The following is a 54782-nucleotide window of genomic DNA, read 5'->3' as shown; positions in this document are numbered from 1 at the left end:
GCGGCGGCGGCTGGCCGGGGTGCGCTGGGGCGCGGGCGACGGCGGCGGCGCGCTCGGCGTCCTCGGCGTGCTCGCCACCGGCGCGTACCTCGACCTCGGCGCGCGTCAGCTCGAGGGCGGGGCGGCCGAGGTGTTCGTCGCCGCCGGCGTGTCAGTCGATCTCCCGGCGCTGGCGGGTGCGTCGCGGTAGCGGGCTACAGCTCGTAGCCGGCCTTGGCGCACGCGCGCTTGACCTGGGCGCGCAGCCTCGGTCGCTTGACGCTCCGGAACGCGGTCTGCGCGGCACCGAGATCCTGGTTGGCGCAGTAGGCCTCGGCGCGGATCGCGAACAGCTGCTGGGCGGTCGGGAAGTCGTTGAGCGCGCCGCGGGTCACGCGCAGCGCGCCGTCGGCGTCGCCGCCGCGCAGCGCGGCCTTGGCCTCGGCGATCGCCGCCGCCAGCGCCGGATCGCGCTCGTCGGGATCGGCCGGGCTCGGGCCGGTGGTGCCGGCGTCGATCCGCGGGGGCGCCGCGCGCGCGTCGATCGGCTTCGCGGCCCGGGCGTCGGTGGGCGGCTCGACGACGGTCGCGTCGACGAGGCCCGCGTCGACGGCGTCGGGCGCGGGCCCGGCGTCGAGCTCGGGCGCGGGCACCGCGAGCGCCGCGTCAGCCACGCTCGCGACCATCGCCGCGTCCGGCGGCGCCGCGCCAGCCTTGCCGCCGCCACCGGTCGCGAGCACCGCTGCGGTGGCCGCACCGGCGATCACGACCACGACCGCGCCGACGATGAGCCCGGTGCGCTTGCGGGGCGCCGGCGGGGCCGCGCCGCTCGGGGCCGCGGCCAGCGGCGCCACGACCAGCGGCGCGACGCCGGTGGCCACCGTCGCGGCCGCGCCGACGCCGAGGGCGGCCCGGGCCTGGCTGGCCAGCGCGCTGCCGTGATCTCCCGAGCCGACGGTCGCCGCGAACGCCTCCTGGGCGGTCTGCCGCGCCGGCGTCAACGGCGCGGCCGCCGAGCGCTCCCCGGTCGGCACGGGCCCGCGTCCGGTCGCCAGCGGCGCGCCGGTCAGGGCCTCGACGAAGCTGCCGATGTCGGGCCAGCGCTCCTCGGACTTCTTGGCCAGCGCGCGATCGATCACCGCGGCGATCGCCGGCGCCACCGTCGGGGCGACGCTGGTGAGCGCGGGCGCGGGCTCGAACACCACCTTGAACACGACCTCGGGGATCGTGGCGCCGCCGAACGCGGCGTGGCCCGAGAGCATCTCGAACACCACCGCGCCCATCGCGAACACGTCGGTGCGCCCGTCGACCTGCTCGTGGCGACCGGTGGCTTGCTCGGGCGCCATGTACTGGGGCGTGCCCAGCATCTGGGTGTCTTGGGTCTGGACCGTGGCCGACCCGCGGATCTTGGAGATGCCGAAATCCAGCACCTTGGCGCGGGGCGGTCCCTCGTCCTGGGGGATCAGGAAGATGTTGGCCGGCTTGAGATCGCGGTGGATGATGCCCTCGCGGTGGGCGGCGGCCAGCGCGGCGCCCACCTGGCGCACCACCGGGATGACCTCCTCGATCGGCATCGGGCCGCGGCTGATGCGCTCGGCCAGCGACTCGCCGATCAGCAGCTCGAGCACGAGGTACGGGGTCCCGTCGGGGAGCTGGTTCCAGTCGTGGACCTCGACGATGTTGGGGTGGCCCAGGCGCGAGGCGATCTCGGCCTCGCGCCGGAACCGCGCCAGCGACTCCGCGTCGGCCACGTCGGGGTGGAGGATCTTGATCGCGACCTTCTTGCCCGGCAGCCGCGCGTGGCTGGCCACGAACACCGCGCCCATGCCACCGCGGCCCAGCAGCCCCTCGATCGTGTAGGTCTCCGCAATCACGGAGCCCACATCGAGGGCGTGTTGCGGTGAATGAGCCATCGCCGGCATCGTATAATGACCAGACCATGCGCGCAGCCCCTGTCGCCCTCGTCGTGCTCGCTACCTCGCTGTCGGTCGGCAGCGTGGAGGCCCGCCCCAAGAAGAAGCCGAAGGCCGACGTGGTCGACATCAGCGCGGCCAAGAGCCAGCTCAAGGTCCTGACCGACAGCGACGGCGGCATCTACGTGATCGACAGCGGCTGGCGCGACGAGCACATGGTCTTCTACGGCGACAAGAAGGCGGTCTACCAGCTCCGGGTCTTCGGCGGCGGCGCCGACGGGACCGCCAAGCCGGTGCCGTCGTTCGAGTTCACCTTCTGGTCCCCGCGCGTCGAGAGCCGGACCTCGATCGGCCGCAAGGCCACCGGCGACTACTTCGTCCAGTGCGGCGAGGACACCGAGGTCCTCAAGCCGCTCGCCGACGGCGACGCCCGGGCGGTCCTCGACAAGGCCGCGTTCAAGTCGCCGCTGTGGAAGCACCAGGCCCACTTCCTGGCCCGGGACGACAGCGGCACCTACTACTACGTCGATCGCCTGCGCGACGAGGAGGGCGGCAAGGGCTACCGGGTCTTCGTCGGCCAGGCCGGCGCGATGAAGCCGCAGATCATGAAGAACGTCGTCGCCGACTCGGTGGGCGAGATCTTCGCGACCAAGAACGGCCAGCTGCGGCTGGTGACGTCGAGCGACGAGGCCAGCTGGATCAAGGGCAGCGCCAAGAACGCGCTGACCCGGGTGCCGGTCGAGGCCAACGTCTCGATGATCTACGGCGATCTCGGGGTGTACCCGGGCGGCCTCGGCACGCCGTGCGACGATCAGTGACCACGCCGGCCGACCTCCGGAATCGCCGCTGCGCTCGGGGCGTTGCATCGCCATGAGCCGCACGTTCGTGATCGTGGGCCTCCTGGCGGGCGCCACCGCCTGTCATGGCGCGTCGACGCCGGCCCGCCCGATCGGCAACACCGCCGCCGCGCCGGTCGCCGCGCCCGATCTCTTCACCGGGTTGTTCGCGCGCGATCGCGCGCTGACCTACGCCGGCACGATCGAGACGTCGTACTGGGACGATCAGGACCCGGCGGCCGACGCCAACGGCAACGTCAACAACGAGGCCACGGGCACGGTCGCGTGCACGCTCACCGTCGGCCAGCTCGGGCAGCTGCGCACCGCCACCCTGACGTGCGCGGCCGACGAGGACGTCGTGACGCCGCGGGCGCTCGAGGAGCTCGCGCGCGCCTTCGTCACCGATGGTCAGCGGCTGTGGCGCCTCGACGCCGGGGTCACGGTCGACGACGCCGAGGCGGTGGCCGCCGCGATCGCGGCCGCGCCGGATCTCACGCTCGACCAGGCGCCGGTCGACGAGACCGAGGAGGACCCCGAGGAGGGCGGCCGGTTCGGCTCGACCCACGTGGTCATGGCCTCGGGCGACGGCTGGTGCGTCCAGGACAACAGCTGGGGCGGCGACGAGGGCGGGGCCAGCTGGTGCCTGTCGGCGGCCGACGGCCTCGTCTCTGCGAGCTGGTTTCTTCGGCGGCGGCTCGACCCGGGACGAGCGCCTCGAGCTGCGCACCGGCAAGTGACGCACGCGGGCGCCACGCCCGCGGCCCTCACGCGCCGTCGCCGAGCAGGCCGCCCAGCTCGCTCGCGGCGCCGCCGGCGCCGAGCCGGCGCAGGCTGTCGAGGTGGTGCAGCAGCAGCGCGCGGTTGTCGCCGACCGACAGGTTCTGCAGCTCGAGCGCCCCGATGCGATCCTCGGGCGTGAACGCCGGCTCGGCCACGCGCTCCATCGACAGCTTGTCGGGCGCGTAGGCCATGTACTCGGCTTCGGTGTCGAGCAGGGTGTAGTCGTCGCCGCGGCGCAGCTCGAGCGTGACCGAGCCGGTCACCGCCGGCGCGACCCACCGGGCCAGGCCGTCCTTGAGCAGGCACGCCTCGGGGTCGTACCAGCGGCCCTCGTACAGGAGCCGGCCCAGGCGCCGGCCCAGGGACGCGTACAGCTCGGTGGTGTTCTCGTTGTGGATCGCCGACAGCAGGCGCTCGTAGCCGAGGTGGATCAGCGCCATGCCGGGCGCCTCGTAGCAGCCGCGGCTCTTGGCGTCGATGACGCGGTTCTCGATCTGATCGCTCATGCCGAGCCCGTGCCGGCCGCCGATGCGGTTGCACTCGGTGAACAGCTCGACCCGCGATCCGAACCGTTGGCCGTTGATCGTCGTCGGCACGCCCTGCTCGAAGCCGAGCGTGATCTCCTCGGGCGCGATCGTCGCGGCGGCGTCCCAGGGCGCGACGCCCATGATCGGGTTGACGATGCGCATGCCGATGTCGAGGCGCTCGAGGTCCTTGGCCTCGTGGGTGGCGCCCAGCAGGTTGGCGTCGGTCGAGTAGGCCTTCTCGACGCCCATCTTGTAGGGCTTGCCGATGCGCTCGAGGTACTCGGACATCTCGGTGCGGCCGCCGAACGCGGTCACGAACGCGCCGTCGAGCCACGGCTTGTAGATCTTGAGCGTCGGATCGACCAGCACGCCGTAGCGGTAGAAGCGCTGGATGTCGTTGCCCTTGTGGGTCGAGCCGTCGCCGAAGACGTGGACGCCGTCGGCCATCATCGCGCGCACGATCGCCGTGGTCGTGACCGCGCGGCCCAGCGGCGTGGTGTTGAAGTAGGTCTTGCCGGCGGTGCGCAGGTGGAACGCGCCGCACTGGATCGCGATCAGGCCCTCGCGCACGAGCGCGTCCTTGCAGTCGAGCAGCTGCGCCGCCCGGGCGCCGTGCTCGAGCGCGATCGGCGGGATGTCGGCCGGGTTGGCCTCGTCGGGCTGCGCCAGATCGGCGGTGTAGGAGTAGACCTCCTGGCCCTGCTCGGCCAGCCACGCCACCGCGCAGCGGGTGTCGAGCCCGCCCGAGAACGCGATGCCGAGGCGGGTGCCGGCGGGGGGCAGCGAACGATAGATACGGCTCATGGCCCCGGGCGTACCACGATCGCCGGCGGTCACGGCGCCGGCGGCGGCCCCAGCGGCCGCTGCCAGAACCCGACGTCGTGCCAGGCGTCGAACTTCCAGCCGACCTCGCGGAACACCCCGACCGCGGTGAAGCCGCAGCGCTCGTGCAGCGCCACCGACGCCGGGTTGGGCAGGGCGATCCCGGCGACCGCCGTGTGGAAGCCCGCGGCGGTCATCGCGGCGACCAGGCCGTCGAGCAACGCGCGGCCGTGGCCGCGGCCGCGGTGCGCCGGCTCGAGGTACAGCCCGACCTCGGCGGTGCGATCGTACGCGGCCCGGGCGCGGAACCGGTCGCTCTTGGCGTAGCCGCGCACGGTCGCGGCGTCGCCGTCGTCGACCGCGACCAGCCACGGGTGGCGCCCGCGCGCCGCCCACAGCGCCGCCAGCTCGGCGACGCTCGGCGGCTGGTACGCGAAGTGGATCGCCGTCGTCGCGACGTAGTGCGCGGTGATCGCGGCGATGGCGGGCAGGTCGGCGGCGGTGGCGTCGCGCAGCATCGGCAGACGATGGCGCGGTCGGCGGGGTCGTGGCAACGTCGCGGCGTGGACGTCGCCACCTGCCCGCACGTCGACCGCGACGACGACGGCCGCTGCCGCGCCTGCGGCGACTGCGCCCACGAGGTCATCCTCAACGGCGCCTGCCTGGCGTGCGGCTCGACCGACCTCGATCCGGTGGCCCGCTCGCCGCGGCCCGAGCTGGTGCCGGCCAGCGCGTTGGTCCGGCGTCGCCCGCCCCGGTGACGCCCGCGCGCGGTCAGGCCATCGCCGCCATCATCAGGTTGGCGACGACGATCGCGGCGTTGCCCAGCGCGTGCAGGGCGATGGTCAGCTGGACCGAGCCGGTGCGCACGAACACCAGCGTCAGCGCGAACGCGCCGAACACGTTCGAGACATCGAACACGCCGTAGAGCACGTGCAGGTAGGCGAACGCGGCCACGCCCAGCGCGTACCCCGGCCAGCGTCCCAGCGCCGCGACCGCGCCTGGCATCAGCGCCAGGCGATAGACCATCTCCTCGTACACCGGCCAGACCAGGATCGCGAAGACCGCGTAGCGCGCGACGCCGCCGGGGAAGCGCGGTCGCCACAGCGGCGCGCCGTGGATCGCCACCGCCGCGGCTAGCCCGGCCAAGGTCAGCGCCGCCGCCGCGCCCGCGACGACGAGCAGCCGCACCAGCCACCGGACCTCGTCGGGCGCCAGCCGGCGGAAGCCCAGGCCGTCGGCCCACGCGCGGCCGCGGGTCGCGAGGTGCGCCGCGACCACGACCGCGGTCAGGCCCACCAGGAAGCGTGGGTACGGCAGCGCCGGATCACGGACGGCGGCGTAGTCGAGCGCGACCGCGCTCAGCCCGAGGGCGAGCGCGCCCAGGCGCGCGGTCCGGCTGGTCCACATCGCGCCCAGCGGCGCCCAGGTCGACACCGGGACGATCGTGCCCGAAGTCGAGGCGGCCAGGCGCCACGCGCGCCCCTGATCGATGCGCCGGTCGTCGGGCGACGGCCGGCCGCGGCACGCGGCGCCGACTCCCGCCAGCCCGCCCGGTGCCGTACGCTTCCGTGGCGTGGGCCTGATCCTGATGCTCTTGTCCCTGGGCGCCGCCGCGGGCGCCGTGGCGCGGTTCGCGCGCCAGGCCGAGGCGCGCCGTGGGCTCGCCGGCGCGGTGCGGGCGACGATCGCCGCGGCGCCGGAGGGCACGCGGGTGCACCTGATCGGGACGGTCGACGCGGACGACCCGCTGACCGCGCCGATCAGCCGGCGGTCGTGCGTCTACTACGGGATCACCGTCGAGGAGGAGCTCGGGGCCGCGTGGCAGGCGGTCTACGCCGACGCGCGCGCGGTGCCGTTCGTGGTCAGCGACGGCACTGGCCGGGCGCTGATCGACGCCCGCGGGGCCGAGATCGAGATCGACGCGGGACGGCGGGTCGGCATGCTCGATCGGACCTCGCTGGCCGCGCTCGGCGGCGACGTCGCGATCCGCCTGCACGGCAACAGCGCCCTGCGCGGCCCGCGCCTGCGCTACCGCGAGGTCGCCTTCTGCCTCGGCGACACCATCGCGGTGATCGGCACCGCGGTCCGCGAGCCCGACCCCGACGCGGTCGCCGCGGTCACCGGCTACCGCGAGGGCCCGCCGACCCGGCTGCGCCTGGGCCGCTCGGCCGATCACGCGCTGTGGCTCAGCGACGCCCGCGACGCGCTGCCCGCGGTCGTCGATGGCACGGCCGACGGCGACCCGCCACGGCGTCCCGACGAGCGATGACGCGCTCAGCCTGCGCGCCCGTCCACCCGCGCTGAGCCCGCCGGCGCTCAGCCGGCCGCGGTGGCCTGGCCGGCCAGCTCGCTGATCTCGAACAGGTGACCGTCGGGGTCGCGGAAGAACGCGCGGATCTCGTAGCCGTGGTCGACCGGCTCCGCCAGGAACTCCGCGCCGAGGGACCTCAGCTCGGCGTAGGTCGCGCGACAGTCGGCGACGCGGAAGATCGTCGACCGGCCGGTGCGGTCCGGGGCGTCGGGCGGGACCAGGTGCACGGTCGGCTTGTCGGCGGTCGGCTCGCCGCCCGTGACCAGCAGGAACCAGCTGCCGTTCCAGTCGAGGACCACGCTCGTGCCGCCGTACTCGCCGTAGAGCGAGCACCCGAGCACGTCGAGGTACCAGCGCTTGCTCCGATCGAGATCGGTGACGACGATCATGTGCGTGACGGCGGAGGCGCGATGGGCGAGCGACATGGTCGGTGGGTCCTGGGTGGGGTGGGGGAGGGCCGACGCGGGCTCACGCGCGCGGCGCGAACTTGATGGCCCCGCGGCCACCGTCGAGGGATCGATCGAAGACGGTGTAGTAGCCGGTGAACAGCGGCAGGCCGAGGATCGAGCGGCCGCCCTGGCTGCCGCCGTCGCCGCCGAGGTACGCCACCGCCGCGCCCTTGCGGTTCGCGTCGAGCTGCCAGTAGTCGCTGGGCGTGACCGTCAGCGTCGCCGGCGCGCCGTCCGCGCCCTGGAGCATCAGGTGCAAGTCGGGCCACGCGGCGAGGTCGAGCTCGGTCTGATCGAGGCCGGCGCCCGGCCCGACGGCGTGGGTGCGCAGCGCGGTGGCGAAGGCCGGATCGATCGCCTGGAACGCCGCGACGATCGCGTCGTAGACCGGTTGGTCGAAGAGCAACATGTTGGTGCCGCTGTCGACGATCGAGTTCGACGCGAGCGGGCTCCCGGCGGCGACCGGCGCCACCGGGATCATCGGCTGGGCTCCGACCTGCACGCCGACCAGGTTGGTGCTGTACCAGACGTCGTGGAGCACCTCGACGTGGGTGAACGCGCCGGTGTACAGGTCGGTCGCCTCCTCGCCGCCGCCGATCACGAAGTACCCGTGGTTGAGCGGATCGCTGCCGGGGTCGTCGGTGGCGGCGCTGACGGTCGAGCGCTTGACGTAGAACCCGAACTTGTTGTGGACGACGCCGGCCTGCTCGAGCTGCGTGAAGTAGGGCGCGAGGTCGACCGCGGTGCCGGCGCCGAGCTGCGCGGTGTGGTACCGGGTCTGCCAGGTGTCGGCCGGCATCTGGTACGCCCGGTCGAGCGGCGCGTAGGCCAGCCCGAGGATGCCCTGGGCGCCGCCGAACATGTTCGGGCTCTCGGCGTAGGTGACGGCGACGTGGACGCCCGGCAGGGTCACCTCGGCGGCGAGCCCGACCGAGGTCTGCACGACGGCGCCGATCCAGCCGCCCGCGCCGTAGGAGACGGTCTGGAGCAGGTTCGTGGTCCGCGTGTCCGGGGCGGTCAGCGGATCGAACGCGTGGCCGTCGATCGCCAGGCTGCTGCTGCCGGTGTCGAGGATGACGTTGAGCGGCGTCGCGGTCGCGCCGACGACGATCACGCCGGTGTAGTCGCCGCCCATCAGCACGTTCGAGATCGGGATCTTGATGTGGTTCGCCATGAGGCCTCGCGGACGCGGAGTCCGACGAGTATGGACCATCACGGCCCGATGCCGTGCGGCCACCGCGGCGCGTCCGGGCTTGCGGCTCGCCGAGGCCATGTTATCCGGGGGCATGAAGCAGGTCGCCGCCGCAGTCGGTCTCGTGGTCCCCGCGCTGGTGGTCGTGGTCGTGGTCGCGTGCCGCGGCCCCGGCGCCAAGGTCGAGGTCCCGACGGCCACGGTCGCCGCCCCGATCGACGCGGCCGCGCCGGTGGCGCCGCCCGCCGATCCGTACCTGGCCGCGCGCCAGGCCTACGCCAACCCCGGCGGCATGTGGATGCCGCAGCAGATGACCCTGCCCGGCCACGCGCAGGCCTTCGCGCGGCTGGGCGTCGCGATCGATCCCGCGACCCTCGCCGATCCGCTGGCGGCGCCGCTCCAGCGCGATCGTGCGGCTCAACGGGTGCTCGGCGTCGTTCGTCTCGCCCGAGGGGCTGATCGTCACCAACCACCACTGCGTCCAGAGCGCGCTCCAGGTCAACTCGACGCGCGCGCGCAACCTGGTCGAGGACGGCGTCCTGGCGCGGACCCGGGCCGAGGAGCTCCCGGCGGGGCCGGCCGAGCGCGTCTTCGTCGCGCAGGCGCTCACCGACGTGTCCGCGGCGGTGCGGGCCGGGCTCGAGGCGATCGCCGATCCGGTCGCGCGCAAGGACGAGGTCGAGCGCCGGATCAAGCAGCAGGTCGCCGACTGCGAGCGCGGCCGCCCGGGGCTGCGCTGCAACGTCGCCGAGTACTTCCGCGGCGGCACGTACGTGTTGATCGAGGAGCTCGAGCTGCGCGACGTCCGCCTGGTCTACGTGCCAGCGCGCTCGATCGGCAACTACGGCGGCGAGGTCGACAACTGGCGGTGGCCCCGCCACACCGGCGACTTCGCGTTCTTCCGCGCGTACGTCGGCCCCGACGGCGCGCCGGCGGACTACGCGCCCGCCAACGTGCCGTACCGACCCAAGCACTTCCTGCAGGTGTCCGACCGGGGCCGGGCGCCCGCCGACTTCGTGATGATCGCCGGCTTCCCGGGGCGGACCGCGCGCACCAAGACCGCGCGCGAGGTCCAGCACGACGTCGACTGGTACTACCCCTACTACGTCGAGCTGGCCCAGCAGCGCTACGCCATCGCCGAGGCCAACCTGGGGGCGTCCGGCGAGACCGCGATCAAGGCCGGCGTGCTCAAGCAGCGGGTCCAGAACGGGCTCGAGAAGATCAGCGGCGTGCTCAAGGGCCTGACCTCGGGCGACCTGCTCGCCCGCAAGGCCGCGCTCGACCAGCAGGTCGCGGCGTGGGCCGCGGCGCCTGGCCGCGAGCGCTACCAGGCCGCGCTCGCCCGGCTCGAGCAGCTCACCCTCGCGGCGCAGCGCACCGCGCGCGCCGACTACGATCGCACGGTCGCGCTGGCCAGCTCGCAGCTCTTGGCGTCGGCGATCGCGATCACGCGGTGGGCCGAGGAGCGGGCCCGGCCCGACGCGGAGCGCAAGGCCGGCTACCAGGACCGCGACGTGGCGCCGGCGCTCGCGGCCCAGCGGCAGCTGACGCGGCAGTTCGATCCGACGCTCGACCGCGCGCTCTTGCGGCTCGCGCTGGTGCGGGCGCTGGCGCTGCCGCCGGCCGAGCGGCCGTGGCTCGCGCCGCTGCTGGGCGCGCGCGCGACCCAGCGCCTCGACGAGGCGTTCATCGATCGGACCCTCGCCACCTGGTACCGGACCAGCAAGCTCGCCGACGAGCCGTGCCGGCTCGAGCTGCTGCAGGGTGCGATCCCGAGGCGGCTCGTGGCTGCGACCGATCCGTTCCTGCACGCCGCCCGGCGGGTCTGGACGTTCTACAAGGCGGCCGAGCGGCGCGCCGACGCGGACGCGGGCGAGCTGATGCTGGTCGCGCCGGTCTACGCCGAGGCCATGCGCGAGGTGCTCGGCGGCCTGCTCGCCCCGGACGCGAACTCGACCTTGCGCATCACCTACGGCACGGTCAAGGCGTTCACGCCGGACGCGTCGCCGTTCACGACCGGCGCCCAGATCCTCGCCAAGGACACCGGCGCCGATCCGTTCGACGCGCCCGAGCGCCTGCTCACCGCGCTCCGGGCCCGGGACTTTGGGCCCTACGCCGGTCCCGACGGCGAGCTCCCGGTCGACTTCCTGAGCGACCTCGACACCACCGGCGGCAACTCGGGCTCGGCGGTGCTCGACGACCACGGTCGCCTGGTCGGGCTCAACTTCGACAGCACCATCGAGGGCGTCGCCTCCGACGTGGTCTTCGACGGCCGGATCGTCCGCAAGATCCACGTCGACGCGCGCTACATGCTGTGGATCATGGATCGAGTCGATCAGGCCGATCACCTGCTCGAGGAGCTGGGCATCGCGCCGCGGCTGTGACGGACGGCCGTGGTCGCGCGCGGTGGGGTAGGTGGAGGTCGGACGCCCGCGCCGCCAGTTTGCGCTGGTGACCTCGCCGCGGTCCGGGCGAGACTGACCGCTCATGCGCTCCCACCTCGCGTTGGTCCTCGGTCTCATCGCGGCTTGCTCGGGCGACGACGGTGGTCCGGGCGACGGCGACGCCGGCACCAGCGGCGACCCGTTCGCGAGCGCGCGCCAGGCCTGCGTCGATCGCATCAACGCGTTCCGGGCCACCGAGGGCAAGCCGCCCTACCAGCGCTGGGCCGCCGCCGAGGCGTGCAGCGACGATCAGGCGCGCCGCGACTCGACCGCGGGGCCGCACGCGAATTTCGGCGACTGCGGCGAGAACGCCCAGAACACCTGCCCGGCCTGGCCGTCGCTCGACGCGGTGGTGCAGGGGTGCCTCCAGGCCATGTGGGACGAGGGGCCAGGGCCGTTCAACGGCCACGGGCACTACATCAACATGTCGAGCACCAGCTACGGCATGGTCGCGTGCGGCTTCCACCAGATGCCGAACGGCGACATCTGGGCCAGCCAGAACTTCCGCTGACCGACGGCGAAAATCGGTCGGGCGCGCGCCGATCGTGGTTGGCGGCCCGGGGCGGAGCCCCTACGTTGAGCCTCATCCCATGTCGGACGAGAGGACCCTCGCACAGCTCGCCGAGGCCGGACGCGCGCGCAGCGCCGCCCAGGCGACGGCGGCGGCCCAGGTCGCAGCGGCGGCGCGTGCCGAGGAGATCGCGGCGGCGCGCGCCAGCGCCGCTCGCACCAAGGCGATCGCGCACACCTCGAGCCGGCGCAGCCTGACCGCGTGGCAGGCGGCCAACCTGCTCAACCTCACCGGCGGCGTGGGCGCGCTGGTGCTCGCGAGCGCCGGTGTCGTCGCGGCGGTCGCGGTCGCGCTCACGCAGCCGCTCGCGCTCGCGGTCGCGCTGCTCCCGCTGGCGGCGTTCGGCGCGCTGTTCGGGTTCGCGGCGTGGCGCGTCGGCGCCGCGATCCAGCGCGACCGCGCCCTGCGCGCCGCCTTGCCGTTTCGCGTGCTCGGCTACGAGGAAGCGCTGGCGATGGGGCGGTCGTATCCGTCCGATCGCGTCACGATCTGGTTCGAGGGCGCGGCGCCCGAGCGGCGCCTGCTCGTGGATCTCCTCGCGCTGCTCCCCCAGCCGACGACGATCCTCGCGACGACCGCGACGAGCGTCGAGCTCGAGGTCAACTCGAACGTCGGCTCCAAGTTCGACGGCTACCGGCGCTGGTTCGTCCGGTGGTTCTACGCGCTGTGCGAGGACGCGCTCGTGCCGCTCGCCAAGGTCTACCCGATCGAGCGGATCGAGTTCCGCGCCTGACGCGGGGCGCGGCTCAGGCGAGCAGGCGGACGACCAGCGCCGCGGCCAGCGCGGCCAGGCCGAGCGCGCTGGTGGCGAGGCCAGCGCCGGCGCGGTCCCGCGACACGTCACCTCGCGGGGCAGCTGCGGCCGCGCTTCACCGCGCGCGTTCGTCGTGCGCGACGACTCGTGTCGACGGCTAGGCGAGTCGGCCAGGCACACCCAGGCCGCGTGCCGTACGGTGAGGAATTCGCGGGTGTCGGCGCGGCACGCGGCTTGCGAAGGCGCGGCGCATGCGCATGAATCGATCCGCCTTCCTCCTCTCTCTCTTGCTCGGCGGCGCCCTGGTCGGGTGCCTGTCCGCCGACGACGAGGCCGCGATGCTCGACGAGTCCGTCGGCGAGCTGTCGGCCTGGCAGTGGCCCGACGACACCCAGATCGTGGGCAAGGAGAGCACGCGCCAGCCGGCCCTGGCCTGGTTCGGCAGCCGCCTGCACATGGTCTACACCGACTACAGCTCGAGCTCCTCGACCGCGCTCAAGCAGACCCGCTTCAACGGCTCGAGCTGGACGACGTCGGTCTCGCTCGGGGTCAGCAGCGACTCACACCCGGCGCTGGTCGACTACGACGGCAGCCTGCGGCTGATCTACAAGCCGGTCGGCCAGAACCGCCTGATGATGATGACGTCGACGACGGCGTCGGCGACGACCTGGTCGAGCCCGGTCACGATCGGTCGTTCGCTCGGGACCCGGACGGCGTCGGCGCCGTCGGCGCTGGCCTTCGGCGGCAACCTGTACGTGGCGTACTGCAGCCAGCTGTCCGACCTTCCGCACGTGCTGGTCGATCGCTTCGACGGGGCGACGTGGACCGCGGTCCATGACACGGTGGCGTCCTCCCAGCTCTACAGCACCTGCAACAGCGTGGTGATGGCGGCGATGCCGGACACCGGTGAGGTCGAGGTGCTCTACAACGTCATCGGCAGCGGCGGCGGGGTCAAGCCCTACATCATGCGCCAGCGCGTCGTCATCGGCCGCAGCTCGACGGTCTGGTACTCGCCGACGTACACCGGCATGACCAGCTTCAAGCCGATCTCGGTGGTGACCTGCGACGGCATCACGCACCTCGTCCACGGCGGCGACCCGGACATCACCGAGATCTGGTGGTCGTTCCGGAGCAACAACAACTGGGTCGCCGGCACGCAGGTGCCGAACCAGTGGAGCGGCGCCGGCGCGGCGCTGGGCTGCTTCAACGGCACGAAGACCGTCATGGTCCACAACGTCAGTGGCGGCACTCACCTGATGCAGTCGATCTTCGGGCCGTGACCTCGGCGGCGGCGCGCTCGATCGGCGCACCCGCGGCCGATCGACTCGCCTGGCCGACGTGGCTAGTCAGCGCGTGGCGCCTGAGCGATCGCGGAGAGTTATCGACGGCACGACCGGTGCACTACCGGTCCGCGGAGGAATGACCATGATGCGACGCTACCCTGCCGCGTGCGCGGCGACCCTGCTCTCGATCGGCCTCGCCCAGGTGGCGCACGCCGACAAGACCTACCAGATGCGCGACGAGGACGTGCGCACGCTGGACGCGGCGCCGTTCCGGCCGACCGCCAAGGCGTTCAAGCCGACGTGGTGCGGCAAGGTCCCGGCGAGCGGCGGGAGCCCCGGCGCGCTCGGCCGCACTGCCGAGTCGTGGTTCAAGTACGGCGGCGAGGACGCGATCCCACAGCTGCTCGGGTACCTGTGCGACGCCCCCGACGATCCGAACGTGCAGAAGCAGGCGGGCTACGTGCTGCAGGCCTGGATGAACTGGTCGGGGCTGTCGCAGGACGAGGCGGTCGCGTCGATGCTCATGCGCGCCGACCTCGACGGCTGGAAGAAGCTCAAGGAGGCGACCTGCGCCCCGCTCGTCGACGGGCCCGAGGCCTCGGCCGAGCAGAAGGAGTACACGAAGGCGTACCGCTACATCTACGGCTGCACGGGCACCCCGGCGTGGTTGGGGCGCAGCGGGAGCTTCACCAACCTCGTCTGGTACCTCGACCGCGAGGCCGACGCCCCAGACCTCCTGCGCTCGTTCGTGGCGATCAGCCGGCTCGGCAAGACCGAGCTGGCCAAGCCCAGTGACCTCGGCGGACCGACCAGCCTGGGGATGTACGCGGTCTACGGCCCCGACGCGCGCCGCCTCGACCGGGCGCGCCTCGACCAGCAGGTCGGCGGCGGCAACGCCTACGCCACGTGGGTCGCGCGCGAGACGCTGGCGCTGGCACAGGCCGAGACGAAGGGCTGGGACAAGATGGTCGCCGACGCGAGCGCCAAGGATCCCGATCTGAAGCGCGTGCTCGTCGACGCACCGGAGCAGGCGTGGAAGGACTGGGTGGCGTTGCGCAAGCAGGAGGCCGCGGCGTTCGACGCCGGCTCGGCGTTCGAGGACCTCGCCAGCTCACCGAGCAAGTCCGCCGCCAAGGGGTGCGCCGCGACGCTGCGCCCGCACGTCGAGCGCCTGATCAAGGGCAAGGCCGGCGCCGACCTCAAGGCCGTCACCGAGGCGATCGGCAAGGATCCGGCGCTGGTGCCGCTGTTCCAGCGCTACGTGCTGTGCGAGGCCCTCGAGGGCAACGTGCCCTACGCCACCGTGCTGTACCGGCCGCTCGGCGGGCTCCGCACCTACCGCGGCCCACGCCTGGCCGGGTTCAGCGCGGTCGTCGAGGCGGTCGGCGGCGTGCTCGCGGACCGCGAGAAGTTCGTCCTGCAGCTCACCAACATCAACGCCCCGGCCCAGGACCCCGGCAGCGACCGGCTCGCGCGCGTCGTCAACTCGTCGACGCTCGACTCCGAGGCGCAGGGCACGATCACGACCGCGAAGAGGGTCGCCGACGGCGTGCTCGTGACCTTCAAGAAGGAGAGCTACATGGTGACCGACTGGGACTGCAAGCCCACCGGGCGGGTCTACCGGGTGCGGACCGACGGCGTGGTCGAGTACGAGGAGAACTGCAAGAGGACCGGTCAGCACAAGGTCGACACCACCGCCCCGTCGGTGGTGATCCCCGAGCGGCTCGCCGCCGGGGTCGCGAAGGGCAAGTTCCTGGTGTTCCGCCCCGACCACGGCAGCCCGTCGGCGCAGCAGGGCGTGACCATCGGCGTGCCGCTCGCGGTGTTCGACGCGAAGGCGATGACCAAGCTGATCGCGGCGTGGGGCTTCGCGCTGTAGCGCAGGGCGCGCGGGGGCGGCCCCCGTGAGCGGGCAGGCCCTGGCGCGGACCGACCTGCGTCGAGCCTGGTGGGCGCGCCGCCCGCGTGCGGCTACTGGAAGATGCAGACCTTGGCGGAGCCGGCCGGGTCGAGCGTGCTCTTCTCGACGCAGTTGTAGCCGGCGCGGCAGTCACCGACGTCGGCGCAGGTCAGCACGCAGATCCCGCCGTTCTCCTGGATGCACGCGCTGCCGTCGGGGCAGTCGGCCTGGCGGACGCAGTCCTTGACGCAGCTGCCGTCGGGGAAGTCGGCGTCGACCACGCACTTCGAGCCGTCGCTGCACGAGCCCGACGGTCCGCCGCTGGTGGTGCAGCTGGCGCCGACGACCTGGCCGGTCTTGCCGACGTCGTCGTCGCCGCCACACCCGACGGCGAGGGCGGCGACCGCGATCAGGATCGAGCTGGCGCGGATCATGGGCCGATCGTACCCCACCCGGGCCGCCGGGCGGGCGCCGACCCACCTGCGCCCCGCCGGGCGCTGACCATCAGGCCGCGCGCCCCGCCGAGCGCTGACCCGCCCGCGCCCCGCTGACCATCAGCCGCGCGCGCCCGGCCGAGCGGGGTACGCTCCGTGCGCGATGCTCCACCTCGAGGACGGCGACGACGTCGGGTTCGTGCACCAGGTCCGGCGGATCATCACCGGGGCGCTGGAGCTGACGTCGCCCGCCGAGGCCTACGTCGTCAAGATCGACGGCTGGTTCAGCGAGCGCTGGTTCGGCTTCTCGCACAAGGCGCTCGGCGCGCTCCGCATCGCGAACCACGTGACGCTGAGGATCCCGCCGTTCGTGCCGGCGCGGGTCGTGTCCGAGCGCTACCTGATCCGGGCGCCGTCGGGGACCCTCGAGCCGGCCGACGCGCCGTGCGGGCTCCACCTCGAGCAGACCAGCACGGACAACGCCCGCCGGTTGGTGTCGGCGGTCGCGCCGCAGGCCGCGCTGTGCTGGTGGTCGGCGCAGAGCCGGCGCGACGGCCGCGGCGCGCTGATGGCGTACCTGCCGACCGCCGATGGCCACGCCGGCTGGTACGCCGAGCTGGCGAACCACGACGGCTGGCGGTTCACGCGCCTCAAGGGCACCAGCCGCGCCGAGGTCGAGCTGCTGGCGCGGGGCGCCGCGCGGTCGCGCTGAGCGCGCGCCGGCGACCTCGCCGCCGCGTCACCGGGGCGCCGCGCGGTCGCGCTGAGGGCGGGCCGGCGACCTCGCCGCCGCGTCACCGCCTGGGCGCGCTGAACAATCGGCGATGGGCGCCGTCACGATCGGGCCGCTCGCGGCTCTGTCAGGGCATGTCGAAGATCCTGTGTTCGTCTGTCGTGCTCGGCGCGCTCGTCGCGACCGCCGGGCTGTCGCGCTCCGCCGACGCCGGCCCCGCCGTCGGCGACGGCCGCGTCCTGGCGCCGATCGCGCCGGAGGCTCACTACTGCGCCGGGCAGCCCGGGTGCAACGGCGGGTTCCCCGAGGGCGTGGCCGTCGTCGGCAACCGGGTCTACGTCGCCGGCCCCGCGAACTTTGGCACCGCCGGGAAGGGGCCGAGCGTCGTGACCGTGCTCGCGCGCGGGGACGGTCACCTGATCGCCGAGCTCCCGATCGCCGGCGAGCAGCTCGCCTTCGAGCACGCGCTCAGCGGCATCGCCGTCGACGCCGCCGGCGACGTGTTCGTGGCGTCGACCCAGCTCGGCGTGATCCGGATCCACCGCCACGGCGACCACTACACGCAGTCGTCGTACGCGCCGCCGCTGCCGGATCTGCCGGTGTGCGCGCCGGGCGGCGCGCAGCCGTGCACGCCGACGTTCATCGACCTGCCGCCGCTGTCGAACGAGCTGACGTTCGACGCCGCCGGCAACCTCTACGTCACCGACTCGCTGCAGGCGACGATCTTCCGGGTGCCGGCCGGCGGCGGCTCGATCACGCCATGGTTCGCGAGCCCGCTCCTGGCCGGCAACCTGGCGGCGCCGCTGCCGTTCGGCGCCAACGGCATCAAGATCAGCCCCGACCGCCAGCACCTCTACGTCGTCGAGACCTTCGACCCCACCGATCCGAGCCTGGGCCACATCTACCGCGTGCCGGTGGTCGACGCGCCGGCGCCCGACCGCATCGAGCTGGTCGCGACCTTCGCTGGCGGCGTGGTGCCCGACAGCCTCGTCTTCGGCGCGTCGGGGCGGCTCTACGTGTCCCTGGCCGGCTCGAGCCAGATCGCGATCCTCGCCGGCGATGGCCACGAGCTCGGCCGGATCTCCGGGCCGAGCGGCAGCTCGATCCCGCTCGACAACCCCGCGGTGATGGCGTTCGACGACGCGCGCAAGTCGATCCTCGTGAGCAACCACGCCATCTTCGGCGACCCGGCACACTTCGCGGTGCTGCGGATCTACGTCGGCGAGCGCGGCGACCCGCGCCCCGGCGACGACGACGGCGACGACGAGTGAGCGGCGAGCTGGGCCGCCAGCGTCGCGGCCGGTCCGCGCCGGCGCCGGCCGATGACCACGCTTCGCGCACCGGGCGCGTCGAGTCCGTGCGCTGACGGCCGCGCGCGCGGCGACCCCGGGGCACCGGCCGGCCGTGTCCGCGTCGTCGAGGCGGCGCTGCACGAGCTCGAGCACCTGCGAGACCGCCAGGGGCAGGAAGCCGCCGCCGCCGTCGGCGCCGGTCTGGACGACGTGCAGGCGCGCGTGCTCGAGCGACTTCGCGACCGCCTGGGCGACCTGGGGCAACGCCTGGGTCATGACCGCGGGCGCGCGCGCGACGTCAGCCTGGGCCCGCGGCGGTGTCGCCGGGGACGCCGAGCTCGACGAGCCAGGGGCGCACCGCGAGCGCCGTCACGGTCGCGGTCGGCAGATCGATCCACGCCCCCGCGCGATCGAGCACCCACGCGTCGCTCGAGGCCACGACCGCCGCTGGGTCGCGGATCAGCTCCGGGTCTGCGACGTTGACCAGCTCGACGGTCCAGGCGGGATCGACGGCGCGGACGCGCCGGGCCACGTCGCCGCTGCTCGAGACCGGACGATCGAAGTACCAGGTCACGCGGGCGGGCGCCGCGCGCGCCAGGAGCTGCGCGATGGCGGCCAGCGCCCGCGCGGTCTCGTCGACGGCGCGGTAGCTGCCGTGGACCGAGCCGAGATCGCGCCAGGCGCCGTCGCGGCCGGGCAAGACGACGCCGCCGGCCAGCGCCGCCTCGCAGGTGACCAGCACGTTGAACCCGTCGATGACCAGCGCGCGCCCGGTCAGGGCCGCCACCGCGAGGCGCCGACCGCGTCGCGCCGACGCCACCTCCGGACTCGCGGCCACGCGGGCGACGGCGGTCCGGGCGCGGGCGAGCAGCTGGTACCGGTCGCCGACCAGCGCCAGCGCCGCGGTGTCGGCGTAGCCGCGCCCGCGCAGCCAGCTGAGGTCATCGACCGCCGCGCGCAGCGTCGGCAGCCGCACGGGCGCGAACAGCTCGTGGTCGTCGGGATGCGGACGGCGCGACACGGCGAGGGCCTCGGATCGCTACGCCACGTCGGCGGCGTGGCGCTGCCTCAGCTCGTGGTAGCAAGCGCCGCAGACGACGACGCAGTCGTTGAACGCCCGGAACGCGTCGGTGAAGCCGCCCTCGTCGAGGAACCGCTCCTCGCACGCGACGCACCACGCCTGCGGATCGGCGGGATCGGTGTTGTTCTCGATGAAGCCGACCGGCTGATCGCGGGTCGCGACGTGGTGACGGCAGACGACCGCGCACGCGCCCTGGTCGTGGTGGTGGCACGAGATCGTCGGGCGGCCGCCGCTCGGGGGCGCTGGTGGCGTGGACACCGCCCGAACCTAGCACCGGCCGCGCCGGCGGCCCGCGCGTCGGTGGCGCCGCCGTCGGTCAGTGGCGGATCAGCGCGATGGCCTTGGGCGCCGGGGCGGCGGCCATGACGTCGTGGACGTCCCACCGATCGGCCGGGGGCAGCCCGGCCGCGGCGAGGGTCTCGGCGATCCGCTGCACCATCTCGACGGTGCGCAGGTAGGTGTGCGGATCGGGGCTGGCGCCGATCGCGAGCCAAGCGCGCAGGGGCGCCGCAGGACGGCGCGCGCGATCCTGCCAGGACCTCACCAGTCGCGCGGGGCGATCGCGTCCTCGATGTCGACCTGGTAGCCGTAGGTCTGCAAGATGAACATCATGTCCGCGCCGATGCACTCGCGGGCCGCGGTCTCGATCTCGCTGTCGTGCTCGTGGAGCTCTTCGTCGAGCTGGTTGAACTCCTCGGTGGCGGCGTGGGTCAGGGGCAGCACCGCGTCGCCGACCGGGCGCTCGGCCTCGATGCGAGCGCACAGCCGCAGCAGGATCTGCTTGCCCTTCTCGACCAGCGGGTTCGGGAAGTAGTCGTCCTCGAACAGCTCCTGCAAGAACGCGCGGTCGCGCACCGCCGGGTTGGTGATCGTCATCGCGCGAGCCTATCGCGACCGGCGCGGCTCCTGAGCCTGGACGGTGGCGGCGCGCGCCCGCGCGGCGCATGCTGGCGGGGTGGGCCGCACCCTCCTCGTGGTCGCCACGACCGTCGCGATCGGCGCGCTCCTGGCGGTGACGCTGGCGGCGTTCGGCGGCGACAGCGTCCCGTTCGCGCTCGCGGTGGTGTGGCTGCCGATGACCTGGCTCGGCACGATCAGCCACGTGGTCCCGATCCGCTTGCCGGCGGCGTGGCACACCCTGCGCGGGTTCGAGCGCGACGGCCGGATCTACGAGCGGCTCGGGGTCGGGCTGATCAAGCGGCTCTTGCGCCGCGGCCCGCTGGCGGTGTTCAATCCGGGCCTGCGCCTGCCGGCCGAGCGCACCGGCCCGCAGCTGGCGGCGCTCGAGCGGCGGATGTGCGCCGCGGAGGCGAGCCACGCGATCTTGCTCGTGGCCGCCGCGGCGGTCGCCGTCCACGCCGCCGCCCGGGGATGGTGGCTCGCCGCGGCCTGCACGCTCGGGTTCGACGTCGTGGTCAACGGCTACCCGGTGATGCTGCAGCGCTACAACCGCGCGCGGCTGCGCGCGCGGTTCGGGTCGATCCGGTCGGCCTGATCAGCGCGCCGCGGCTACGCGAGCAGGCGGGCGCGGCGCGCGTACGCGGAGCGCGTCACGCCGGGACGCCACAGCGCCAGGCCGTACCGGTGGACGCGGGTCTTGCCGGGGCCCCAGTCGTGCCAACGGTCGTCGAGGTCGTCGTCCGATAGCCAGCCGCGGGCCGCGTGGAGCGCGGGGTCCTCGACGTAGACGCCGCCGCGGTCGTGGCCGATCGCGACCACCCAGTGGCCGTGGCGCCAGCGCGCCCGGTACGAGCGCGGCGCCGGCCACGCCCACGCCTGCACCATCATGACCACCGGACGCCCGCGGTCGAGGGTCGCGCGCAGCGCGGCCGTCGTCATGCCGACGTGCTCCTCGACGCGCAGGCCCCACCGGCGCGCGACCTTGCGCAGGTGCGGCGGGTCGCTGCCGTCGCGGCCGATCGTCATCGCGGCCGCGACGTCGTCCTCGTCGCCCGGCCCGACGCCGAAATACGCCGCCACCGCGAGCATCGCCGCGGGCCCGCAGGTGTAGCCGCGACGCTGGGCCACGTTGGGCAGGTCGATCTTGATCGCCCCCGCGGGGATCGTCCTGAATCGATCGGGCATCGGGGTGACCCTACCGCGGTGGTGCTCGTGGGCGGCCATGCTCGGCACGGCGGCGACCGGCGCTGGTGGCTGCCGGCGCGGTCCCGCGTCGAGGTCGCGGCGGTCCTTGTCACGCGCCTGGGACGGGGCGGTCGCGGTCGGCGCGTATCACCGACGCATGCAGCACGAGATCATTCGCTACGCGGGGCGCTATCGGTTCGCGCGCCGCGACCTCCTCGATCGCGCGCTGATGGTCGCGCGCGAGCAGATCGACCTCGAGGACGATCTGGCCACGCTCGGCGGCGGCTGGATGCGGTGCTTCGTCATGCACGGGACGACGGTGACGATCGACCTCGCGATCCCGGCCATCGCCGAGCTGCGGTTCGCCGCGGCCGAGGTGTTCGAGACCCTGTCGCGGACCGCGGTCGACGGCCTGGTCGAGGGCAAGATCGGCGAGCGGTACGTCGACTACTACCCGTCGGGTGGCGACGACTGAGCGGGGCGGGCGCGCTGGGGTGACGGCGCCGCGCCGGCCTGGGCGCGACAGGGCCGCCGCGAGCGGGACGTCGGTCAAGACGCCGGCGGTCCCGTCGAAGGTGAAGGGCGACCTGGACACCGTGACGCTGCCGCCGATGCCGATGCCCGGGCCGCTGAAGGTTGGGGCCGAGTCCTGGCCCCGCTACCCGGCGTGCGGTGCGGCGATCCGGGGCGATCCAACAGGCGTCGAGAACGGTCACATCCGAGCGGTGTCCGACTCCACCACGACATGGCGAACCAAGAGACCGACAAGACCCAAGCCCCAACTGGCCCCTCGCTCGAGGAGGTCATCGAGCTGTACGAAGGCCACGGCAAGGTGTTCGAGAACGTGTTTCCCCACGATGCCGAGCTGGCAAAGGCGTTCGTCACCTGGGCCAAGGGTGCGTTCCCGCACTGGTACGAGGAGGTCGAGGGCAGCGACCCCGCAGTTTGGTCCTCCGACTCGAGACGCTGATCTACGACGAGGAGAACGAGGCGGAGTCGGTCGCCCCGTTCTTCCTGCAGCTCCCTGCCGCGCTCCGTGACCGGGCGCTCGCCGCGCTCGCCGCCGCCGGTGGGGGCGACGACTGAGGACCAGCCGGCGCCGAGCTGGTCCGTCATCGACGACGGTCGCGCGCTCCACGCCTCGGGCGCTGGGATGATCGGTCGCGCGTCGGTCGTGACGGCTCAGCGGCGCCGCGGCCGCGCGACAGCGCTCGTGGGCGCGATCACGTCGGGCGGCTGTCGTGCCGCCGCGAGGTTGTCGATCAGGTTGGGATAGCGTCGACCGTGCTGCGCCGCGGTCGCTCGCGCCCACGCGCGCTGGGCCTCGGTCAGCGGGGTCCGGGGCCCCGAGGGTCTCGGGCGCTTCCACACAGGCGGTCGGGCGGTCATCGCGCCTTGACGCGCGGCGCGGCGGTTCGGTTACGTCTTCCGGTCACGCGCCCCCGCGCGTCGACCGGTCCGCGGCTCCGCCTTAGGGCCCGCGCGTGAACAAAGTCGATCGAGGATCGCGGACGAGGCGCCCGGATGGCAAGGCGACGGCGAGGACCGGAGGGAAGCGTCCTCGTTGGACGTGCCCCGAGGACCGGAGCCGGCAACGCAGCCAGCCGGGATGGATCGGCCGCGAGACCGACCGAGTTGTTCGCGCGCGGGCCCTTGGGGTCAGTGGTTGTTGTAGTTGTCCACCAGGGAGTTGTACTGCTGGACCGCCGCTTCGTGCTCGGCGGGCGTGGCCCCGTCGGGCTCGGCGACCTTCCGGGCGATGACCTTGCAGGCGGCGAGGAACGTCTTGCTGTAGTTGCGAAGGTTGGCCAGCGAGCCCCACGTGCTGGCCTCGTCCGCGTGCGCGACCGCGTAGGCCTCGGCCTCATCGACGAGCGCGCCGTAGGCGGCGAGCTGCGTCGCGACCTGGGCCGCGTCGGGCTTGGCGGTGTCGACGAGCTCGAGCAGCGTCTGGGCCTCGAGCATCAACGTGCCGAGGACGACGTTGAACGTCCGCCCCTCGCGCTGCTCGGTCGCCGCGAGGTCGGCCTGGTGGCGCAGGCGGTTGCGCTGCGAGACCACGGCCTGCAGCGCCTGATGGGCCGCCGCGAAGGCGTCGAGCGACGCCATCACCTTGGGGTGCAGGACCTTGGCCTTGGCGCCCTGATCGTCGAGCTGCTCGCCCTTCTTGTAGTAGGCGTCGAGCTCGTCCCACGCGGCGTGGAACGCGGTGAGCGCGGCCACGTAGTCGGCGCTCGCCCGATCGAGCTCGGGCACCGCGGGCGTGAGCGGGGCCGCCGCCTTGACCTTGCGCTCGCACGGCGCGGCGTTCCCGATGCCCATCAGGTTCATCGGCCGGTTGGGCACCGGCACGCCGGTCGCCGGGTCGACGTCGCCCAGGTACCGGTCCCGGACCTCGAACACCCGGCCCGAGTTGTTGTTGAGGCACTCGATCGCGGCCTCGAGCTTCGCGGCCTCGGCGCGCGCCGGGTCCGCGGCGGCCGTGGTCGTGGACGTCGGAGCGCCGGCGGACGAGCCCTGCTTGTCGGCCCCGGACGGCGTGGACTTGCCGCAGGCGGCCACCGCCAGCAGGACGAGAGCGATGGAGATCACGCCCGCGCAGGACGTGAGGTGGACCTTGGTGTTGGATCGGGCTCGCACGGCCTGCGATCTTCACCGAGACGCGGCTCGAGCGCACCTCGCTTCGCCAGGAAGCGACCGCTGGCGTGATCAGCGGCAGACCGGGGGGCCGCACACGTCGCACGTGGGGCACGACGGATCGCCAGGGCAGCCGTCGCAGGTCTGGCCGTCGGGGCAGCCGCCGCATGCGTCCGTCGCGGGCGCGGCCGGGGGCGGGTTGGTCGTGGCGGCGGTCGACTTGCCTCCGCAGGCGGTCGACGACGTCGCGAGGGCCAGGCAGATGAAGAGTGCGCGCATGGGGATGGACGATAAACGCGCCAGCGCCCCGATGGCGCTATCGTCGTCCGCAGACGATGCCGGCCGATCCGCCATCGCCCAGGGGGGTGGCCGGCCCAGGTGACGCCGCGCACGGCTACCTCCGCGGCGGCTGGGACTCGTAGCCGGCGTCCCGGAGCGCGTCGACCAGTCGATCGACGGGCGCCGCGGCGGGGTCGTGCTGGACGTGGGTGATCCGATTCACCGGAGAATCGCCCTGCGGATGGTTCCGCCCTGACCTCGCGGGCGACGGAGGCCCCGCGGGCGCGGTCGCTGCTCAGCGCGCGGGTTCGGCGATGACGCAGAAGCCGTTGCCGAAGGGGTCGCTGCAGAACGCGGTCGGGCGCGGGCCCTGGGTGCGGAACTCGTGCTCGATGGCGCCGCCCTCGGCGCGCACCTGGTCCAGGACCGTGTCGAGGTCGGCGACGTGCAGGTCGAGGTGGACCGGCGTCCAGTGGCGATCGTAGCGCCGCACGTCGTCGCCGGTCGACGAGCTGCGGCTGCCCGCCGTCTTCTGGTGGATGCACACGGTGACGTTGTTCCCGTCGAGGATCGCCATCGTCGGGAACGGCCGGGCGGTCTCGGTCAGGCCGAACACCGCCTGGTAGAAGCGCAGCCCGGCCGCGAGGTCGGGCACGTCGATGCTGACATGGACGGTGGGGCGGGGAGACGTGGCCGGCGGGGGCGAGGGCATCGGCCGCGAGCCTAGCGCATCGAGGATGGGCGAACGCCGGGGAGCCCGCCGCCGGTGTGTGGGCCTACACTGGCGGCGATGGGCATGCTGCACATCCGGCCGCAGGCGGTGGCGCTCGACGAGCTGATCGCCGCGTCGCGCGCGATCGCGCTGGTCCGCCCAGCCGATCCGCCGCAGCGCGTGGTCCACCACACGCTCGCGGCGATCGACGCCCCCGGGGCGTTGGCGGCCTCCTACGTCGAGGCCTACGATCGGTTCGAGGTGATCGACTGGGTGCGCGCGCTGCCGGACGCGCCGACCACCATCGAGGTCGCGTCGCCGCACAACGCGGCGTCCGCGCGCGACGCCCAGGACGCGGCGCACGGCATGCTGGGCCACGTCCACCACGTGCTGCTGCAGTCCGTGGTCGAGGTGCCCGCGGCCTGGCGGGAGTTGCCCGACGAGCGCCGCCTGCTGTTCATGGCGCCGGTGACCTGGACACCGCTCCGGTTCGGGCTGGTCCACGACGCGGTGCTGGGCCCAGCCGCGCTCGAGCCGATCCGCGCGGCCGTCGCCGCCGCCACGCCGCCACCGCCGGTCGCGCGCCGTGGTCGCGGGTGGATCGCCGTCGCGCTCGTCGCGGCCGCGGTCGCCGTCGCCGTGGCCGTCGCCCTTGTCTGCGCGTCCTGCTGAGGATCCTCGAATCGGGCGGCGCCGGCCTGCGCGGGTTCCGGCGCCGCCGCCGCCTCCGCGCCGGTCGCCGCCGTCGCTGGACCCCGCGCGGAATCGCCGCACGCGCGGTGCTTGCGCCGCGGAAGGGGCGACGCACACTCGAGGGATGGATGGGACCCAGGCGCAGCGGTTCTTGTTCGTGCTGGGCAGCACGCGCGTCGACGGCAACAGCGAGCGGCTCGCGCACGTCGCGGCCACGCGTCTGGCGGCGGGCGTCAGCCAGCAGTGGGCTCGGCTGATCGACGATCCGCTGCCGCCGTTCTTCGATACCCGCCACTCGACCGGCTACGCGACGCCAGTGGGCGCGGGGCGGCGGTGGGTGGAGGCGACGCTCGCCGCGACCGACGTGGTGATCGTCACGCCGGTCAACTGGTACAGCGTGGCGTGGCCGGTGAAGCTCTACCTGGATCACATGAGCGGGTGGATGCGCGTGCCCGCGCTGGCGTTCGCGGAGACGATGGCCGGGCGCTCGCTGTGGGCGGTCGTGGTCGACGCCGACGACGAGGCCGCCGGCAGCGCCGCGCCGGTGGTCGACGCGCTCCGCCGCACCGCCGACTACCTCGACATGCGCTGGCGCGGCGCCCTGGTCGGCCACGCCAACCGGCCCGGCGACATCACGGCCGACCGCGCCGCGCTGGCCGCCGCCGAGACCTACTTCACCGCGGCCTGAACCACGGCCTGGCGATCGAGGACGCGGACCGTCGGCAGGTGCGCCCCGCGCGACGCCGCGCGCCAGGCCCGCCAGCGGCGCGCGAGCACGCCCAGGCAGACGGCGGCGCCGGCCAGCTCGATCGCGAGCAGGGCGAGGTCGAACTGCACGTTGCCGTCGCTGATGTAGACCGAGTCCGGCAGGTAGCACTCGTCAGCGTCGCACCGCACCTCGACGACGGCGCCGCGGGGATGACGCGCGGCCTGGTCGGCCGTGAGCTGGATCGTCCAGGCCGCGTCGGGCCGGGCCCGGTCGCCGAGCTGGTACTCGGCGCCGCCGTCCGAGAACCGCCGCGCCACACCCTCGACGATCAGCGCGCGCACCGGGACGTCGCCGAGCTCGCCGCGCATCCGCGCCATCACCACCAGCTTGTGCGTGGTGAACGCGGTCAGCGCGACCGCGGCCAGCGCGCCGAGCGCGAGCATCCGGTACGCCGGCCTCGGCGGCGCGTGAACTTCGGCGAGGACGCTCGTCGTGGGCATGACCGGCGCGGCCAGCATACCTGGCGGTGGGGAGGCGCGCGCCGGCGCACGCCCGGCTGGCGGCCCGCGCCCGCGCGGCGGGTCACAGCGGCGCCCGCGGCAGAGGTTGAGGTGGCCGCGAGCGCCGTGGCCGCGAGGGGATCGGCCGCGATCCGGCCGCGGTCGCAGCCTCAGGCACGTTTCGCCCAGCGGGCCGTGGGCGGCGCGGGGCGGGACGTCGACGCCCACCGCGTCAGGTCGATGGGCGCGGGGCCCGAGGCCGGGCCGAGTCGGTCGGCGCGGGGCGATCGGTGCGGGGCAGCGAGCGACGCGATCGTCACCGCCGGCGGCCGGACGTCCGCGGCGGTAGCGGCGGGTCCTTCGCCTGCACGAGCACCTTGCGGCCGGTCTTGAAGAACACCGTCACCTTGCCGGTCTCCGCGCGCGCCTCGACGACGCCCTCGCCGAACGTCGGGTGGAGGATCCGCTCGCCGATCTGGAACAGCTCGCTCGCGAGGTAGGCGCGCGTCGGGCGCTCGAGATCCGCCTTGACGCGCTGGGTCTCGAACCGCCGCTCGCACACCGCGAGCCATTGGACGAGCACCGCGCGGTTCGCCGCCTCGATCTTCGCGAGCGGATCGGGCTCGAGCGCGACGCCGCGGGCCTCGAGCGCGACGGCCATCTTGGCGATCCACGCGTCGCCGGGCGCACCCGCGGCGCGCCGCGCGTCGAGCGCCCCCGGCGTGAGGTGAGCTGGGGCGTCGACCGCCGACGATGGCTCCGTCAGCCGACGGGACCAGTACGCCATGGCCTCGGTGACCCCGTCGCCGTAGGGCAGCATCGAGATCAGCTCGGCCTCGCTGCCGGCCGCGACGTACTTCTGCCCCTCGGCGCCGACGTAGACGATGCACGACTTGATCGGCCCGCGCTCCCAGGTCAGGTAGTACCCGCCCGCGCGATCACCGACGATGGGCTTGAGGCCGACGGCGCTCGGGTCGCCGACCACGAGCCCCGCGGCGAGCGCCTTCTTGTAGTCGCCGGCGACGACCGGGGTGAAGTTCGAGAACTCGAAGGCCTTCGGGTCTCGCTGTTTCGCGGCGCGCAGGACGTCTCGGATCTCGCTCATCGGGGGCACCCTACCGTGATCGACGCCCGCGTGCGCTCGAAGGCCCGGAACTCCGGGTGGTCGTCGAGGCTGGTCGGGGAAACCGGCGCGTCGGGCGGGCCCGAAACCGGCCCTGAATCCGGGTCGCGGCCGGTGCGGGGATCGGTGCGGGGATCGGTGCGGCCGATCGGCCCCGGGCGCTGTCAGCCGGCGCGGGGCCACGACCTCTAGACCAGGCCGCAGGAACCGGGGCGCCTCGGCCGGCGCTGTCGCAGCGTCAGGCCGCACCTCGTGGTGGGCGGAGCCCGAGCGTCTCGCGGAACTGTCGCGTCGTCATCGATCCCGGTAGCTCGGGGACGGGCCGCCCTCCCCCCCCCCCCCCGGCGCGGCGCCCCCCCCCCCCCCCCCCCCCCCCCCCCCCCCGGCCCCCCCCTCGGGGACCCCCCCCCCCACCCCCCCCCGACCCCCCCCCCCCGGGACCAGGGCCCTTGCGCCAACTCGACGACGTCATCACCCGGTCGGGTCCGCGCCGGCTCACGGCAGCTGCGCGGCCAGGGCGGCGCTGCGCCGCTCGGCGAAGGTCGCCAGCCCGAGGATGGCGGTGTCGATGCCGGGCTGGTTGGTCACCGGCAGGTCGTCGTGGAGCGCGGTGTCGAACTGGGCCAGCGTGAAGAACTTGGTGGGATCGGCGGCGACGGCGTCGCGGATCAGCGAGCCGCGGGCGTCGACGTCGACCCGGACGGCGGCGGGGGCCCCGGCGCCGGCGATCAGCTCGGTGAGGAGCGCCTGGTAGCGCGCGCGCCAGGTCGGCGACGCCAGCACCCTGGTGATCAGCGGCCGCGGGGCTGGCTGGTTGCACCGCGGCTGCAGGTGATCGAGCGCCACGATGGTCGCGGCGGTCCAGCCGCAGCGGAAGGTGCCGAACGTCTCGTTGAGATCCCAGGGGATGAGGATCCAGCGCGCGCTGGCGGGGTCCAGGTACAGGTAGTAGTTGTGGGCGCTCCCCGCGTAGCTGTCGAGGTTGGCGAGGTAGGTGTTGATCGCGAGCCACGGGAGCAGGCGATCGACGTCGAGCACCGCCGCCAGCTCTTGCTCGGTGCCGTGATCGAGCGCGGCGATGAGGTCGAGGAACCGCTGGTGGGTGGGATCGCCGCCGTCGGTCTTGACGTCGATGCCCGGGTAGTCGGCGAAGGTGGCGCCGCGATACGTCAGCTGCCCCGACGGCTGGTCGGGCTTGAGCAGCTCGCCCCCGGCGGCGCCGAACCGGTCGCGGAGGAAGTCGGCCTCGACCTGCTCGACCACCACGTACAGGCCCCACGGCTGGCCGTTGATCGTGAGGCGCGCGAACGCGGTGCGGCTGGCCGGGACCCCGGCGCCGCTCATCATCGCGTAGCCGATCGTCTCGCGCAGCAGCGTCGGGTCCTTGAACGAGTTGTGGAGGTTCAGCTTGTCGACGCCGAGCAGGCGCTGGCCCGGGACCAGGTCGTCGGTGTCGAGCTTGAAGCTGTAGCGCTGGGAGCCCATCGCGCGGACCGAGTTGCGCGACGAGTTGCCCTTGGTGCTGAGCCCGACCTGGGTCACGACGACCCCGTCGTAGGTCACGGTCGCGGGGACCTGCAGCGCGTCGTTGAGCGGATCGGCCATCAGCGCCGCCCAGTCCGCGGCGGCGGTGTCGAGGGCGATGTCGATCACCCGATCCGACGGGAACAGGCGCCCGTAGTCGGGGACTCCCCCGCTGGCGCCGTCGGTCGCGGCGTCGACGCCCGTGGCGTCAGGCTGGGCCGCCGGCGAGCCGCACGCCGCCAGCATGACGGCGGGGATCACGAGCAGGAGGGGGCGCATCGACCTCGTCACGGGCACGCTGCCCAGCATATCCGACCCCGACGCGTGGCCGCGGGACAATTGCGGTCGTCGCGGGGCTCACGGCGGCGGCGCGTCGGGCTCGGCCCAGCGGAGCGGACCGGCGCCGTCAGCGGCGTCGCGCACGAGCCTCGCGGCGGGCGGCGACGCCGACGCCGCGGTCGGGGCACCGGTCGTCAGATCGATGCACTCGCCGGACGGCGTGCAGTAGCTGGGGCCGGGCAGAGTCTTCGCGATCGGCTCGAACGTGCGCTCGACGACGCCGGAGATCGTGAACGGCTTGACGTTCGGCGCGTTGACATAGATCTGCTGCGGATCGTCGTAGCACTGCGTGATCACCATGCCGCTCGGCGGATGGACACCGATCATGTCGAGCTCCTTGCACCGCGCCGCGCCGATCGGCTGGCCGTCGAGCGCGAGGCCGTGCTTGCGCCGGGTCAGGCGGTGCGCGCCGACCGGGCGCACCAGCGCCGGGTCCTCCACGATCGTCTGCGTGTCGAAGTCGACCCACAGGAACCGCACCGGAGGAAACAGGCTGTGGTCGCGCGAGCCGAGCGCGCACCAGGCGTCGTACGGCCGCATCCACTCGGCCGGGTCGGCCTCCTCGGCGATCGGGACCACGGTCCACCGCGCCTCGAACGGCACGACGCCGCCGAGCCAGCCCGCGGCCGGGAGGTCGTGCGCGACCTCGGCGCCGGTCGCGAGCGTCCGTCGGATGGCCCGACGGTGCGTCGCGTCCGCGTCGACGCGATAGACGAGCTGGGTGCCGTCGGGGCTGAACCCCGCGTCGCCGTGCGCGCCGGGCAAGACGGCGCCGGTGCGGCGCGCGAGATCGAGCAGCACGACCGCGCGATCGATGCCGACGACCGCGTGATCGCCGGTCGGCGAGATCGCGTTGACCGTCTCGAGCTCGAGCCCGGGCCCGCCGCCGATCACGAGGTAGGCCGCCGGGCGGTCGCCGAGCGCGAAGTGCGCCTCCTGCTGGAAGCGGATCACGCCATCGTGATCGGTGTCGCGGCGCTGCTGGCACACGATGGCCCAGCGCCCCTGCGGATCGGCGATCGAGCGGATCACGCGGTCGGTCGTCCCGATGGCGTCGCCGGTCCCGATCGCGGTCGCCAGCTCATCGGCCAGCGTGAACGAGGCCGCTGGCCACGGATCGCTGGGCGGCTGGCCGTCGGCCGGGGTGACGTGGCGTGGCGCGCGCAGCGCCGGCGCAGCAGGTGTCGTGGGCGCGGGCGCGGGCACCGCGGGCGGCGGTGGTTGCGGTGCAGCGGCCTTGCCGGCGCACGCGGTGACGACGATCAGGGCGAGTCCACGCATGGCCGCGACGATACCGCCGTTCCCGGTGGGCCAGGGCGGGGCCGGGCGCTGGGCGCGGGCGCGCGCGCTGGATCGGGCCACGTCGAGGACCACGATCGGCGCCGTGGTCCGGCGATGGCCGCGTCCGCGTTCCACTCGGGGCTGTCCTCGATCGCCTGTCGGGACAGGTCGACGCGCACCTTGTGCTCATCCCAGCTGATGCGGCTCGCCCAGTGCGGCGCGACCAGGACCTCCCTGCCGCCCCACCAATTGCTGGTGTCGACCATCAGGTAGCCGACGCGCCAGGTCTCGTCGTCGACGATGAAGAACGTCCACGCCCTTCTCGCCACGGTGTGGCGAGCGCGCTCACGTCACCCCGCGGGCCTGCGGCGTCGCCGCGCGTGCGGTCGGCCACCGGGCTTGACGTCGGGGCCAGCCTCACCGCGCGGGAACCATCGCCCGGTCGGGTGTGTCGCGGGACCGCGGCCAGCCGATCGGCGGCACGGGCGCTGCCGTCGCGCGCGCCCGATCGTCGACCTACAGCGCCAGCGCGGCGAGCGTCGCGGCCAGGGCACGATCGAACGCGGCCGGACACTCGAGCATCGGGTAGTGGCCGACGCCGGGCAGGATCGTGCAGGTGAAGTCGCGCAGGCAGCGTCGGTTGGCGACGACGTTGGTGGGGTGCAGGTCGCCGTTGATGGCGCGGACCGGGACCGCGACCTTGGCCGCCGCGGCGCGCGCGTCGTACCGGTAGAGCGGCTCGAGGAGCTGGGCCGCGCGGGGGCCGTCGACGCGCAGGAACTCCGCGGTGAGGCGCGCCCGCACCTCCGCCGGCGTCCCGGGCGCGAACAGGTAGGCCGGGAGCACGCCCTCGACGGTCGCCCGGTAGTCGTCGCGATACCGCCCCAGCATCTGCTCGACCTGGGCCGGCGGCGTGACCTGCTCGAGATCCTTGAGCGTGTCGATCAGGACCACCGCCGCGACCCGATCGAGCGCGGGCGCGGCCTCGAGCACGATCGCCCCCGCCATCGAGTGCCCGACCAGCACCAGGCGTCGGCACCGCACCTGGCCGGCGACCGCGATGACGTCGCCGGCGTAGGCCTCGATCGACCAGCGCGCCCGCGCGCCGCCGCTGTCACCGTGCCCGGCGAGATCGAGCTGCGCCACGGTGTGGGTCGCGGCGAAGGCGTCGCGCTGCGCGTCCCACCACCGCTTGTTGCCGCACCAGCCGTGGACGAACACCAGACCGACGTCGCCGGCCCCGGCGACCTCGTAGGCGATGGGCACTCCATCGGCGGACGCGACCTGCATGGCGGCAGGATACGCGATCGCCCGTGCGCCGCGGGTCGCCCAGCTGGTGAGGAAGGACCGCTCGAACCTGGCGCCGGTGCGCCCTGCGCGGGTCAGCGGCCGCGACCGTCGAACGACCACCGCCCGGCGCCGCGCGCCGCGATGAACAGGAACACGAAGCAGTACAGCACCGCCAGCTCGCCGTGGTTGACGATCGGCAGCCACTTCCAGTCGCCGAACTCGCCCTTGTGGTGGAACTGGAAGTAGGCCACCGCCATCGTTCCTGAGCCGAGCAGCGCGGCGATCCGGGTGCCCAGGCCGATCGCGATCAGCACGCCGGTCACCAGCTCGATCACGCCGCCGATCCAGGCCTGGCTGCCGATGTCGGGCGTGGCCCGGGTGGTCAGCCAGCCGAACATCTTCTGGAGGCCGTGACAGGTGAACATCGCCCCGGCGACGATCCGCAGCGCGGCGTAGGACGGGGCCTCGAGCTTGGCGAGCAGGCGCATCGCGCCAGTGGAGCATGCCGCGGCGACCGCGCACGCGGCCCGGCGGTGCGTCGTGCACGGCGCCGCCGAGCAGCGCGAGCCAGCCGTCGAGGCGGCCCGGCGGGCGCGGTCATGACGTGGGCGCGGTCCCCTCGATCCGCGCGATCGCGCGCCGCGCCTCCTCGCCGACGCTCCAGGTCCTGGCCACGGCGGGGGTGCGGGGGATGGCCGCGTCGTCGAGCATCGCGCGCAGCGCGGGGAGGGCACGGGGATCGCCGAGGACGCCCAGGTTGCTCGCGGCGTTGTAGCGATAGAACGGCTCCGGGTGCCGGCTGAGCTCGAGGAGCAGCTCGAACGCGCGGGGTTCGTCGGGGGCGAACAGCCGGAGCCCGTACGCACCGGCGCTGGGCTCCCGCGGGCCTCGGGCGGCCGCGACGTGATCGACCGACAACCGGTAGGCCAGGGCGCGCCGGGGCTCGTCGACGACCCCGCGCTCGACGGCCAGCAGCATCGCGAACAGCGCCGGGTCACCAGGGTCGGCGGACACGTGCGCGACGAGCGCGTCGAAGGTGGTGGGCGACGAGCGCTTGCGCGCGGCTTCGATCCCGCTGCGGCGGATGCCCGCGTCCGTCGACGCGAGCAGCGCGACGATCTCATCGTCGGTGAGGTCACCGCGCAGCCCGTGGATGGCCAGGAGCACGACCGGGTAGGACGGGTCGGCGAGGAGCGGTCGCAGCAGCGCGGGGTCCGGCGGTTCGAGCGCGCCGACCGCCCACCGCCGCACCTCAGGGTCGGCGCTCTGGAGCGCGCGGCGGAGCTCCGGCTGGTAGTGCTGCGCGAGCTTGTGCTTCCGCACCAGCGCGAACGCGCCGCCGCTGACGTTCGGGTCGGGGTCGGCGATGCAGGTGGTCAGGAGCGCGCGCGCCTCCTCCGGGAGCGCGGGGGCCTGGACCAGGGCCCACAGCGCGTCCCCGCGGCGCGGACCGGCGAGCGCGGCGACGAGCTGCGGCACGCTCCCCGGCATCGGTCGCCCGAACCAGGTGTGCTCGTAGCCCCAGCTGAGCTCGTCGAGCCAGCGCTCGTACCACGCCAGGAAGTCCTCGTTCTCCGGGAGCAGTGGCGGGCTCCCGTCCGGCGCCACGTACCGCACCCGGCCGTCCTTCCCGAGCACGGCGTAGAAGTCGTCGCCCTGATCGACGATCGCGAGCGAGCCGTCGCCAGCCTCGGCCCAGCGCTTCGGCGGCAACAGCCCGTAGTACGGCCCGGCGCCCGACGCGCCCGCCTGGACCACGAAGACGCGGTACGCCTCGGGCAGCGGGCCCCACGTCTGCTCGAGCTTGCGCACCCGCGTCTCGGTCAGCGGGGCGGCGAGCCGGAAGAAGTGGCGCTCGGCCCCGAGCGTTCGTGGCTTGTGGGCGCGGACTTCGGCGAGCTTCCCGAGGATGCGTTCGACGCGCTCGTCCATCGATGCAGTCTATCGGCGAGCGCCGCGGCGCGGTCGGCAACGGCTGGCACGGGTGACCGCGGCGTCGCCGCGCGGCGCGGGATGACGACGATCGCTGCGGCCACCGCCACGGCCGCCAGCACCGCGCGTGGCCCCCAGCGAGACGGGGGCGCGTCGGCGCCGATCATGCCGACAGTCTACTGCGCGCGGGCGGACGTGGGCGGGCGGATCGGCCCGGGCCGAGCCGCGAGGGGGCTCAGGCGCCGGCCGGCAGGCGCAGCACGAAGGTCCTGGTGTTGAAGTCGGCGTCCGAGGCGACGCCGATCAGCACGGTGCCGTCGGCGCTGGCGCCGAGGACGCTGGTGAGCAAGAGGCCGTCGGGGATGGTGATGCCCGCGGCGGTCGCGACGTCGGCGAGCGGGCGCATGCCGGTGGCGGCGGTCCAGACGAACGCGATCGGCACGCCGAAGAACGCGCTGCCGACGCCGCCGTAGACGTGGGAGCCATCGCCGCTCATGGCGTTGGCGAAGACCGGATCGCTGGGCAGGGCGACGTCGAAGCGGACCAGGTCGACCAGCCCGCCGGCCTGGGTCCAGACGAAGCCCTCGTTGCCGGCGCTGCCAGCGATCGTGGCGCCGTCCGCGCTGATCGACAGGACCTCGCTGGGCGCGTCGGCCGGCAGGCCGGAGATCAAGAAGCCGCTGCCGTCCGCGTTCCACACCGCGGCGTGGCGGTCGAGGACGTCGTCCTCGGCGAAGCCCGCCGCGACCCGGCCGTCGTCGGAGACCACGGTCGCGCGGTTGATCGGGCCGCGCGACGCGCCGGCCGGCGGGGTCCCGAGGCGCGCCAGCGTGGCGAAGGCCGGCGCCGCTGGCGTCGCTCCACCGGAACGCGGTCGTGGCGCAGCCGTCCCAGGCCAGGCCGACCGCGACGTGGCCGTCGGCGCTGATGTCCCACCCGCCGCTCAGGTCCTCGCCGCAGCCGGTGGCGTGGGGGCTGCCGAGGTCGAGCCAGCCGTCGGCCTGGCGCCACAGGCCGGCCTGCACCGGCTCGCTGTGCAGCGCGCTGACCCGCCCGTCGTTCGACACGCCGGTGGCCAGGGTGCGGCCGGGATCGCCGACGGTCCCCACGGTCGAGGTCTGGCCGGTGACGGTGTCGTGGAACACCAGCAGCGCCTCGGTCTGGGTCAGATCCTCGAACACCGCGAGCCGTCCGTCGGGGCTGACGTCGACGGCGATCTCGAAGTCCAGCACCGTGAGGCCCGGGAGCGGTAGATTGGCGTCAGGGGGGGCCGCGTCGACGCCGGGATCGCCGCCGCCGTTGTCACCGCAGGCCACCCACGCCAGCGCGAGAACGGGCAAGATCGACGCAGGACGGAGACGGATCGTGGCTGAGTTCATGCGCGCACCCTATGGCCGACGGCCCCGATCGAGCTTGACCGCGGGCGCCGCCGGCTTGGCCGGAGGTGCCAGGTGACCGGGCTGGTCCGGGCCGGCATCACCCGCGGTCTCGGGGCCTACCTCGCGCGCTACCCTGGGCTGTCGATCGACGAGCTCATGCAGCGGGCGGGGATCGGGCCCGAAGAGCTGGTCGACCCCGACGCGATGCTCAGCCTGGCCGGCTGCATGGAGCTGCTCGAGCGCGCGGTGGTCTTGACCGGCGATGCGGCGCTCGGACTCGGCTTCGCCGCCCAGCTGCCGTGGAAGGACCTCGGCGTCCTCGGCTACGTCGTGCTGAACTCGCCGACCGTGGGGGCGGCCTTCACCCACCTCGGCCGCTACCTCGCGATCCAGCAGACCACCGGCGCCGCGACCCTCGACGTCGGCCCGAACCTGGCGACGGTCACGCGTCGGGTCAGCGATCCGTCGGCCGCGACCAGCGCCCAGGCCGGCGAGCTGGCGCTGGCGATGTACACCCGGGTGGTCCGCGACGGCACCGGCGATCCGACCTGGGCGCCGCGCGCGGTCCGCTTCCGTCACCCGCGGCCCGCCTCGGTGCGAGCGCAGGAGCAGTTCTTCGCCGCACCGGTCCACTACGGCGACGATCACGACGCGCTGGTGTTCCCGGCCGCCGACCTCCGCCGGCCGATGCGCACCGCCGACGCCGACCTCCTGCCGATCCTGCTCCACCACGCCGACGCCTGCCTGGCCAGCCTGCCGGCCGCCGACGATCTGCTCGGCGCGGTGCGGCGGCTGGTGGTCCCAGCCCTGGGCTCGGGCGAGGTCACCATGGACGCGATCGCGGCTCGGCTCGGCGTCAGCCCGCGCAGCCTGCAGCGTCACCTCCAGGATCGCGGGCAGTCGTTCACCGAGCTGGTCGCCGAGACCCGCCTCCATCTGGCGCGGCGGTACCTCGCCGACCTGGGCCTCTCGTTGACCGAGTGCGCGTTCCTGCTCGGCTACGCCGACCTCAGCGCGTTCAGCCGCGCGTTCCGGCGCTGGACCGGCCAGAGCGCGCTCGCCTTCCGCCGCGCGCTCGCCTCGTCGCGGCGATCGCTCCCGGACGCGCGCTGATCCGAGCCTGGTCGGTCCGGATCTCTGCCGGCAGACCGCAGGTCGACCGGATCGCAGGCCAGCCCGCGGCCGGGCGCGCACGGTCCGGGCCGCAGCCGATCGTCGCGGTCGCAGCCGATCGGATCGCCGCCCGTCGGATCGTCGCGACCTACTTGGTGGCGGGCGCGCCGGCCGCGGCGCGGTCGTACAGGTCCTCGCAGGTGGTGCCCGGGTTGGCCTTGTCGACCTTGCACTGCTCGACCGTCAGGGTCCGCAGCTGCGCGGGCGTGAGCTTGTCGACGCAGAGCGCCACCTCGTCCCCCGTCATCGAGCACGCGATGGCCTCCTTGGACCAGGCGTCCTCCTTGCAGACCCGCGCCATGACCGCGGCGTTGGCGGCGGCCGCGTCCTTCACCCACTGGAGGTCGGACGCCGCATCGGCCTTGAGCGCGAGCGCGGCGATCGCCTCGCACGTGGGCTCCGGGCCGTGCTCATCCGCGACCGCGCGGAGGGCGCCCACCATGTCCACGCCCGCGCCGACCACCTGGTCCAGCGCCGCCTGTTGACTCTCGGCGTAGGCGCGCTGCATCGCCTGCGCGGCGTGGGCGCGCTGCTCGGGGTTGAGCATGCTCTGACACTGCTCGGGTCCGGCGCCCGCCTTGGCCGCGGCGAGGCACGCGCGCAGCTCGGGGGACCACCCGTCGTCCTGGCACACCTTGAGCAGCGCCGCGGTGACGCGTTCCCCGATGAGGTCGGCGTTGCGCTGCTGGCTGGCGGTCATCTCCTGCGCGGCCTTGCCCTTGACCGTCACCTGCCCCGCCTTGGCGGCGATCACCTCGCAGGTGACCGGCTTGGCGCCGCCGCCCTTCTTGCATCCTCCCGCGAACGCGCCCGCGAGCAGGCCGGCGCCGAGTACGATCGAGAACTTCATCCGAGCTCCTCGACCCTCGAGGCTGCAGCGCGCCCTGCGGTGCAGGCGAAGATCGTTGCCACGATCTCGGGTGCGCTCGGCGACGTCATATGGCGTTCCGGCGATGTTGCACCTCAGGCTCCGGCTCGCGCCGCGCCAGCGCCAGCAGCACCGCCACCGCCTCGGCGGCGAGCCGTGGCGGCGCGCTGCGGAGCTCGCGCAGGATCCACACGCCCAGCACGCGCTCGTCCGCGGCGGCGCTGGCGCACACGGCCACGGCGCGCTCGAAGATCGCGCGCGCGCCCCGGCGGTGCAGCTCGACCAGGTGGGGCGACGTGGCGTCTGGAGCGTCGTCGTCGACCTCGCGCTGCGCCGCGGCCAGGAGCGCCTCGAGATCGAGCGCGGTGAGGTCCATGTCGAAGTCCCGCGACGGACCAGCGCCGCCGCCGTCGGGACGAGACGCCGCCCTCGGCGCCGAGCGCCGCCGACGGCGAGGCCGTCAGGGGCCACGCGCGGCGGCGTCCCGGCCCGCGCCCGGCGCGTAGTACGATCCGGCGATGCGCTGGACAGTCCCGCTCGGGCTGGTGATCGCCGTCGGCGCCTGCGGCGACGAGGCCGCTGGCGGCGGCGTGACCGCGGTGACGGCGGTCCCGCCCCTGGTCGCCACCGCGATCTTCGCGCCGCCGGTGCCGCACCCCGAGGCGAGCTCGTCGACCTTCGGGCCGCGCTGGAAGATCAGCGCCGGCCGCACCGACTTCCACCCCGGGATCGACTGGTTCGACGCCGAGGGCACGCCGGTCACGGCCATCGGCGACGGCGTGGTCGAGGCGGTCTACCCCGAGGGCTCGACCCAGTTCCCGCTCGGCGGCAACGTGCTGGCGATCCGCCACGAGCTGCCGACGCCGATGCGGTTCCACGACCAGCTCGTCGACCACGTGTTCGCGGTGTACTTGCACCTGCAGTCGATCGCGGTCGCCGCCGGCCAGCCGATCACCCGCGGTCAGGTGGTCGCCGCCATGGGGCAGACCGGCGACACCGAGTTCGTGCACCTGCACTTCGAGCTGCGCATGCAGACCATGTGCTCGCTGCCGTACCAGACCGAGCACCCCGACGCCGGCTGCGTCACCGGCTTCGATCCCCACGTCCATCCGTTCGTGTTCATCCCTGGGCCCGACGCCGACACGATCGCCCTGGCCGAGATCGCGCCCGGGCCCGACGCCGCCTACGCCGTGCGCTACACCGCGACCCGCGGCGATCTCGATCTCGACGCCATCGCCACCGACGCCGGCGCGCTGGGCTTCGACGAGCGCGCCGGCCTCGACGCCACCTCGCTGGCCACGCTCGATGACTTCCGCTACCCGTGGCTGACGCTCGCCCCGCAGCCGTTCGCCTCGACCGACGACCTGCTGGTGATGGACCTCCACTTCTCGACCCGGCCGGCCTTCGTCGAGGTCCGCGATCTCAAGGGCCGCGGCCTGCGCCTCGAGCCGTAGCCAGGCTCGGCGCCAGCCCCGATCCGCGCGGCCCCGGTCCGCGTGGCCGCGCAGATCGGATCGCTGTCGATCGAATCGCCGGCCGGGGGGCAAGGCGGTCGTGCTGGTCGTGACACGCACCGACGTGCGCGTGATACAGGTACGCCGATGATCTCGCGAGACCTCGGGGTAGTTTCGTTCGTGCTGGTCGTAGCGTGCGGCTCAGCGGCCAAGGGCCCGTCAGGGTCCCAGGCGACCCCGGTCGCCGCCGGTGGTGCCGGGGCGGTCGCGGCCCCCGCGCCGGACGAAGACTACTGCAAGGTCCTCGCCAGCTATCTCGAGGACGCGCCGGCCTTCGCCACGCTGCGGGCCCAGCCGGTCGTCAGCGTGCCCGGGATGGCGTGTGCGATCCGCGAGGAGTCGGAGCTCGAGGTGCACTGTGAGCTGCACGTCCGGAGCCGGGCGGACGCCGACGCCCGCTTCACCGAGGTCGTCGCTCGCGTCGCCGGGTGCCTCGACGAGGCGGCCTGGAAATACAGCGAGCGCGATGACGGCGACGAGGAGCGGGCGGGTATCTACTCGCCGAACGCCGAGGGCGCGAAGGCGTTGATCGGGTTGTACACGGACACGCGCGCCGACGGCGACTTCGCGGTTGAGCTCGACGTCGTGGGCTACTGACCCGCCCGCCCTGGGGCCGCGCAGGCGCGCGCGAGCTGCGCGCTCTGGGCTACGACGTCGCCGAGCATCGAATCGCGCGGTCGATGCGCGGGATGAGACCGTGGTAGTGACTGTTTCGATTCCAGCGCTCGCCCATCGCCTCGAGCATCCGGAACATCCGCGCGCGCGCGAGCATTCCCAGCCGCCATCCCCGAAGCCGGGTGGCGGCCGATCGGATCGCGGCTCGGGAGGGGGACCAGGTCGCGGGAAACCGACTCGCCGCCGATCGGATCCGGGGAGCCGTTCCCGCGGCTGCCATGCCTGTGGTAGCGCTTGTGGCCGTATGGCTTCGGTGAAGAAGAAGGCGGCCACGAAGCAGGCGGCCACGAAGCAGGCGGCCACGAAGCAGGCGGCCACGAAGCAGGCGGCCGCGAAGCAGGGCGGCCACGAAGCAGGCGGCCGCGAAGCAGGGGGCCGCGAAGCGGCCCGCGAAGCAGGCGGCCACGAAGAAGAAGCCGGCGCGGCGGGGCGAGGCGACCAGGCCGCGCATCTTCGCGATGTCGTTCGCGAGCGTGTACCCGCTCTACGTGCAGAAGGCCCAGAAGAAGGGCCGAACGCAGGAGGAGGTCGACGCGGTCATCGCGTGGCTCACGGGCTACAGCGCCGCGCGGCTGCGGCGCACCATCGACGCCAAGGACGACCTCGAGACGTTCTTTTCTGAAGCGCCCCGGATGAACCCGAACGTGGCGCTCATCAAGGGTGTGGTGTGCGGCGTGCGCGTCGAAGAGGTCGCCGACCCGCTGATGCAGAAGATTCGCTACCTCGACAAGCTGGTCGATGAGCTCGCCAGCGGCAAGAAGCTGGCGAGCATCCTCCGGCAGTAGGGACGCGATCAACCGCGTACGGGGCGCCGCGGCCTACTGCGGCGGGTCGCAGAAGATGAAGTACTGCCCGTCCTCGGGCTTGCAGTTCTGCTCCACGTGCCGGGCGACGTCGGCGCGCGCCTCCTCTTCGGTCGCGCCGTAGCCCGTGGCCTCGGTTCCCGAGCAGTCGAGGTGGCAGACGACCTTGGGCTCGTCCGGCACGTCGCTGGAGGTCGCCGCCCCGCCGCCAGCGTTCGCCGGGGCCGCCGTCGACGGCGACGCCGGAGACTTCGCGCAGCCGGCCGCGATCACCGCGGCGAGCACCATGACCCCGAACGTCGTCATCCGATTGCGCATGCGTACTCCTGTGAGGCTCGCGAGGGCCCTGGCGACCTCGCCCGTGCATCATAGCCAGGCGTCGCGCCCGTGTCCGTCGCCGGTCCCAGATCCGCGCGTCCGGGGCGTCCGGGGCGGCCCGCGTCCGAAATCGGGTGGCCCCGGTGGCCCCGAAGTCGGGTGGCAGCGGTGGCTGCCGATCGGATCGAGGGGGCGCTGGTCGTAGTGCTCGGCGTGCAGAGGAACAACCGTCCGGACTCGACCTCCGAGACCACGACGCCGACGTGCATGCCCATGTTCCTGTCCCGCGCTTGTTGGCCCAAACCTACCGTGGCTCATCCCCTGGCTGCGCGGCGCGCGAGGCTCACGAGCTTGGTGAAGAACCGTGAGGTCTCCATCAGCCCGTGGTTGCCGTTGGTGACGATCGCGACGGCGAGGTCTCGATCGCGATCGCCGAAGCCGAGCGAGCAGAACGCCCCCTGGTGCCCGAAGCACGCGCTGGTGCCCCACATGCCGTACGCCGAAGGCCAAGGCGTGCCGACGACGAACCCGCGGCCCACCGCGAACGGCGCGCGGTTGCTCCGGTCGAACCCGAAATGCGCCCGCGTGGTGTACCTGCGGAGGATCTCGGGGCGCACGGCCGGCTCGCCGCTCTGCGTCGGGCACCCGCGCAGCACCCAGGCGTAGAACTCCGTCAGCGCGCGCGCGTTGGTCACCAGCCCCGCGCCCGGGAGGACGGACGTCGCGACCTCCTCGCGGGTGTGCCGCTCCTCGAACACGAGCGAGAGATCCTCGCCTGCGACCACCGTGCGGCGCGTGGACAGCCAGTAGGTGTGCGCCAGCGCGCGCGCGCGTTCGCTCGACACGCCGAAGACGAAGTGATCCAGCCCCAGCGGGCGCGCGATCTCGTCGCGCACGAAGGCGTCGAACGTTCGGCCCGTCACGCGTCGTACGACCTCGCCGAGGATCCACCCGAACTCGTAGGGCATGTACGCGAAGGTGCCGCGCCGGTACCTGGGCGCCGTGGCCACGAGCTCGGCACACACGCCGTCCCAGTCGGGCCAGCGCTCGGGCGACTTGATCAGCTCCGGGGTGAACACGCCGGCGCGGTGGGTCAGGACGTCGAGGACGGTGAGCTCGGCCTTGCCGTTGGCCGCGAACTCGGGCCAGTAGCGCGCGACCGGTGCGGTCGGATCCAGCTCACCGCGGGACTCGAGCATCGCGATCGTCACGGCCACCACCGGCTTGCTCACCGAGAACACGAGGAACTCGCTGTCCGAGGTGACGGGGACGGCCGGCCTGCCCTCGTTCGCGCGGAACCCGCGCAGCACGCCGACGGCCTCGTCGACCACCAGGCGGCCCGCGCGGCGCACGGCGAGCTGGCCGCCCGGCACGAACCCGCGCGCGCAGGCGTCGCGAAAGTGCTGGACCAGCCGGGCGACCCGGCGGGGATCCATGTCGGCGTCGCGCGGCGCGCTCGAGCTCAACTCGGTCATGCGGCGCCGAGCGTAGCTGGAAACCCCCTCGGGATCGGGCGAGCCTGGCGTCAGTGACATGACGGACGACGAACAGGACGTGCCGATGCGAGCCGCCTTCCGCGATGCGGCGACGGCGCGTGGCTGGATCGACGACACGAGGATCAAGCGGCCGTTTCGGCCGAACTGCTTCGCCGCGTTCTGCGCCGCGCCGGTGGCAGGCGAGCGGAGCCCCGGGCGATCGTCAGAGGGTCACGAGCAGCTCGGCCAGTTGCTCGAACGTCTCGCCCATCCCGTCGTACGACCCGAGCGCAGCGTCGAGCGCTTCCTTCGAGGCATGGAGCTCGTGCATCACGACCAGCGTCTTGCCGCCCTTCTCCTCCAAGGTCACCGTGCTCACGGCCCCACCCTCGCCACCTTCGTCATTGGTCCAGACGAGGCGCGCGTGCGGCGTCACGTCGAGGTACCTACCGAAGAACGCCATCGGCTCGGGGCCACCGACGTCGAACTCGAGGCGGTACCCGCCCCCGACGCGAACATCCATCTCGCAGGAGCGCAGCTTCAAGCCAGCCGACTTCGGCAGCCACCACCGCTTGAACAGCTCGGGCTTGGTCCACGCCTCGAACACGAGGCGCGCCGGGCCGTCGAAGGTGCGCGTGATGACCATCTCACGCTCCGACCTCCGTTCCACGGCCGTGGGGTTCTTCGTCGCGGTGGGCTCACTCTCACTGCTTGCGTCCATCGGTCATCTCCTTGAGTTTCAGTTCCTCGAGAACCTGGTCCAGCTCGTCGAAGCGTGAGGCCCAGCGCTGGCGGTACCGCTCGATCCACGCGGTCTCTTCCTCCAGCCGGCGCGGGCCCAGCTTGCAGGTCCGCACGCGTCCGACCTTCTCCGTGCTGACGAGCCCGGCCTGCTCCAGGACGACGACGTGCTTCTTCATGCCCGTGAGGGTCATGTCGAACTTCTGGGCGAGCTCGGTGATCGACGCGTCGGCACGTCCCAGCTGCTCCAGCACGCCGCGCCGGGTGGCGTCCGCGATCGCGGCGAACGCGGCGTCGAGGCCGGGTCTCTCAAACTGAACCATATGGTTCAGTATATAACGCAGGGCCGGCGACATGGCAAGGAGCGTGGTCGTGGCGCATCACCCGAGCATCGTGGCCAGGCCCACGGCCCAGGGCGCGCGCGTCCCGAGTCCGCGGTGACCCGAGGTAGAACTTGTCCATGGCGATAACGATCGGTCGCGTCGAGGGGCTGTACCGATATCCGGTGAAGTCGATGCGGGGCGAGGCGCTCGATGCGGCGCGGCTGGGCTGGCACGGGCTCGACGGCGACCGGCGCTTCGCGGTGCGGCGGCTCGCCGTGGGCGGTCCGATGCCGTGGCTGACCGCGAGCCGCCTGCCCGAGCTCATCCACTTCGCGCCGTGCGGGCGCGACGACCGCGGCGGCGAGCCGCTGCCGACGCACGTCCGGACTCCCGAAGGCGACGAGTGGCCGTTGCTCGGCGAGGCGCTCGCTGCCGAGCTGGGCCGCCGGCACGGCGCGCCGGTCGAGGTGATGCACCTCGGCCACGGCATCTTCGACGAGACCAGCGTCTCGGTCATCACCTCCGACACCAGCCGCGCGCTGTGTCGGCTCGCCGGCGTCGAGCCCGACGTGCGCCGGTTCCGGCCCAACATCGTCGTCCGCGCCGAGCGCGCGGTCCCCCTCGAGGAGGACGACTGGGTCGGCGGCGTGCTCACGTTCGGGGAGGCCGCGGATGCGCCGGCCGTCACCGTCACGATGCGCGACCTCCGGTGCGTGATGGTCAACCTCGATCCCGACGGTGGCCCGCCGGCGCCCGCGATGATGAAGGCGGTGGTGCGGGCCAACGCCAACCACGCCGGCGTCTACGGGACCGTCACCCGCACCGGCGCCCTCGCCGTCGGTCAGCCGATCGTGCTCCACCGCCCCTGAGCCGCGACCGCGCCTGGCGCGGCCACTTGCTGTCGGCGCGCCGCCCTGGCGACCGATCGCTACGGCGGGCCGATCAACCCGCGGAAGACCACGCCCGGCTGGCCCCGCTGCCAGGAGACCCCGCTGACGATCACGTCGGCGGCGTTCTCGTCGACCTTCCAGTAGATCACTCGCTCGGCGTCGCCCAGCGCGGGCAGCGTGGCCTGGAAGGTCGGATCGGGGCGGATGTCGGCCATCCGCATCGCGTTGCGATCGCGCTCGTCGCGGGTGTCGATGATCGGCGCCCGGCCGATGCGCGCGGCGAGCTCGTCGGGCCCCACCCCGTCGGCGAGGGCGTCGCCCAGGGCCGCCTCGAGCGACGCTGGCACCGGCCTGGTCTCGGACTCTCTCATGTCGGGTGATCTCCTCGCGTTGCTGCAGGCGAGCGCGCCCGCGATCGCGATCGCTAGCGCGACTCGCATCAGAAGGTGATCCCGGTGGCGGTGTTGCCCGCGATCGGTACGGGCGGTCTTGCCCGGGCTACCGCCGCTCGCGACGCCGACCTCGCTCGTCGCCTCACCACGTCCGTCGACGTCCCGCATGCCGCATTGTACGCCGCGCCGCTCCTCCCCGTTTCCCTGCCGGCGGCGAAAACCGCGCTCGACGTCCCGTTCTCCACGACGCCGGAGGACGGGCTTGCAGCTGTCGCAGGTCACCGCGTGGGTGTGAGTCGATGGGTTGCTACTCGGTGATGGGGCGTAGATCGAGTCGTTGCATCTGTGAGTCGATCTGCTGCATCTATTGCTGGCGGTTTCGGCGCGCTGCGCGTGGTAGGAGGGCCTATGACGCGCTCATTGACGACCGCGGTGCTCGCGGTGTGGATCCTCACCGGATGTGGACCGCGTGCAGCGGAGGTCTCGGCTCCTCGACGCGGGGCGCCCGCGCCAGCGGCGGATGCGCCACCCGCCCCGCCGGTCGCGCCGGCCGGCGATGCGCCGGCGTTGCCGGCGGTGTCCCTGCCGGCCGAGGCGAGCGCGTCGCCGCCCTACCGGTACGAGTTCGGCGTCCGCGTGCCGATGCGCGACGGGATCACGCTCGGCGCGACGCTGTATCGCCCGATGACCGACACGCCGGGCCCGGTGGTCTTCGTGAAGACGCCGTACAACGCCCACGGCTACCACCGGTGGGCGACGTACTTCGCGACGCACGGCTACACCACGCTGCTCGTCGATGCGCGCGGCCGGGGCAACTCGCAGGGCACGTTCCGACCGAGCGAGGACGACGGCCGCGATGGCGCCGACGTCGTCGAGTGGATCGCCGCGCAGCCGTACTGCAACGGCAAGGTCGCCATGTTCGGCGGCTCCTACGACGGCTTCGGGCAGTGGGCCACCGCAAAGCATCGGCCGCCGCACCTCAGCACGTTCGTCCCGACCGCGTCGGTGCGGTTCGGGTTGGACTTTCCGCTCGCGTGGAACGTCGGGATGCCCTACACGATCCAGTGGCTGTCGTTCGTCGCCGGTGCCTCGCTGGCGGGGCCGGTGTTCGGCGACAACGACCGCTGGCGACAGGTCACGGCCGCGTACTGCGCCGGCGCACCGTTCCGTCACCTCGACGCGCTGGCGGGCAACACCACGACCGTGTTCGCGGAGTGGGTCGACCATCCCACGTTCGACGCGTACTGGCGCGCACGCGCGCCGAGCGCCGATGAGCTGGTCAAACTGGACATCCCGATCCTGACCATCACCGGGCACTACGACGACGACCAGGCCGGTGCGATGAGCTACTACCGCGAGCATCTGGCCAGCGCGCCGGCGGCGGCGCGCGCGCGCCACTTCTTGCTGCTCGGCCCGTGGGACCACAGCGGGACCCGGACGCCCGCGACGCCCGTGGGTGGGCTGCCCCTCGGCGAGACGAGCCAGATCGACATCAAGGCGCTCCACGTGGAGTGGTTCGACTGGACGATGCGGGGCGGGCCGCGGCCGACGCTCCTGACCTCGCGCGTGACGTACTACGTGACCGGCGCGGAGGCCTGGCGGCACGCCGACGACCTGGCCGCGATCGCACCGAAGGTCCGGAGCTGGACGCTCGGCTCGACGGGCCGTGCCGACGACGTGTTCCACTCGGGTACGCTCGATGACGCGGGCGTCGCCGGCGGTGTCGCCGAGGATACGCTCGTGCTCGATCCGCGGGATGTGCGGCGGGTCGAGCGCGCCGACGTGGAGGTACCGGTGGTCGACGCCGCCACCGCGACGCCGCCTGCGGGGCTCGCGCTCGTCTACCACTCGGCGCCGCTCACGAGCGATGTCGAGCTCGGAGGTCAGCTCCGGGTCACGCTGCAGGTGGCGCTCGACGTGCCGGACACCGACCTGTCGGTCGGGCTGTTCGAGGTGCGACCGGGCGGGCGCACCGTCACGCTCACCAGCCAGGTCCTGCGCGCGCGACACCGCGATGGTCTCGACCAGTCGACCCTGGTGCCGGCGGGGCAGATCCTCGAGTACCACTTCGCCGCGGCCAACCTGTTCGCCCGGCGCATCAGCGCCGGGAGCCGGCTGCGGCTCGTAGTGGGGCCGCCGCTCGGCACGTCCTTCCAGCGCAACTACCAATCGGGCGGCGTGATCGCTGACGAGACGCCCGCGGTCGCGAGGGTAGGAACCCTCCGGCTGGTCCACGACGACGCGCACGTGAGTCGGCTCGAGCTCGGGGTGATCGCGCCGCCGCCGGCATCGCCCCGACCGCGTCGGTGACGATCGCCGAAACCGGGTGGCAGCCGATCCGGGCGCCCCCGAAACCGGGTGGCGGCCGATCGGATCAGGGGATCGGATCAGGGCCGATCGGATCAGGGGATCCGGGCGCCGCGTGTGCCGCGCGCCGTCGGCGACCGCCACCCGGTTACGGCAGCGACGCGATCAGCGACGCGATCGCGCGATCGCGATCGGCGGGCGCCGGGTGGAACGCCAGCGGGCGCCCGGCCAGGCGGGCGATGAAGTACGCGGCGAGGTCCTTGACCCGGTAGCCGCGGGCGTTGCCGACGGTGGCGTCCTCGCTGCCCTCGTACTGCACGACCTCGGCGCGGTCGAGCAGCGTCCGCAGCGCCGGCAGCGCGGCCGGCCCCAGGGCCAGCAGGTGGCGGCCGGAGGCGCCGACGTCGTCGAGGTCATAGGCGAGCCCCCACGCGTTGGCGGGGAGCCAGCCGCCGCGGACCTGGCCGTAGGTGCGGCCCAGCGCGATCGCGTACACCTCGGCCAGCGCCGGCCGCAGCGCCGGCGCTGGGTAGCCGGGCTGGCGGACGAACAAGATCTCGGCGGCCAGGAAGCGGGCGTGGGGATCGACCATGGGATCGCCGGCCAGCGCGGCCAGCTGAGCGGCGGCGCCCGGGTACAGCGACGCGATCGCGCGGTCGTCGGCGCGCTGGAACAGCTCGAGGTACCCCAGCCGCAGGAGCTGGCGCGCCACCGCCGCGCCGTCGAGCGCCGCGCTGCCGCTGCCCGCCTGTGCGCCGCTGCCGCTGCCGCCGCTGCCCGCCATCGCGCCGCCGCTGCCGGCGGCCGGGCCAGCGTGCGAGCCCGGGCCGTCCCCCGCCGAGCCGGCGCCGATCGGCGGCGCCGTCGGGGCGGGCGCCGCGGGCGCGCGCGCGACGATCCACAGCGCCACCGCCGCGGCGGCGGCCACCGCCACGCCCGCGGTCACCACCCAGGCCCGGCGGCGGCTGGCCACCGCGATCGGATCGACCGCCGGCGTCGCGCGCGGCGCGGCCAGCACCTGGGCCAGCACGTCGGCGCGCGTGGCGTCGGCCAGCGGCGTCGGCGCCGCGCGGACCTGCGCCAGCATCCGGTCGAGGGTCGCGTCGTCGTCGTCGATCATGGCTTCCTCCACGGGCGATCGGCCGCGGCCAGCGCGGTGAGCAGCGCGCGGCGCGCCGCCAGGGCGCGCTGCTTCACCGCGTCGGGGCTGGCGCCGAGCAGCGCGCCGGCCTCCCGCGCGGTCAGGCCCTCGATCGCGGTCAACACGAACGCGACGCGCTGCTCGGGCGTCAGCTCGCCGAGCCACGCGAACACCCGCGCCAGGTCCTGCCGGCTGGCGGCGCGGGCCGCCGGGTCGGGCGCGGCGGCGGCCATCGCGGTCACCGCCGCGTCGTCGAGGTCGAGCGGGCGGCGGCGGCGCGCGCGCAGGTGATCGAGCGCGACGTTGACCGCGACGCGGTGGATGTACGTCGCGACGCTGGCGTCGCCGCGGAACGTGGGCAGCCCGCGGTGGACCTGCAGGAACGTCTGCTGCAACAGATCGTCGCGCTCGGGCACCGGCCCCACCAGCCGGGTCAGCCGCGCGTACACGCGATCGACGTGCTGGTGGTACAGCTGCGCGAACGCGTCGCGATCGCCGGCCTGGGCCCGGGCCACGGTCGGATCGATCGCGGGTGGCGGATCGGGGTCGGGGGCCACGGCCACCAGCGTCATACCCCCATAGACGCCGGCCGCTCGCGAGCGGAAGGCGAAATCGCCAGGCGGCTCAGGTGGACGACGGTATCGTGGAGATCGCGAGCACCTCGCAGCCGTGGGGATGGCCGAGCGCACCGTCCGCGCCGCCCCGCTCAGGGGCGCCGGACGAGGCCACCGGTGGCGGCGACGCGCCGGTTGGCGCCGGCGCGGGTGGCAGCGCAGCTGGCAGCGCGGGCTGGCGCGGCTACGGCTCCTGCATCGCCAGGTCGAGCGTGCAGTCCATGAACGCCTTGCACGTCGTCGTCGGCAGGCACTTGTCGCGATACCAGTCGACGGTCCGCTGGCTGCGCGCGCAGGCGGCGACGCCGTCCTTGTCGGGCGACGCGGCCATGCGCTGCGCCTCGGGGCCGAGCTCCTCGCCGACGCAGCGTACGTAGCGTGCCGCGGCCTGCTCGCAGATCTGCTGGTTGGCAGCGCTCGGCGCCTTCGAGCCGCACGCCGTGGTGACGGCGGCGACGACGAGCAGCGGGGCGAGCGCGATGCGGCGACGATGGCGACGCGGAGGGTGCGGCATGGCTGGGCGTCGCGATACTCGCACACGCGCGCGCCGAAACCGGGTGGCCGAAACCGGGTGGCCCCGAAACCGGGTGGCAGCCGAAACCGGGTGGCAGCCGATCGGATCCCCGAAACCGGATGGCCCGAAACCGGATGGCAGCCGATCGGATCAGAGGATCGGATCAGGGCCCCCCCGAAACCGGGTGGCAGCCGATCGGATCCCCCGAAACCGGGTGGCAGCCGAAAGGTGGCAGCCGAAACCGGGTGGCAGCCGATCGGATCAGAGGGAGGTTCTGGAGCCCTTCGGCTTGGCCTTGGTCTTGGCCTTGGTCTTGGCCTTGGCCTTGGCCTTGGTCTTGGTCTTGGCCTTCGGCTCCGGGGATGGCGCCGAGGCCGCCTCCGCGACGAACAGCGCGGTGTAGACCGCGGGGCTATAGTCGTGGCCGAGGAACGTCACCTGCGGTCCGGCGACGAGGGAGATCGCCCTCGCGAAGCGGTGCAGGATGTCCGGTTCGCCGGCACAGTGGTAGGTGCCGTCGCGCAGCGTGTGCACGTGCAACATGCTCGCGATCACCTCGCGGCGGCCCGGCTTCGTCTTGATCAGTGATCCCTCGGTCCAGGGGCCCCGGTGCGGCGCGAGGCTGAATGCGTAGCCGCCGTCGCGGCCCAGCTGCGCCATCGTCTGTTTGAGCTCGGCTCTCGTGGGCCAGCGCGACGATCGGCGCTGCGCCGCGGTCAGCCTGGCGAGTCCGCGCTTGACCTCCGCGATCCGCGCCAGATCTGCGCGGTGGTCCTTGTCGTCCGCGCCGTACTCGCGGATGGCTTCGGCGTGCGCGTCGGCATCGAAGTCGTGGACCGGCACAATGTGAGAGGTGACCCCCATGGGCCGGTAGCTTGGGGGCGCAACCACGCCGCGGCAACCCTGTTGAGCAAGCATGCGCTGGTCCCTCGCGCCGGTTGAGGTCGAGGGCGGAGCCGAGCCGTTGCACCGCCGGCTCCGGCCCTGGTACGCGATGACGCTCCCCCTGTTCCGGGTGGCGGCCGATCGGAGCGCGTGATCGAGGGCGCGCGGGCTACAGCGCCACGCTGAGGCCTAGCGTGAACGCGACGAACTCGCCCGGGCGCACGGGGAGCGGATCGATGAGGTCCGGGGCTGGCGGGCCGGGGGGCCCACCGCTGGTGAACGGCGTGCCGAGGCGGGCGCTCACGATGACGCGCTGGAGCTGGTATTGCCCGCCCAGCGTCACCAGATGCCGATGGTACTGGGGCGCGTCGCCGGTCGACCCGAACATCGAGTACTCGATGGTCGCGGCGGCGCAGCCGGCCCGCGCGCCGATCGCCAGATCGAGGTGGTAGCTCGAGATGATCTCGGCGGCGGTGCGATCGAGCGGCGCGTCCAGGCCGGTGTCGAGGCGCGCCGTCCACGCACCGCGCACGAACGTGGGTGCCACGGCCAGGCGCAGCCGGAGGGGCTGGCCCCACTGGATCCACGCCAGGTCCGACGGCCGGCGCGCGCGCACCACGCTCAGCGCGGCGAGTGGGTACTCCGCGCGCGGGAGCGTGGGGACCGACACGCCGAGGCGTCCGGTGATCGCCCCCCACGCCGTGCGCAGCCGCTCGAACCCACCCACCTCGGCGCCCGCGAGCCTCGTGGTGCGGTCGTTGAAGGGCGGCCGATACGTCTCCCGGACGCCACCGAGGCGTCCGTAGCCGCCAGCGCCGCGCGCGACGACGTACTGCGCATCGATGTGGATCCCGCTGGCGTCGATGCCGCTGCGGGCGGTCTCGATGTCACCGGTAGCGAGCTCGACGTTGACCTCGGAACGAATCCCATCGGGCGCGAGCGTCGTGAAGCGTACCGGCGCGTGCGGCGCGGGGCCGTCGGCGTGCGCTCGGTCCGCGCCGAGCACGACCAGCGCGAGCGACAGCAGCTGCGCGCCGCCGCGCGTCGTCGAGCCGCCGGGGCCCCGAGGCGCTCGCTTGCTGCGGCGGCGACGTGGTCGGCGGCTGCGGCCGTCGGCCCCTGGTCCATTCGGTCGGGGCGACGGCGGAGATGGGGAAGTGGGCGGCGGCGACGTCATCGTAGGGCGGTCAGCGAGCGTCATGGTGCCACGCGTATCGACCGCGCGTGGTCGTGGTTGCCGATGATCACGATCCTGGGCTGCGACGCGCTCCGCCGGCCGAACAGCGCGCATCGAAGCGAGCCTCGAACCTGCGTGGCAGCCGATCGGATCCCCGGCGCTACAACGACTCCATGGCCTCGATCCGTCGGTTCTGCTGTCGGCGCTACAACGACTCCATGGCCTCGATCCGTCGGTTCTGCTGGCGACCGTCGGGGGTGTCGTTGGGCGCGATGGGCCGCTCGTCACCGTAGCCGACGGCCTGGATGCGGCTAGCCTCGATGCCCTTCGCGACGAGGTAGGCACGGACCGCGTCGGCGCGTTCTTGTGACAGCCGCTTGTTCTTCTTCTTGCTGCCGACGTTGTCGGTGTGGCCCGAGATCTCGAAGGTGGCCGACGGCTTGTGCGCCATGTACTCGACGACGCTGTCGAGGCGCGCGTGCGAGTCGCCGGTCAGCGTGGCCTTCCCGGTCTCGAACTGCACGTCCTGGAGCACGAACCGCGGCGGGGGCTCGCTTGGCGCCGGCTCGCTCGGCGTCGCCGCCACGATCGGCGGGGCGACCAGGTCCTCCCGCTTGTAGCGCAGCGTGAGCTTCAGGTTGAGGCGCGGCTCGTCCGCGACCGCGACCTGCGCGGCGACGTCGCGACGGCCGAGGCTCAAGTAGATCAGGTCGTACTTCGCGCCGATCGGGACCAGCACCTCCGCGAACCCCTCGGCGTCGGTCTCCCCGGTGTAGTACTTCTCGCCGGTGGGCGCGGTCAGCGAGATGACGATCCCCGCGATCGGCCCCTTGTCCTTGTCGATGACGAAGAACCGGACCGCGGCCTCGGTGTCCGTGGCCTTGAGCTTGGCGTTCGTCGGGCGCGACGATGCGTCGCCGTGATTGATCGCGAACTCGCCCGAATCACGCGCCTTGCGGCCGGGCTTGTCGGGCGATGCCGTTGCGTCGTCGGCCGTTCCATCATCGGCGCGCTCGTCCCCGCTGGCGCCACCGGTTTCGCCGCCCGGCCTCGCGGCACCCGGCGTCGAACCTCCGCAGGCGAGCAGATGCACGGTGAGGATGAGGACGAGCGCTCGGATCATGGTGGGTTCTTCTCGTGACGAGGGTGGCGCAGCTTCACGGGAACGCCGTGGCGACGACCCGAGGGTACCGCACCGCCTCCGCGCGGTCAGCGGTCGGGTGCTGCGCGCGCACCACGTGTGCCGTAGGCGCTGCGGGCATGCTGGCAGGATTCATTGGCTTTCGCGCGGGCTGGCTCGCCGAGCTGCGCTTCGCGCTGACGCGTGCCGGCCCCTGCAGGCGGAGCGATGGGGAATCGAACGCGCTGTTCGAGCGCCACCTATCGGGGGCGTTGTCGGTCCGAGGCGCCGGGCGGCCGCTGCCCGAGGGTCTCGGCGAGGAGCCGCGCCTTCTCCTCGGGGGTGAGCGCGTCGAGGTCGGGCGCCACGGCGGAGCTCACGACCCGGGCCTCCGGCACCTGCCCACGTCCGCCGCGCCCCGGTCGCCGCCGCGCGAACCGGTTGTTGGCGATGAGCTCGTTGACGAGCGCGACGTTCGTGGTGCTGAGCACGCACCGCCCGTTGTCGACGCTCATGGTCAGCGCAGGGTGGTGGCCGGCGCGACGCCACCGCCGCGTGCGCACCGTCGCCACGGCGATCCACGCCAACCCGGCGACCACCACCGTGGCGCCAATGGCGATCATGACCGCCGCGTCGTGCGGCCGCGCACCTGTGCGGTGGATGCCGAGCCCACCGACAATGGCGCCGAGCAGGAGCGCCGACGCCGGCAGGATGATCCCGGTCGGCGTGATCATGGCGTGCCGCGGACAGTCGCCGCACACCGGCACCGGGATCGCCTCGCACCGGATGCGATCCGTGCTTGGATCGTAGAGCTGCGTCCGCGATGTAACCGCGCCGCAACAGACACAGCCCTCACCGAACTTCGGCGCGATGACCCCTGGCGTCACGTTCGCCGAACGATTCTCGGCGAACACCACTGTCTCCATCGAACGACGGTAGCACGGAGGCGACGGCTTCGAATGGATGCGCTCGCGATCCGGCGACAGCCGATCGGATGCCGGCGCTGGCCCGCGTTCAATCGAGGTCAGCGGGGAACAGCGCGTCGAACTGCCGGTCGGTGTCGTCGTCGCGCGCCGACCAGCACTGCCTTCCGCCGGCGGCGACGACGCACGACTGCTCGCTCCGCTGGTCCACGCTCACCTCGGTCACGTCGGTGGCGACCTGCGTGGGCTCGAACAGCGGTCGGCGGCCGGCGTCGTCCGCGAAGTTCCCGCCCCAGCAGGACAGCGATCGATCACTCAGGAGCGCGCAGGTCTGCGCGTCTTGCAAGTACATCCCCTGCGCTGGCGCCGGCAGGCTGACGGCGCGTGGCGTGAGCACGACGCGCCGTGCGACGACATGAGGGTCAGCGACCTGGCCTCGATCGTTGACGCCCCAGCAGTAGACCTGCCCCGCGCGCGACACCGCGCACGCATGGAAGGCCCAGAGCGTCACGCTGGCGATGGGGGGCATCCCGGCGACGCGGGTCGGCGGTGCGATCGACGGGGCCGGTGCGTGGCCGCGGTACCGTGGCACATCTGGGCCGAGCAGGCCGAGGTTGATCCCCCAGCACCACACGTCGCCGTGGACATCCAGCGCGCAGACCGCGTTGCGCGTCGGGGTCATCGCGAGGTCGACGACCCGCGTCGGGATCCGCACCGCGCGGTACGCCTCGACGTCGCGGCGCAGGTCGCCGCTGCCCACGAGCCCCCGCGTGTTGTCGCCACGGCACCCGACGCGCCCCTTGCTGAGGACGCACGTCGTCGTCCCGTCGAGCGTCGAGCGCGTGAGCTCGGGCCGACCGAAGTCTGGCGTCGTGCCCGCGCGCTCGCACGCCGAGAGCGCGACCGCGGCGACCAGCAGGGTTCTCATCATCTGTCCCCGAAGCCGGGTGGCGGTGGCCGATCGGATCGAAGGATCGAGGGCGATCGGATCGAGCGGTCCCGCCCGCGACGCCAGTGCGCCGCTTGCGACCCGCGGTGTGCCCGCGTGACTGTACCGGCCGACCGCCCACGGGTCATGGCGCGGGCGCCGCTTTCGGGCACTCGGTCTCGCCGCGATAGCGTCGGGCGTACTGGCCGACCCG

64 protein-coding genes (1 of these 64 running past the window's edge) are annotated in these 54782 nt (G+C 73.6%); 24 read left to right on the top strand and 40 right to left on the bottom strand.

All coding sequences use genetic code 11. The features are described from left to right. Positions 1-190, top strand: partial view of a hypothetical protein gene (locus IPL61_18265; GenBank protein MBK9033187.1) — the end only. 344 nt of this gene lie to the left of the window's left edge; the window shows 190 of its 534 coding nt (coding positions 345-534); its start codon lies off the left edge, out of view; it ends in the stop codon at positions 188-190. A gap of 4 nt (positions 191-194) precedes the next feature. Here IPL61_18265 and IPL61_18260 read toward each other — a convergent pair whose 3' ends face one another. Next, positions 195-1853 (bottom strand): serine/threonine protein kinase, encoded by a 1659-nt coding sequence (locus tag IPL61_18260; GenBank protein ID MBK9033186.1) that lies wholly within the window; start codon positions 1851-1853, stop codon positions 195-197. A gap of 65 nt (positions 1854-1918) precedes the next feature. Here IPL61_18260 and IPL61_18255 point away from each other — a divergent pair, with 65 nt between their 5' ends. Then, entirely contained in the window at positions 1919-2710 is a 792-nt protein-coding gene (locus IPL61_18255; protein MBK9033185.1) for a hypothetical protein, read from the top strand. 782 nt (positions 2711-3492) lie between these two features. Here the strand turns inward: IPL61_18255 and argG are convergent. Further along, positions 3493-4839, bottom strand: a complete 1347-nt coding sequence (gene argG, locus IPL61_18250) for an argininosuccinate synthase (protein MBK9033184.1) — start codon at positions 4837-4839, stop codon at positions 3493-3495. A gap of 29 nt (positions 4840-4868) precedes the next feature. Continuing rightward, positions 4869-5375, bottom strand: a complete 507-nt coding sequence (locus IPL61_18245) for an N-acetyltransferase (GenBank protein MBK9033183.1) — start codon at positions 5373-5375, stop codon at positions 4869-4871. 45 nt (positions 5376-5420) lie between these two features. Here IPL61_18245 and IPL61_18240 point away from each other — a divergent pair, with 45 nt between their 5' ends. Next, the gene (locus IPL61_18240) at positions 5421-5618 is read left to right on the top strand and encodes a hypothetical protein (GenBank protein ID MBK9033182.1); all 198 of its coding nucleotides are present in this window, start codon (positions 5421-5423) and stop codon (positions 5616-5618) included. A 13-nt stretch (positions 5619-5631) separates the two neighbouring features. On the opposite strand, the gene IPL61_18235 is transcribed toward IPL61_18240, so the two are convergent. After that, entirely contained in the window at positions 5632-6294 is a 663-nt protein-coding gene (locus tag IPL61_18235) for a CPBP family intramembrane metalloprotease (protein MBK9033181.1), read from the bottom strand. A 139-nt stretch (positions 6295-6433) separates the two neighbouring features. Here IPL61_18235 and IPL61_18230 point away from each other — a divergent pair, with 139 nt between their 5' ends. Beyond that, positions 6434-7129 carry a hypothetical protein gene (locus tag IPL61_18230; protein MBK9033180.1) on the top strand — a complete coding sequence of 232 codons (696 nt, stop codon included), beginning with the start codon at positions 6434-6436 and terminating at the stop codon, positions 7127-7129. A 47-nt stretch (positions 7130-7176) separates the two neighbouring features. Here the strand turns inward: IPL61_18230 and IPL61_18225 are convergent, their stop codons facing one another. From IPL61_18225 to IPL61_18215, 3 genes are all read right to left on the bottom strand, one after another. Beyond that, positions 7177-7596, bottom strand: a complete 420-nt coding sequence (locus IPL61_18225) for a VOC family protein (GenBank protein MBK9033179.1) — start codon at positions 7594-7596, stop codon at positions 7177-7179. Positions 7597-7639: 43 nt separating this feature from the next. Then, positions 7640-8794 carry an A1 family peptidase gene (locus IPL61_18220; GenBank protein MBK9033178.1) on the bottom strand — a complete coding sequence of 385 codons (1155 nt, stop codon included), beginning with the start codon at positions 8792-8794 and terminating at the stop codon, positions 7640-7642. Positions 8795-8894: 100 nt separating this feature from the next. Next, the gene (locus tag IPL61_18215; protein ID MBK9033177.1) at positions 8895-9233 is read right to left on the bottom strand and encodes a hypothetical protein; all 339 of its coding nucleotides are present in this window, start codon (positions 9231-9233) and stop codon (positions 8895-8897) included. Between IPL61_18215 and IPL61_18210 the strand changes: the two genes are divergently transcribed. The 5 genes from IPL61_18210 to IPL61_18190 all read left to right on the top strand — a co-directional run bounded on the left by IPL61_18210 (position 9223) and on the right by IPL61_18190 (position 15743). Further along, positions 9223-11196: a S46 family peptidase gene (locus IPL61_18210; protein MBK9033176.1), complete on the top strand. Its 1974-nt coding sequence runs from the start codon at positions 9223-9225 to the stop codon at positions 11194-11196. The two genes, IPL61_18215 and IPL61_18210, sit on opposite strands and share 11 nt — an antisense overlap. 103 nt (positions 11197-11299) lie before the next feature. Next, a complete protein-coding gene (locus tag IPL61_18205) occupies positions 11300-11767 on the top strand; it encodes a hypothetical protein (GenBank protein MBK9033175.1) in 468 nt (155 codons plus the stop codon). 79 nt (positions 11768-11846) lie between these two features. Then, entirely contained in the window at positions 11847-12560 is a 714-nt protein-coding gene (locus IPL61_18200) for a hypothetical protein (GenBank protein ID MBK9033174.1), read from the top strand. Between the two features lie 278 nt (positions 12561-12838). Next, positions 12839-13861 (top strand): hypothetical protein, encoded by a 1023-nt coding sequence (locus IPL61_18195; protein MBK9033173.1) that lies wholly within the window; start codon positions 12839-12841, stop codon positions 13859-13861. Between the two features lie 145 nt (positions 13862-14006). Then, entirely contained in the window at positions 14007-15743 is a 1737-nt protein-coding gene (locus IPL61_18190) for a hypothetical protein (GenBank protein ID MBK9033172.1), read from the top strand. Positions 15744-15835: 92 nt separating this feature from the next. Here IPL61_18190 and IPL61_18185 read toward each other — a convergent pair whose 3' ends face one another. Continuing rightward, complete coding sequence (locus IPL61_18185) at positions 15836-16198, bottom strand: hypothetical protein (GenBank protein ID MBK9033171.1); 363 nt, start codon at positions 16196-16198, stop codon at positions 15836-15838. Positions 16199-16361: 163 nt separating this feature from the next. Here IPL61_18185 and IPL61_18180 point away from each other — a divergent pair, with 163 nt between their 5' ends. Then, the gene (locus IPL61_18180; GenBank protein MBK9033170.1) at positions 16362-16910 is read left to right on the top strand and encodes a hypothetical protein; all 549 of its coding nucleotides are present in this window, start codon (positions 16362-16364) and stop codon (positions 16908-16910) included. Positions 16911-17065: 155 nt separating this feature from the next. Then, positions 17066-18202 (top strand): SMP-30/gluconolactonase/LRE family protein, encoded by a 1137-nt coding sequence (locus IPL61_18175; GenBank protein ID MBK9033169.1) that lies wholly within the window; start codon positions 17066-17068, stop codon positions 18200-18202. Positions 18203-18521: 319 nt separating this feature from the next. Here the strand turns inward: IPL61_18175 and IPL61_18170 are convergent, their stop codons facing one another. From IPL61_18170 to IPL61_18155, 4 genes are all read right to left on the bottom strand, one after another. Beyond that, the gene (locus tag IPL61_18170) at positions 18522-19244 is read right to left on the bottom strand and encodes a DUF434 domain-containing protein (protein MBK9033168.1); all 723 of its coding nucleotides are present in this window, start codon (positions 19242-19244) and stop codon (positions 18522-18524) included. 18 nt (positions 19245-19262) lie between these two features. Beyond that, positions 19263-19520, bottom strand: coding sequence for a hypothetical protein (locus tag IPL61_18165; protein MBK9033167.1), 258 nt, complete (start codon positions 19518-19520; stop codon positions 19263-19265). A 100-nt stretch (positions 19521-19620) separates the two neighbouring features. Further along, complete coding sequence (locus IPL61_18160; protein ID MBK9033166.1) at positions 19621-19848, bottom strand: hypothetical protein; 228 nt, start codon at positions 19846-19848, stop codon at positions 19621-19623. Next, positions 19845-20180: a hypothetical protein gene (locus tag IPL61_18155; GenBank protein ID MBK9033165.1), complete on the bottom strand. Its 336-nt coding sequence runs from the start codon at positions 20178-20180 to the stop codon at positions 19845-19847. Before IPL61_18155 ends, IPL61_18160 begins: the two co-directional genes overlap by 4 nt. A 79-nt stretch (positions 20181-20259) precedes the next feature. Here IPL61_18155 and IPL61_18150 point away from each other — a divergent pair, with 79 nt between their 5' ends. Then, a complete protein-coding gene (locus tag IPL61_18150) occupies positions 20260-20799 on the top strand; it encodes a hypothetical protein (GenBank protein ID MBK9033164.1) in 540 nt (179 codons plus the stop codon). A 14-nt stretch (positions 20800-20813) separates the two neighbouring features. On the opposite strand, the gene IPL61_18145 is transcribed toward IPL61_18150, so the two are convergent. After that, positions 20814-21389, bottom strand: coding sequence for a C39 family peptidase (locus tag IPL61_18145; GenBank protein ID MBK9033163.1), 576 nt, complete (start codon positions 21387-21389; stop codon positions 20814-20816). Between the two features lie 157 nt (positions 21390-21546). Here IPL61_18145 and IPL61_18140 point away from each other — a divergent pair, with 157 nt between their 5' ends. The 3 genes from IPL61_18140 to IPL61_18130 all read left to right on the top strand — a co-directional run bounded on the left by IPL61_18140 (position 21547) and on the right by IPL61_18130 (position 22475). Continuing rightward, entirely contained in the window at positions 21547-21864 is a 318-nt protein-coding gene (locus IPL61_18140; protein MBK9033162.1) for a hypothetical protein, read from the top strand. Between the two features lie 270 nt (positions 21865-22134). Next, complete coding sequence (locus IPL61_18135) at positions 22135-22359, top strand: hypothetical protein (GenBank protein ID MBK9033161.1); 225 nt, start codon at positions 22135-22137, stop codon at positions 22357-22359. Continuing rightward, a complete protein-coding gene (locus tag IPL61_18130) occupies positions 22335-22475 on the top strand; it encodes a hypothetical protein (protein ID MBK9033160.1) in 141 nt (46 codons plus the stop codon). Before IPL61_18135 ends, IPL61_18130 begins: the two co-directional genes overlap by 25 nt. A 573-nt stretch (positions 22476-23048) precedes the next feature. Here the strand turns inward: IPL61_18130 and IPL61_18125 are convergent. From IPL61_18125 to IPL61_18115, 3 genes are all read right to left on the bottom strand, one after another. Continuing rightward, on the bottom strand, positions 23049-24029 hold the full coding sequence (locus tag IPL61_18125) for a DUF3829 domain-containing protein (GenBank protein MBK9033159.1): 981 nt from the start codon (positions 24027-24029) through the stop codon (positions 23049-23051). A gap of 69 nt (positions 24030-24098) precedes the next feature. Then, a complete protein-coding gene (locus tag IPL61_18120) occupies positions 24099-24305 on the bottom strand; it encodes a hypothetical protein (protein ID MBK9033158.1) in 207 nt (68 codons plus the stop codon). Between the two features lie 295 nt (positions 24306-24600). Further along, positions 24601-25017 (bottom strand): VOC family protein, encoded by a 417-nt coding sequence (locus IPL61_18115; GenBank protein ID MBK9033157.1) that lies wholly within the window; start codon positions 25015-25017, stop codon positions 24601-24603. 78 nt (positions 25018-25095) lie between these two features. Between IPL61_18115 and IPL61_18110 the strand changes: the two genes are divergently transcribed. Then, positions 25096-25689, top strand: a complete 594-nt coding sequence (locus tag IPL61_18110) for a hypothetical protein (protein MBK9033156.1) — start codon at positions 25096-25098, stop codon at positions 25687-25689. A 145-nt stretch (positions 25690-25834) separates the two neighbouring features. After that, a complete protein-coding gene (locus tag IPL61_18105) occupies positions 25835-26398 on the top strand; it encodes an NAD(P)H-dependent oxidoreductase (protein MBK9033155.1) in 564 nt (187 codons plus the stop codon). Here the strand turns inward: IPL61_18105 and IPL61_18100 are convergent. From IPL61_18100 to IPL61_18065, 8 genes are all read right to left on the bottom strand, one after another. Next, positions 26380-26919, bottom strand: coding sequence for a hypothetical protein (locus IPL61_18100; protein ID MBK9033154.1), 540 nt, complete (start codon positions 26917-26919; stop codon positions 26380-26382). The genes IPL61_18105 and IPL61_18100 overlap by 19 nt on opposite strands. A gap of 316 nt (positions 26920-27235) precedes the next feature. Then, on the bottom strand, positions 27236-28024 hold the full coding sequence (locus tag IPL61_18095; protein ID MBK9033153.1) for a hypothetical protein: 789 nt from the start codon (positions 28022-28024) through the stop codon (positions 27236-27238). 513 nt (positions 28025-28537) lie between these two features. Then, complete coding sequence (locus IPL61_18090) at positions 28538-29845, bottom strand: CotH kinase family protein (GenBank protein MBK9033152.1); 1308 nt, start codon at positions 29843-29845, stop codon at positions 28538-28540. A gap of 78 nt (positions 29846-29923) precedes the next feature. Beyond that, positions 29924-31186, bottom strand: a complete 1263-nt coding sequence (locus IPL61_18085; GenBank protein ID MBK9033151.1) for a hypothetical protein — start codon at positions 31184-31186, stop codon at positions 29924-29926. Between the two features lie 516 nt (positions 31187-31702). Continuing rightward, on the bottom strand, positions 31703-32476 hold the full coding sequence (locus IPL61_18080; protein MBK9033150.1) for an alpha/beta hydrolase: 774 nt from the start codon (positions 32474-32476) through the stop codon (positions 31703-31705). A 92-nt stretch (positions 32477-32568) separates the two neighbouring features. Further along, entirely contained in the window at positions 32569-32964 is a 396-nt protein-coding gene (locus tag IPL61_18075; protein MBK9033149.1) for a DoxX family protein, read from the bottom strand. Between the two features lie 109 nt (positions 32965-33073). Continuing rightward, the gene (locus tag IPL61_18070) at positions 33074-34408 is read right to left on the bottom strand and encodes a HEAT repeat domain-containing protein (GenBank protein ID MBK9033148.1); all 1335 of its coding nucleotides are present in this window, start codon (positions 34406-34408) and stop codon (positions 33074-33076) included. Between the two features lie 235 nt (positions 34409-34643). Next, positions 34644-35177, bottom strand: a complete 534-nt coding sequence (locus IPL61_18065; GenBank protein MBK9033147.1) for a hypothetical protein — start codon at positions 35175-35177, stop codon at positions 34644-34646. Between the two features lie 61 nt (positions 35178-35238). Here IPL61_18065 and IPL61_18060 point away from each other — a divergent pair, with 61 nt between their 5' ends. Together IPL61_18060 and IPL61_18055 are read left to right on the top strand one after the other, a co-directional pair. Then, the gene (locus IPL61_18060; protein ID MBK9033146.1) at positions 35239-35661 is read left to right on the top strand and encodes a hypothetical protein; all 423 of its coding nucleotides are present in this window, start codon (positions 35239-35241) and stop codon (positions 35659-35661) included. A gap of 198 nt (positions 35662-35859) precedes the next feature. Continuing rightward, on the top strand, positions 35860-36900 hold the full coding sequence (locus IPL61_18055) for an AraC family transcriptional regulator (protein MBK9033145.1): 1041 nt from the start codon (positions 35860-35862) through the stop codon (positions 36898-36900). A 148-nt stretch (positions 36901-37048) separates the two neighbouring features. On the opposite strand, the gene IPL61_18050 is transcribed toward IPL61_18055, so the two are convergent. After that, positions 37049-37810 carry a hypothetical protein gene (locus IPL61_18050; protein ID MBK9033144.1) on the bottom strand — a complete coding sequence of 254 codons (762 nt, stop codon included), beginning with the start codon at positions 37808-37810 and terminating at the stop codon, positions 37049-37051. A gap of 85 nt (positions 37811-37895) precedes the next feature. Then, positions 37896-38204, bottom strand: a complete 309-nt coding sequence (locus IPL61_18045; GenBank protein ID MBK9033143.1) for a hypothetical protein — start codon at positions 38202-38204, stop codon at positions 37896-37898. 142 nt (positions 38205-38346) lie between these two features. On the opposite strand from IPL61_18045, the gene IPL61_18040 reads away from it, so the two are divergent. Next, complete coding sequence (locus IPL61_18040) at positions 38347-39282, top strand: M23 family metallopeptidase (GenBank protein ID MBK9033142.1); 936 nt, start codon at positions 38347-38349, stop codon at positions 39280-39282. Between the two features lie 42 nt (positions 39283-39324). Further along, positions 39325-39939: a hypothetical protein gene (locus IPL61_18035; GenBank protein MBK9033141.1), complete on the top strand. Its 615-nt coding sequence runs from the start codon at positions 39325-39327 to the stop codon at positions 39937-39939. A 49-nt stretch (positions 39940-39988) separates the two neighbouring features. On the opposite strand, the gene IPL61_18030 is transcribed toward IPL61_18035, so the two are convergent. Further along, on the bottom strand, positions 39989-40468 hold the full coding sequence (locus IPL61_18030) for a hypothetical protein (protein ID MBK9033140.1): 480 nt from the start codon (positions 40466-40468) through the stop codon (positions 39989-39991). Between the two features lie 7 nt (positions 40469-40475). Between IPL61_18030 and IPL61_18025 the strand changes: the two genes are divergently transcribed. After that, a complete protein-coding gene (locus tag IPL61_18025) occupies positions 40476-40802 on the top strand; it encodes a DUF2200 domain-containing protein (GenBank protein MBK9033139.1) in 327 nt (108 codons plus the stop codon). 33 nt (positions 40803-40835) lie between these two features. On the opposite strand, the gene IPL61_18020 is transcribed toward IPL61_18025, so the two are convergent. The 4 genes from IPL61_18020 to IPL61_18005 form a co-directional block, all read right to left on the bottom strand. Then, positions 40836-41138: a hypothetical protein gene (locus IPL61_18020; GenBank protein MBK9033138.1), complete on the bottom strand. Its 303-nt coding sequence runs from the start codon at positions 41136-41138 to the stop codon at positions 40836-40838. Between the two features lie 314 nt (positions 41139-41452). Continuing rightward, entirely contained in the window at positions 41453-42613 is a 1161-nt protein-coding gene (locus IPL61_18015) for a beta-lactamase family protein (GenBank protein MBK9033137.1), read from the bottom strand. A gap of 223 nt (positions 42614-42836) precedes the next feature. Next, on the bottom strand, positions 42837-43334 hold the full coding sequence (locus tag IPL61_18010; GenBank protein ID MBK9033136.1) for an SRPBCC family protein: 498 nt from the start codon (positions 43332-43334) through the stop codon (positions 42837-42839). Further along, a complete protein-coding gene (locus IPL61_18005; protein ID MBK9033135.1) occupies positions 43318-43677 on the bottom strand; it encodes a helix-turn-helix transcriptional regulator in 360 nt (119 codons plus the stop codon). Before IPL61_18005 ends, IPL61_18010 begins: the two co-directional genes overlap by 17 nt. 182 nt (positions 43678-43859) lie before the next feature. Here IPL61_18005 and IPL61_18000 point away from each other — a divergent pair, with 182 nt between their 5' ends. Then, complete coding sequence (locus IPL61_18000) at positions 43860-44546, top strand: MOSC domain-containing protein (GenBank protein ID MBK9033134.1); 687 nt, start codon at positions 43860-43862, stop codon at positions 44544-44546. Between the two features lie 59 nt (positions 44547-44605). On the opposite strand, the gene IPL61_17995 is transcribed toward IPL61_18000, so the two are convergent. Continuing rightward, positions 44606-45241 carry a hypothetical protein gene (locus tag IPL61_17995; GenBank protein MBK9033133.1) on the bottom strand — a complete coding sequence of 212 codons (636 nt, stop codon included), beginning with the start codon at positions 45239-45241 and terminating at the stop codon, positions 44606-44608. A 126-nt stretch (positions 45242-45367) separates the two neighbouring features. Between IPL61_17995 and IPL61_17990 the strand changes: the two genes are divergently transcribed. After that, the gene (locus IPL61_17990) at positions 45368-47269 is read left to right on the top strand and encodes a CocE/NonD family hydrolase (protein MBK9033132.1); all 1902 of its coding nucleotides are present in this window, start codon (positions 45368-45370) and stop codon (positions 47267-47269) included. 145 nt (positions 47270-47414) lie between these two features. On the opposite strand, the gene IPL61_17985 is transcribed toward IPL61_17990, so the two are convergent. The 8 genes from IPL61_17985 to IPL61_17950 form a co-directional block, all read right to left on the bottom strand. Then, entirely contained in the window at positions 47415-48386 is a 972-nt protein-coding gene (locus tag IPL61_17985) for a hypothetical protein (GenBank protein MBK9033131.1), read from the bottom strand. Beyond that, positions 48383-48979, bottom strand: coding sequence for an RNA polymerase sigma factor (locus tag IPL61_17980; protein MBK9033130.1), 597 nt, complete (start codon positions 48977-48979; stop codon positions 48383-48385). The genes IPL61_17985 and IPL61_17980 overlap by 4 nt, the downstream gene beginning before the upstream one ends. A gap of 226 nt (positions 48980-49205) precedes the next feature. Next, positions 49206-49535, bottom strand: a complete 330-nt coding sequence (locus tag IPL61_17975; protein MBK9033129.1) for a hypothetical protein — start codon at positions 49533-49535, stop codon at positions 49206-49208. A 261-nt stretch (positions 49536-49796) separates the two neighbouring features. After that, positions 49797-50399, bottom strand: coding sequence for a hypothetical protein (locus IPL61_17970; GenBank protein MBK9033128.1), 603 nt, complete (start codon positions 50397-50399; stop codon positions 49797-49799). Between the two features lie 190 nt (positions 50400-50589). Next, a complete protein-coding gene (locus tag IPL61_17965) occupies positions 50590-51426 on the bottom strand; it encodes a hypothetical protein (GenBank protein MBK9033127.1) in 837 nt (278 codons plus the stop codon). 376 nt (positions 51427-51802) lie between these two features. Then, complete coding sequence (locus IPL61_17960) at positions 51803-52720, bottom strand: OmpA family protein (protein MBK9033126.1); 918 nt, start codon at positions 52718-52720, stop codon at positions 51803-51805. 257 nt (positions 52721-52977) lie between these two features. Beyond that, positions 52978-53634 (bottom strand): hypothetical protein, encoded by a 657-nt coding sequence (locus tag IPL61_17955; GenBank protein MBK9033125.1) that lies wholly within the window; start codon positions 53632-53634, stop codon positions 52978-52980. Between the two features lie 97 nt (positions 53635-53731). Then, positions 53732-54782 (bottom strand): hypothetical protein (locus tag IPL61_17950; protein MBK9033124.1); only part of this gene is annotated, 1051 nt, incomplete at its 5' end.

The sequence above is a fragment of the Myxococcales bacterium genome (assembly GCA_016717005.1).
Classification (GTDB): domain Bacteria; phylum Myxococcota_A; class Polyangia; order Haliangiales; family Haliangiaceae; genus UBA2376.
The sequence above is the reverse complement of the archived record's forward strand: the minus strand, read 5'-3'. Positions and strand labels throughout refer to the sequence as shown.

Coding starts and splice junctions, on each gene's coding strand:
- IPL61_18255 (MBK9033185.1), top strand. CDS start 1,919: ATGCGCGCAGCCCCTGTCGCCCTCGTCGTGCTCGCTACCTCGCTGTCG.
- argG (MBK9033184.1), bottom strand. CDS start 4,839: ATGAGCCGTATCTATCGTTCGCTGCCCCCCGCCGGCACCCGCCTCGGC.
- IPL61_18245 (MBK9033183.1), bottom strand. CDS start 5,375: ATGCTGCGCGACGCCACCGCCGCCGACCTGCCCGCCATCGCCGCGATC.
- IPL61_18225 (MBK9033179.1), bottom strand. CDS start 7,596: ATGTCGCTCGCCCATCGCGCCTCCGCCGTCACGCACATGATCGTCGTC.
- IPL61_18220 (MBK9033178.1), bottom strand. CDS start 8,794: ATGGCGAACCACATCAAGATCCCGATCTCGAACGTGCTGATGGGCGGC.
- IPL61_18205 (MBK9033175.1), top strand. CDS start 11,300: ATGCGCTCCCACCTCGCGTTGGTCCTCGGTCTCATCGCGGCTTGCTCG.
- IPL61_18200 (MBK9033174.1), top strand. CDS start 11,847: ATGTCGGACGAGAGGACCCTCGCACAGCTCGCCGAGGCCGGACGCGCG.
- IPL61_18195 (MBK9033173.1), top strand. CDS start 12,839: ATGAATCGATCCGCCTTCCTCCTCTCTCTCTTGCTCGGCGGCGCCCTG.
- IPL61_18190 (MBK9033172.1), top strand. CDS start 14,007: ATGATGCGACGCTACCCTGCCGCGTGCGCGGCGACCCTGCTCTCGATC.
- IPL61_18185 (MBK9033171.1), bottom strand. CDS start 16,198: ATGATCCGCGCCAGCTCGATCCTGATCGCGGTCGCCGCCCTCGCCGTC.
- IPL61_18180 (MBK9033170.1), top strand. CDS start 16,362: ATGCTCCACCTCGAGGACGGCGACGACGTCGGGTTCGTGCACCAGGTC.
- IPL61_18175 (MBK9033169.1), top strand. CDS start 17,066: ATGTCGAAGATCCTGTGTTCGTCTGTCGTGCTCGGCGCGCTCGTCGCG.
- IPL61_18155 (MBK9033165.1), bottom strand. CDS start 20,180: ATGACGATCACCAACCCGGCGGTGCGCGACCGCGCGTTCTTGCAGGAG.
- IPL61_18145 (MBK9033163.1), bottom strand. CDS start 21,389: ATGCCCGATCGATTCAGGACGATCCCCGCGGGGGCGATCAAGATCGAC.
- IPL61_18140 (MBK9033162.1), top strand. CDS start 21,547: ATGCAGCACGAGATCATTCGCTACGCGGGGCGCTATCGGTTCGCGCGC.
- IPL61_18135 (MBK9033161.1), top strand. CDS start 22,135: ATGGCGAACCAAGAGACCGACAAGACCCAAGCCCCAACTGGCCCCTCG.
- IPL61_18120 (MBK9033158.1), bottom strand. CDS start 24,305: ATGCGCGCACTCTTCATCTGCCTGGCCCTCGCGACGTCGTCGACCGCC.
- IPL61_18115 (MBK9033157.1), bottom strand. CDS start 25,017: ATGCCCTCGCCCCCGCCGGCCACGTCTCCCCGCCCCACCGTCCATGTC.
- IPL61_18110 (MBK9033156.1), top strand. CDS start 25,096: ATGGGCATGCTGCACATCCGGCCGCAGGCGGTGGCGCTCGACGAGCTG.
- IPL61_18105 (MBK9033155.1), top strand. CDS start 25,835: ATGGATGGGACCCAGGCGCAGCGGTTCTTGTTCGTGCTGGGCAGCACG.
- IPL61_18100 (MBK9033154.1), bottom strand. CDS start 26,919: ATGCCCACGACGAGCGTCCTCGCCGAAGTTCACGCGCCGCCGAGGCCG.
- IPL61_18095 (MBK9033153.1), bottom strand. CDS start 28,024: ATGAGCGAGATCCGAGACGTCCTGCGCGCCGCGAAACAGCGAGACCCG.
- IPL61_18090 (MBK9033152.1), bottom strand. CDS start 29,845: ATGCGCCCCCTCCTGCTCGTGATCCCCGCCGTCATGCTGGCGGCGTGC.
- IPL61_18085 (MBK9033151.1), bottom strand. CDS start 31,186: ATGCGTGGACTCGCCCTGATCGTCGTCACCGCGTGCGCCGGCAAGGCC.
- IPL61_18080 (MBK9033150.1), bottom strand. CDS start 32,476: ATGCAGGTCGCGTCCGCCGATGGAGTGCCCATCGCCTACGAGGTCGCC.
- IPL61_18075 (MBK9033149.1), bottom strand. CDS start 32,964: ATGCGCCTGCTCGCCAAGCTCGAGGCCCCGTCCTACGCCGCGCTGCGG.
- IPL61_18070 (MBK9033148.1), bottom strand. CDS start 34,408: ATGGACGAGCGCGTCGAACGCATCCTCGGGAAGCTCGCCGAAGTCCGC.
- IPL61_18050 (MBK9033144.1), bottom strand. CDS start 37,810: ATGAAGTTCTCGATCGTACTCGGCGCCGGCCTGCTCGCGGGCGCGTTC.
- IPL61_18045 (MBK9033143.1), bottom strand. CDS start 38,204: ATGGACCTCACCGCGCTCGATCTCGAGGCGCTCCTGGCCGCGGCGCAG.
- IPL61_18040 (MBK9033142.1), top strand. CDS start 38,347: ATGCGCTGGACAGTCCCGCTCGGGCTGGTGATCGCCGTCGGCGCCTGC.
- IPL61_18030 (MBK9033140.1), bottom strand. CDS start 40,468: ATGCGCGGCCTGGTCGCCTCGCCCCGCCGCGCCGGCTTCTTCTTCGTG.
- IPL61_18025 (MBK9033139.1), top strand. CDS start 40,476: ATGTCGTTCGCGAGCGTGTACCCGCTCTACGTGCAGAAGGCCCAGAAG.
- IPL61_18020 (MBK9033138.1), bottom strand. CDS start 41,138: ATGCGCAATCGGATGACGACGTTCGGGGTCATGGTGCTCGCCGCGGTG.
- IPL61_18015 (MBK9033137.1), bottom strand. CDS start 42,613: ATGACCGAGTTGAGCTCGAGCGCGCCGCGCGACGCCGACATGGATCCC.
- IPL61_18010 (MBK9033136.1), bottom strand. CDS start 43,334: ATGGACGCAAGCAGTGAGAGTGAGCCCACCGCGACGAAGAACCCCACG.
- IPL61_18005 (MBK9033135.1), bottom strand. CDS start 43,677: ATGGTTCAGTTTGAGAGACCCGGCCTCGACGCCGCGTTCGCCGCGATC.
- IPL61_17990 (MBK9033132.1), top strand. CDS start 45,368: ATGACGCGCTCATTGACGACCGCGGTGCTCGCGGTGTGGATCCTCACC.
- IPL61_17985 (MBK9033131.1), bottom strand. CDS start 48,386: ATGATCGACGACGACGACGCGACCCTCGACCGGATGCTGGCGCAGGTC.
- IPL61_17980 (MBK9033130.1), bottom strand. CDS start 48,979: ATGACGCTGGTGGCCGTGGCCCCCGACCCCGATCCGCCACCCGCGATC.
- IPL61_17975 (MBK9033129.1), bottom strand. CDS start 49,535: ATGCCGCACCCTCCGCGTCGCCATCGTCGCCGCATCGCGCTCGCCCCG.
- IPL61_17970 (MBK9033128.1), bottom strand. CDS start 50,399: ATGGGGGTCACCTCTCACATTGTGCCGGTCCACGACTTCGATGCCGAC.
- IPL61_17960 (MBK9033126.1), bottom strand. CDS start 52,720: ATGATCCGAGCGCTCGTCCTCATCCTCACCGTGCATCTGCTCGCCTGC.